Genomic DNA, 57,671 nt, shown 5'->3' on the forward strand with positions numbered 1-57,671 from the left:
AAATTACACACAACGTTGTTGTATAAGCTTTGTTGCGTTGTTTAAGCAGTGAATTTAGTAAATAAAACACGAACGGCGAAATTCCGGAGGAATTTCCCAAGTGAGCTAAAACCAGCAATAAAGTTTATACGGTGTTGGCAAATCGTTTTTTATTTTTCCTTTTCTAACTTTGGAAATAAATCATTATTTTTCCATTCTAATTCTCTACTCGTTTTCTTGATTTCTATCCAATTAGTTTCTTCATCTTCATAATTTCCGATTTCCTTTTGATAAACTATTTTTCCTTTTATTCCATCTTTATCTTTAGGGAAAATTAATTTTTCTTCTAACCAATAAATTCCAGCATCTGAAACTTGAGATATTTCCAAGACTTTTTTCAACTCAGACTCTGTTTTGAAGAAGTAAATTCCTCCACCATCGATTCCACAAGCTTCTGATAAATAATTCACAAACAAAATATTCTCTAAATTATCAATTCCTTTATTATCAAAAATGTCAATTGAAAATTCATAAGTTTCTAAAATAGAAATATTTTCGGTTAGTTCAGATTTTTCATTCAAATGACGTATGATAATTGAGTAATTATCTTCTATTTTTTTATAAGTAAAAAAGTATTTTGAGTTTTTAAATTCCTTTTTTTCTAACGAAATTAATCCACCAAGTAAATAACCAACTTTATTATTGTATTTAACTTTATAAAAAGGTGATTCAATTCCGTTATAATTTAACTTGTTTTCAGTTTTTTCAAGTATTAGTATTTCTGTTCCAATTTTAAGTAAATCAATCACTTCAGATGTTAAATTTGGAAGTTTCCTGAATTTGACATCATTTCCAAATAAATAATAATGTTCTCCGCTTTTAAAGTCAAAATTCGGATTATGATATTTTATTTCTTGACTAAAAGAAAAGCTTGTTATTAAAAGAAATAATAATGTTAATTTTTTCATTCTTTAATGTTTGCCAACGTTGTTGTATATGGTTTGTTGCGTGTTTCAAGCAACTAATTTAGTAAATAATTACCGACCAAGAAAGTCCGAGAGGACTTTCGTAAGTAAGCAATAAGCTAGCAATAAATTATATACGGTGTTGCCACACGTATTTTATTTTTCCTCAATTGTTATTAAATTTTCAGAATTAAACATTTCGGCTGGGGAAATTACTTTTTCATTCATAGGTATATTTTCTCCATATCTTTCTTTCATTTTGTTCTGAACAATTTCATTAGATAAATCAAAGTCAGAAAGTCGTTCAAGTTTTCCAATTTCTATATTCGCTACTTCTTTGTAAATTTTCCAAACGAGTTCAGAGCAATATATTTTATCGTCAGACCATTCAAAGTATATATCGTAAGATTTTCCTTTGAATTTTTCTCCGTAAACTTTCATTTCGTTCACAACTCTATTTGTTAAAATATTTTCAGAGTTCTTAATTCGTTTAATTACATAATGTCCATTTTCTCCACGATTTTTCCATTCCTGTAATGGTGTCAACTTAACTGGCTCAACTGCCTCAAAAACAAAAAATTTTCCGTCATTTTCATAGATAATTCCCATATGACTATATTTCGAGTTTGTCGCCAATTGAATGGCTTTACTCTGACTCGATTTTGAGGTTTGGAATATTATATCTCCATTTTTAAGGGATTGGTTGTAATTAATTTCTTTCTTGGTTAATGTGATTTCTGTTGGATATTTATAATCTAAGATTTTCATATAAATATAGAAAGTCAAAACTGGCAAAATTCCAATTAATATTCCCCAAAATTTAAAATTCGGAAGTTTTCTCGTTTTTTCATTAATTGCCAAGAATAAAATTCCAACTCCTATTGATATAAAAAATAAATAAGTTGGCCACATTTTTTCAGTAAACATTCGATAATTCATTACCAATCCATAAATAATATATGCAATTCCGAATATTCCTAAAGGTGTTTTGAAGTTCTTCATTTATATGTGTGGCAACGTTTCATGTATGGAAAGTTGCGTGTTTGTATGCGAGGATTTTCCGAAGGAAAATCAGAAGCTGGCAAACAAAACAACTACCAAAAAGTTAGGACTAAAATAGCCATTTTTTATACATTTTGTTAGCGAACGTTATAATTTCTCACTTTTAGGATTGATTTAATTCTCTAACATTTATAAAACATTGTTTTAGTGATTTTTATTTACCACATTTAGATTTTCCGTACAAAAAGTAAATCCGCCGTAATATTTGCGTTTTGCTATGGTCAGAAATTTTAGAGTTTAGATTACGTACAGAATATCAGTCCGACGCAATATTTGCGCATTGCACTTGTCCGAAATCGGTTGAGTAAGTAAATCCGTTGCCTTTTATGTTAAAAGTCTTTTAAGAAGCTAATTTGACGAAAGAGTAATGTTTTAATTTTTTTGATAAAATTAAAATCACAGAGTTAGAAATTAAGGAATTTCACTTTTTTTTGAGCCGAGTGAGCAATGTTCGCTAACGTTGTTGTATAAGCTTTGTTGCGTTGTTCAAGCAGTGAATTTAGTAAATAAAACACGAACGGAGAAATTCCGAAGGAATTTCCCAAGTGAGCTAAAACTAGCAATAAAGTTTATACGGTGTTGTACACAGTACTTTTATTTCCATTGTTTTAAAATCTCTTCAATTCCTTTATTAATTCCGTTATAATAATTTCCGTTTTTAAATTCAGGAATCATAATGTTTTCAATAATCTCTTTACGAGTTTGTTTTAATAAAATATCCTTTGTATCCATAGCAATTCCAATTCCAATATTTTTTAGAGATTTGTTCAAAGTGATTATTATTCCGCTATTTGTTCCAAGTACATTAACAATACTCCATTCTTTATTCAACTTCTCTCTTGAAGGGTTTATTAAAATTATAATCTGTTTTCCATTTTCTTTTAGCAGTTTAACTAACAGTTTTTCTAATTCCTCATTTTGTTCTAGTGTAAAGGTTTTGTCTAAATCATTAAGGTAAGTGAAAGGTTTCGCTTTATAATTTTCAGGCATATTAGAGAAATCAAATTCCACTTTTGGAAGCTTTTCCTCTTTTTTTTGTGCATTACAAGAAAATAAACTCATTGTTAGAATTATTAAAAGTATCTCTATTCTCATTTTTTTTGTATTGTGTACAACGTGTTTGTATATGGTTTGTTGCGTGTTTTAAGCAACTAATTTAGTAAATAATTACAGACCAAGAAAGTCCGCGAGGACTTTCGTAAATAGGCGAGAAGCCAGCAATAAATTATATACGATGTTGGCAGTAGTTATTCTTCGTTATCTATTTCTAAATCTTCAAATCTTTCATAACTCAATTGTAATTTAACTTCTTCATTCTTCACCTTTTCCGTTGAAGAAAAATCTAATATTTTATATTTCGGAGCACCAAATTCATTTTTAGAATCAAAAGGAGTCGGTATAGCCGTAAATTGAATTTCTCCAGAATCTTTATTAGATAATGGTAAATATATTTGAAAAGTATAATTTCCATATGCTAATAAAAAAATCATATATGGAACATTATCCTTATGCTCTTCTTTTCTCTTAAATAATAAACAAGAAGTGAAATCATGAGGAAGTGGACCAGGAGTAAAAGAATAAAAGCATTTCAAGTTATTAAGACTAAACCTGCTATTATCGTGCTGTTCTTCGTTTATCCATTCTAAAGTATTCCTAAAATTCTCTAATTCACTTTCGTCTATAATTGTAAGTGCCATTTTAGTAAGACATTTGTATATTGCAATTGGTATATATGTTGCTCTTATTGTTTTTAATGTGATTGTTTTATTAACTTCGTCAAAATCAAAAATTTCTCTTTCTCCATCATGAGCTTGAATTTTTAAACCGTCTTTTTTTAAATCAATTCTAGATTTTTCACCTCCTTTTCTTACAGATGGCACACCTTTTTTACCTCGAACTTGTGACATTGTATGATTTGGGTTCATATAATCTCCCATGTGAGTTTCTATAGTTCTTGCAAATTTACTATTACAAGAATCACATTCATAATAACTTAAAAGATTATGATTGTTTACAAATTCAGGAATTGCATGAGCGATTTTATTAAATAGAACTTCAGGTTCTGTTTTTTTACAAAACCTACACTTTTTATCTTCTTTATTTCCTAAATATATTTTTTCTGTAGTATTAAGATGATATGTTTTATGAGGAATATAATTGTTTTCTAGTATTATCATTCTTTTTTCTACTGTCATTTTTGGATGTTTTTAAATAGGAGAATTTCTGTTCTATAGTGAGTTTTTAATTACTGCCAACGGTCTAGTATATGGTTTGTTGCGTGTTATTTGCACGTAATTTAGTAAATAATAACGGAATAGAAAAGCCGAAGGGCTTTTCGTGAGTAGGCTAGAAGCAGCAATTAATTATATACATTGTTGGCAGCAGGTTTTAATTTTTTATTAGTCAGCCGTTATACTTGCGAAATGCTGATAAATTTAATTTTTATTCGTACGTTTTTAAGGAACGTAGCTCCAGGAATTATTTATTTTTTTACTTAAAATTCTAAATTCAGATTGTTTTTTTTGCGCTCAGTTCAGACGTAAGTTTTGATTTTTTTTAAGAGTCAGATTATTAAATTTAATTTTTTCTGCGCAATCTTGAAATTTTTGGACCTAAAAAACAAGTACAGACTATAAGAGGAAGAAGGAAAATTGTAGATCTGCACAACTTGCTGCCAACGGTCTAGTATATGGTTTGTTGCGTGTTATTTGCACGTAATTTAGTAAATAATAACGGAATAGAAAAGCCGAAGGGCTTTTCGTGAGTAGGCTAGAAGCAGCAATTAATTATATACATTGTTGGCAGCAGGTTTTAATTTTTTATTAGTCAGCCGTTATACTTGCGAAATGCTGATAAATATAATTTTTATTCGTACGTTTTTAAGGAACGTAGCTCCAGGAATTATTTGTTTTTTTACTTAAAAATCTAAATTCAGATTGTTTTTTTGCGAACAGTTCAGACGTAAGTTTTGATTGTTTTTTTTTTAGAATCAGATTTTTAAATTTAATTTTTTCTGCGCAATCTTGAAATTTTTGGACTTAAAAAACAAGTACAGAATATAAGAGGAAGATGGAAAATTGTAGATCGGCACAACTTGCTGCCAACGTTGTTGTATATGGTTTGTTGCGTGTTTCAAGAAACTAATTTAGCAAATAATTACCGACCAAGAAAGTCCGCGAGGACTTTCGTAAGTAGGCAATAAGCCAGCAATAAACTATATACGGTGTTAGGTGCTTTTATTTTTTTTTAATCTCTATAATTTAACCTAAAACTAAAAAACTTTTTTGAATTATATCTGATAATACGTCATCCAAAACTTTCTTTGATTTTTCTAAATATTCTAATTGTAAATCGTCTGTTTTCAGATAAAATTTATTTTCACTTTCAATGAAACCAATTTTATCATTAAAATCATTGATTAACTTTTCTTTTTCATCGGAATTCTTATATTTTGAATTCTCATGGATAATTTTATTTCTTAAGATTTGAAATTTTTTCAACCTAGGTTTATGCCTATTTACTAGTTCTACATTTAAGGCTGATGTTAACATTAAATATTCAAAAGAATTTTTTATATAATCTCCACCTTTTAAATTTTCAAGAGAGAATTTATGATTAGTTTCTTTTTGAATTAGAAAACAAATTTTTGATAAATGTTCTTCCAAAAAGCTATGAACCAATGCTATTGAGGAATGGTAGTATAATGATGTTATAGTATTCAGACTTGTTTCAAAAATATCCTGAATCATACTTTCATTATCTGGGTCACGATTAGTGTCTTCGAATAGTTCATCTTGTAGTCTTGTTTGATTATCAAGAACACTCTGTCTATTTAATTCGAAATATTTTTTTAAATAATCATATTCTTTAGTCAAACGATTATTAAAATACGCTAAATCAATTTGTTTGTTATTAGTTTCTTTATTAGTAAACATAGTATTTAATAATCTGTTTTTTAATAACTAAATATTTTTTATTTAAGCCGAGTGAGATAATTGCACCTAACGGTTAAGTATAAGGATTGTGCGTTTTTGCTTGCTGGGATTTTCCGCAGGAAAATCAGAAGCTAGCAAAAGAAGCGCTTCCATTGTTTAGGTACTAAATTAAGCATTATTTTTATACAATGTTGCCGTACGTTAGAGGAATTATTTTATCTACTTAAGAGTTGCGCAAAGCTTAGTAAATCCGTTTAACAAAGATTGCGTGTGAGTGAGGTCAGTCGTACGCAAAGATTGCGCAATTAATGGATCGGAAACCGTTATTTATTTTAATCGACTTTTGAGTGAATTATCGTTTTTTAGAGCCGAGTGAGCAATGGACGGCAACGTTTATGTATAAGAATAGTTGCGGGTTTGTATGCGAGGATTTTCCGAAGGAAAATCAGACGTTACAAACACGCAACGACCTTTGATTAAACACTAAACCGCAATTATTTTTATACGGTGTTGTAGCCAGTTTTTATTATTTTTCTATTCCGAAATTTGCCCAATTCAGAGTGTTAAAATTTTCATTCCGATAGTTAGTTAATTCCGATTTATTAAACATCAATTCCACTTCATTTTCGGTTCGGTCAAAATTCACAATCCAATGCGAACAAATTCTGTCAGTCAATTCAATTGATTCCAAAATCGAATTATTTTGGTCAGCCATTTTTCCAATAATTTCAATTCGGTATGAGTTTTTCAGTTTCGCATATTTTGAGATTTCAAATCCGTTTTCACAATTCAGAGTTTCGCATATCAATTCCGCAAACTTTTTCCCTTTTTCAAGAGAATTTTGGTTTTCAGTAATTAAAGTTAATCGAAAGTTCTTCATTTTCTCAAATTGGCTACAACGTTGATGTGTATGGTTAGTTGCGTGGTTAAGCAACTAAGTTAGCAAACTAATCACAGATAGAATATTCCGCAGGAATGTTCGTAAGTCGGCAGTGACCAAGCAATTAATTATACACGGTGTTGGCAAATCGTTATTTTAATTCGCGTTCTGCCATTCACAACCATTAGTTCTTTGTTCTTTAGTTAGAGTCCAAACGTTAATTGCTTTACTCTTAAGTTTGTTTTCAGATTCAGGTTCCACCAATTCAATTTCCATAATACATTCAGTCGCAATTTTGTAATCAGAATTTTCTATTAAATATCCATTTACATAAACTCCGTTATTTTTTTCAATTCCGAAAAATTCATTTAATTCAGATTGTGTTTTAAAAGCAGTTTCTTTCTTTAAACTGACAAAAATAATTCCGTTTTCAGACAGATTGAAGAATTTATGTTCTTTCCGATTTGGTTTGCCTTTAATAACACTTATTTCATCAATCAATTCTTTTGTTGTTCCGATAGCACTTTCATTCCCAATAATGTCTTTTTCAATGATGATTGTCGGACAATTATTTTTTACAGTTGGTAATTTCACGTATGTATCTTGAGAATAGATATTCGTAAAACAGAAAGTAAAAATTAAAATAAAAATTATTCTTTTCATATGCGTTTCGTTAATGTTTGCCAACGGTTACGTATAAGGATTGTGCGCTTTTGTTTGCTGGGATTTTCCGTAGGAAAATCAGAAGCTAGCAAAAGAAGCACTTCCATTGTTTAAGGACTAAATTAAGCATAATTTTTATACAATGTTGCCGTACGTTACAGGAATTATTTTATTGGCTTAAGAGTTGCGTTAGGTTTAGTAAATCCGTTTAACAAAGATTGCGTGGGAGTGAGGTCAGTCGTACGCAAAGATTGCGCAATTAATGGATCGGAAACCGTTATTACTTTAATCGACTTTTGAGTGAATTACCGTTTTTTGAGCCGAGTGAGCAATGGACGGCAACGGTTACGTATAAGGATAGTGCGTTTTTGCTTGCTGGGATTTTCCGTAGGAAAATCAGAAGCTGGCAAAAGAAGCACTTCCATTGTTTCAGGACTAAACTAAGCATTATTTTTATACAATGTTGCCGTACGTTACAGGAATTATTTTATAGGCTTAAGAGTTGCGTAAAGCTTGGTAAATCGGATTAGTAAAGATTGCGTAATTAATAAATTGGAATCCATTTAATTTTATCGGCTTAAGAGTTGCGTAAAGTTTAGTAAATCCGTTTAACAAAGATTGCGTTGGAGTGAGGGCAGTCGTACGCAAAGATTGCGCAATTAATGTATCGGAAACCGTTATTTATTTTAATCGACTTTTGAGTGAATTACCGTTTTTTGAACCGAGTGAGCAATGGACGGCAACGGTTAAGTATAAGGATTGTGCGTTTTTGCTTGCTGGGATTTTCCGCAGGAAAATCAGAAGCTAGCAAAAGAATCACTTCCATTGTTTCAGGACTAAATTAAGCATTATTTTTATACAATGTTGCCGTACGTTACAGGAATTATTTTATCGGCTTAAGAGTTGCGCAAAGCTTAGTAAATCGGTTTATCAAAGATTGCGTGGGAGTGAGGTCAGTCGTACGCAAAGATTGCGCAATTATTGGATCGGAAACCGTTATTTACTTTAATCGACTTTTGAGTGAATTATCGTTTTTTAGAGCCGAGTGAGCAATGGACGGCAACGGTTAAGTATAAGGATTGTGAGTTTTTGTTTGCTGGGATTTTCCGCAGGAAAATCAGAAGCTAGCAAAAGAAGCACTTCCATTGTTTCAGGACTAAAATAAGCATAATTTTTATACAATGTTGCCGTACGTTACAGGAATTATTTTATCGGCTTAAGAGTTGCGTTAGGCTTGGTAAATCCGTTTAACAAAGATTGCGTGGGAGTGAGGTCAGTCGTACGCAAAGATTGCGCAATTAATAGATCGGAAACCATTATTACTTTAATCGACTTTTGAGTGAACTACCGTTTTTTGAGCCGAGTGAGCAATGGACGGCAACGTTCTTGTATATGGTTTGTTGCGTGTTTCAAGCAACTAATTTAGTAAATAATTACGGATAAAGAAAGTCCGCGAGGACTTTCGTAAGTAGGCGAGAAGCCAGCAATAAATTATATACGGTGTTACCACACGTTTTTTATTTAGGTAAGTATGGGTTTAAATATTCTTTTTGGATTAATTCATTTGAAATTTCAATAAAATCATTCAAATTCTCACTTAATTTTTGAATTTGTTCATTGGATCGGCCACTTTCGATTTTATTCTCAATTTGATTAATTCTTAATCCATAATGCTTGTCAAATAATTCAGCCGTCAATCTCGTATCATTATAGAAGTGCGGTAAACAAACATATTCCATAGGCAGACCTTTTCTTTCGTTTATAAACGATAAGTCAATGCTATTTTCTAAGATGTCAACATTTTTTTTTAATGACTCAGTAAAATCTTTATTGAATTCGGTATGTTTTTCTGTTTCATATTGGTGAATTCCTGTAGTAAAAAAGTCATTTTCTATAATTACCGGTGTTCCTGCTTGTTCTGAGAAATCATTCTGATTGTAAGATGTAGTGTCAAGTTTTAAAAACAGATAGTCTTTTCTTAAAAACTGTTCAACATTTACAGTTTTTTTAAATTGTTTTTCATACCATTTATTGTAATCCGTATATTTCAAGTGAGTAAAAAAACTAAACGTAATAAATGCATTTCCTGATTTTTCATCCCAAATGAATCGATATCCATTTCTATATAACCAATAAACTAAAGAGAAGCCATTTTTTGAAAAGGTCAATTTACTTTCAGTCTTCTTTAGTTTGAAACCTAAACTTTTCAGTTCAGTAGAAAGCTCGACCAATACTTTGTCGTTTAAAATCTTATTTATTGATGAGTTCTTCATTGTTTTCTCAAATGTGTGGTAACGTGATTGTGTATGGTTAGTTGCGTGGTTAAGCAACTAAGTTAATAAACATTTACGAACCCGTGAATATTCCGCAGGAATATTCGCAAGTAAGCTCAATGCAGCAATTAATTATACACGGTGTTAGGCATCTGGCTTTTTATTCCAAAAGTGCTTTTATTTTCGACCAAAAACTGTCTTCTTTAAGTTTTCTTTTATCTTCTTCTTTTCCGATTTTTTCAAGAAATTCGATTGGGTCAGAAAAGAATTTCACAGCATTTGAGTTTTTTATATCTTCAAAAATCAATTCAGTTTGTGGTTCGAATAGAATTCCCTCTGTATTTAGAACCATTAAATCATTTTGACTGCATACATTCAACATACCATTTAAAAATTTCATTGCATTTTCTTTATTTCGCAAATCAGTTCTAAATTGAAATTCAGAAATTATATTTGTTTTCTTGTCGTAAGCAATATGTGCGTCATTATCTTCTTCTTTTTCTGAATTTCCTTTCCAACCGATAAATCCTCTTTCTCCATCATCATTCCAATCTCCACGTGTAACGTATTGGTCAATTTGTTCCGAAGTTTTTTTAATATCGAGTTTAATATTGTTCCACCATTTTATTGTTCTTGCATCCTCAAAATTTGGTTCTGGATAACCATTGTCATAAGTTACATTTTCCCAATAAATTTTCCAATTAATAAAATCGATAAAAAGAGTATCTGGTATTTTTCCATACTTTTCAAGTATAGCTTTTTTTGGTATTATGTTCAATTGGTATTGCCAAATTGCCATTTTATTCGCGATTTTTTTTAGCTTGTGCCTAACGTTGTTGTGTATGGTTAGTTGCGTGGTTAAGCAACTAATTTAGCAAATAAATCACAGATAGAATATTCCGCAGGAATGTTCGTAAGTCGGCAGTGAACCAAGCAATTAATTATACACGGTGTTGTAACCAGTTTTTATTCTTTTTTTATTAATTCAGTTATTTCATCAAGACTTAATTCCATCATTCTTTTATGAACAAATCCAAAAAATATAACAAAAAATATTGCTGCCGGAAGTCCAACAAAAATTCCGTGCTCATAAGTAAATCCAACTGTCCAAACAATTAAAAAAATCAGAACAGCAATCAGAATATTATTTTTCGGTTTTGATGTAAGTTTTACTTCAAGAGAATTTAGTTCGCAAGCAAAGTCATAGAATACTTTTCCATAAATCGTTATTACTCCAGTCCCTATGTCAATTTTTTTATGGTTGAATTTTTTAATTGAGTCAACTAATTCCAATTTAGATTTTTCTGTTTTGACAATTCTGTCAATTTGGAAGTTATTTGTTAGGTTCATTATTATTCAGTAATGATGTATATATTTTCATTATTCGTTTGTCATAAATTCCGAAAGATGATTTTGTAATTAAAGCTCCAATAATTGGAAAAGTGAACATTAAAATCAGTTCAAAACTTAAAATACTTTCTCCGTTGATTAATTTATAGATTGAAATTCCCCAAAGTCCAACGAACATTGCAATCAGAAACAGGTTTGTAAATAAGTCAAATTCGTTTTTAATTTCAATAGTTGTTTTTTCAGAAGAAACATATTTTAAATTAATGTCTGATATTATATCATATCCAGTTCCATATTTGTTTTTCATTAATCCGTATAATTTCGTTTCGTTCAATTCCGTAACATTTAGTTTGTCATTTGAAGATTTTAAGTTATTTCTCACAATATTGAGAGGTTTTTCGGAAACTAAACTATGTCTTTTTATAAATAACATTCTTTGTAGTTAGGATTTTTCTCAAATTGGTTACAACGTGATTGTGTATGGTTAGTTGCGTGGTTAAGCAACTAAGTTAACAAAAAGGTACGAGCCTGTGAATATTCCGAAGGAATATTCCAGATGAGCACTTACACAGCAATTAATTATACACGGTGTTGTGCGTTCGTTTTTTTATTCATTCGTTTGTTAATAAAATCTACCAACAAGAACTTTAATATCTTTTTTGTCTAAATATATCTTTAGCTTTGTGTCTTTAACTTCAATTTCGTCAATTCGGATACTTTTATATTTGACAGCGTGGATAGAAATGCTCAAATTTTCGGGAAACAATTTTCTATCTAATTCCAGTTTGAATTTACCTTTTCTATCAATTAATAAATCAGTTACGAAAACTTCGTTTGAATAAATATTGACTTTAAATTCATTTATTTTTTTCCAACCAATAAATGCTTTAATTTTTACAATTCCCTCAATTATGATATTCTCAGATTTTAATTCAGTTTGCTCAATAGTAAATGAGTTAGCTTTTTCAGATTCCTGTGCATATAAATTCGGATGGAATAATGAGCTACCAATTAAAACACTTGCAATTCCAATTTTCCTTAAATCAAAAATCGACTTCTTTTTTTCCAATTCCTGAGTTAATTGATTCGTATTTGCTAAAACACAAACATTTTCATTATTTTCTTTATACCAAATTTCAATCTCAGATTTGTTTTTTGTTCTTATATCAAAAACTTTTTCGTTACAATTCTGGCAGAATTTTTCATTGGAAGAAAATGTTTCTTGCATATCATTCCACCTTTTGTTGCAAGGTTTAGGGATAATATATTTCGGATTTTCTTTCATTTTTGAGGTTTCTGTTAAATGACGCACAACGTTGTTGTATATGGTTTGTTGCGTGTTTTAAGCAACTAATTTAGTAAATAATTACCGACCAAGAAAGTCCGCGAGGACTTTCGTAAGTAGGCGAGAAGCCAGCAATAAATTATATACGGTGTTAGCAACTGTATTTATTCTTTTTCTTTTTTTATTCTTTCGACTTCTTCATCCGATAGGTTTCCGTTCAAGTCATATGTTTTTCTTAAAAGTTTATCGTAATATTCCCTTGAATCATCTTCTCCAATTTTAAAATAACTCTTTTTCATATTCAATGTGTTGAAATTAGCAAATTCAGTAATCTGCATAATTAATAAGTCTCCATCTGATTGCTTATTATTCATTAGAATCCATCTGTGTCTATTTAAACAATAGGCAATAAAATCAATAAATTGCATTAAAGGGTCACTTTGTGAATCTATGTATTTTAATTCAGAGTTGACAGCAAAATCCTTTATTTCAACTGACTTTTGAGTAGTGTTTGGCTTTTGCTTTCCGTTATCCACATAAATTTCTAGAGGCAATTTGTATTTTGTGAAAACTGGATTGTTTTTTAATCTAATCAATAATAACCATAAACATAATTGTGCATTGTCAGAAAAATCAAAACCCGAAAGTTTTAGATGTTTAAATTCAGACATTTCATTTCGAATAATGTCGTCATCATTCAGCGATTGTATAATAATTGGACAATTATAGTTTTTATAGATTTGCGCAAAATGCTGAAATATTCCAATTCTGAAATTTACTGGAACTTTTTTAAAATCATTTTTTCCAGAATAAATATCCGTAAAATGAAACTCCTTTATATTCCATTTTTCGCTAATGTTATTTTTCAGAGCAAGTATTAATTGACTTATTTCTGTTCTTTCCGTAGGTTTTAAAACGACAGCAACCCAACTTTTCCAGTTTCCTGGGTCGTATTTGCTTTTGGATTCTTGAGGTGTTCCAGTGTCGTCTATGTAAATTGCTGTTTTCACGGTTTTCGGTATATTGTTGCTAACGTTTATGTATAAGAATAGTTGCGGGTTTGTATGCGAGGATTTTCCGAAGGAAAATCAGACGTTACAAACACGCAACGACCTTTGATTAAACACTAAACCGCAATTATTTTTATACGGTGTTGTAGCCAGTTTTTATTATTTTTCTATTCCGAAATTTGCCCAATTCAGAGTGTTAAAATTTTCATTCCGATAGTTAGTTAATTCCGATTTATTAAACATCAATTCCACTTCATTTTCGGTTCGGTCAAAATTCACAATCCAAGGCGAACAAATTCTGTCAGTCAATTCAATTGATTCCAAAATCGAATTATTTTGGTCAGCCATTTTTCCAATAATTTCAATTCGGTATGAGTTTTTCAGTTTCGCATATTTTGAGATTTCAAATCCGTTTTCACAATTCAGAGTTTCGCATATCAATTCCGCAAACTTTTTCCCTTTTTCAAGAGAATTTTGGTTTTCAGTAATTAAAGTTAATCGAAAGTTCTTCATTTTCTCAAATTGGCTACAACGTTTATGTATAAGAATAGTTGCGGGTTTGTATGCGAGGATTTTCCGAAGGAAAATCAGACGTTACAAACACGCAACGACCTTTGATTAAGCACTAAACCGCAATTATTTTTATACGGTGTTGTAGGTAGTTTTTTATTCAGTTTTTGGAAATTCAATTCCTAATATTTCTGCTTCTCCAATTTTTCTTGCTCCTTCGTGAATCCACCATTTTCGTCCGATATTCATATATTCGTCAATCGGTTGTCTTGATAAAAACCTAACTAAAATTTCTTTAGTTTCTCCAGGCAAAATCCGCTCAGTTTGCTCGAATTGAATATCTCCCATATAAGCATACTTAAATTGTCCGTTTGTTTGATATTCGAAAACGTGATTTGGACGATATCCACTTGCAATTCCAGTTTTCCTTCCGCCTTGTTCAGTTGTAACGAGAGTTAATTTCGCTTTTACGTGAATTAATTCAGGTGTTTCTTCAAGGTCAAAATCAGTAATACTATAATCCGTGTATTTTCCGAAAGCGTGCGTGTCAAAAACTTTTCCGTAACCTAAATTCAGCCATCTTTTGTAAATCAATTTTCCATTGAAATACAAATACAGTTCATTATCATCTTTTATTTCCTTTCGTATTATCACGGTTTCTTAAATTACCTACAACGTTGATGTATAAGCTTTGTTGCGATGTTTAAGCAGTGAATTTACTAAATAAAACACGAACGGCGAAATTCCGGAGGAATTTCCTAAGTGAGCTAAAACCAGCAATAAAGTTTATACGGTGTTGGCATTTCGTTGTTTTTATTCAGACTTTTAATTATTCTGCTTAATTCCTTTTTTTACTTTTTTCAGCGTTTGAGTGAATTCAGTCAGCGTTTTATTCTGCAAACTTTTTCAATTCCGATTGAGTGAGCAATTCCGCAACTTGCTAAATTCCATATTCAATTTTTCTTTTTCCCAAATTCAGACTCAAAATTTAGGTCAGAAATCAAAAGGCTTTTCTTGATTTCAGTGAATTGCTTTAAGTCATAAGGTCCTTCAGGTTTTTCCTTATATTTATTTTCCTTCTTTTTGATTATCCAATAATAAACTTTTCCTTTTCTACTTATTTGAGTTGCTATTATATATTCTTTATTACTTCCAATACTTTTTACACATTCAAGTAAACCAATTCCATCATTCGATAAATATAAGCAACTTGGTTCTCCTGCATTGGTTGATAATCTGTAATTTCCATCTTTCCAATAAGCTGGGTCAAATAAATCAAAACAGCTTGATAACAAGACGCAAATAATTAATATTAAATAAATTTTCTTCATTTCTTAAAATTGTCAATATTGTGTTTTGAGTTTACTGGTCAATGAATGCCAACGTTTATGTATAAGAATAGTTGCGGGTTTGTATTCGAGGATTTTCCGAAGGAAAATCAGATGTTACAAACACGCAACGACCTTTGATTAAGCACTAAACCGCAATTATTTTTATACGGTGTTGTAGTGCGTTTTTATTATCGGATTATTACTGTTTCTGTCATTTTTATATTAGCCATTTTCCCTCCATCATTCAGAAGTTGGTTAATCGCATTGAATTCGGAACTTCTTCCTGCAATATTAACTATCACGTCATTATTCGGATTATCATTCCAATATTGGTCAACAATTTTTTCCATTGTCAAATATTGATGATTATCAGAAAATCGTTTTGATATTCTTTTCGATTCAGAATATTGTTCCAAATATGTTTTTGGCCAATCTACGTCAGCCAACCATTTTCTGACGAATGCTATCGGCAGAAAAGTAATGATTTCAATTCCGCTATTTTCTTCAATTCCATTTCGAGTAAGTAAAGTCAGAAGTTCGTCATTCTCAAGAGATTTTTTACTTCCAATAATATCAATCGACTTTTTAACATCAGAGTCAAAATCCGATGTTTCTTTTGTTGGATTATTATCCTTTTTTCCTAAAATTTTATTCCAAAAACTCATATTTCTCAAATGCACTACAACGTGCTTGTGTATGATTAGTGGCGTGTTTAAGCACCTAATTTAGCAAATAAAAACTGAATAGAAAATCCGCAAGGATTTTCGTAAGTAGGCGAGAACTAGCCATTAATTATACACGTTGTTGCCACACGTTTTTATTCCGCTAATCTTTGTCAAATCCATTAAATTCCATTCTTTTCATTGTCGGACAATTATTTACAATTATATCAAATTCCGACACTTTATCGTTTGGTGTAACGTACTGTTTACTTACAACCTTATCAAAACTATATGTCAATTCATAAACGTTTTTAAATTCAGTTGGTTTTATTGTTAATTCTGCTTTTTCAGATTTAGTTTTCTGTGGAATAGTATTTAATTCTAAAGCGATTTCGTTTTCTCTCAATTTTTTCAATTCAGATATTAAGTCAGCATCTGCTTCAAGTTGATGAAAGAATAGAACAGAATTTTCATTGATTTCGTATGATGGCGTATTTCCGTCACAAGGTTCGTAAATCACGAATTCGTTATTCAACTTTTTTAAACTAATCCAATGTCTCGGAAATCCCTTTAAGTATACTTTTTTGGGTTTGTGTTTTTTTGAAATTTCTTTCTCGTAATAAGAAATTGCATCATTATCCATTCGATTCGGTTTCCAGTTAATTACCTTTTCGTAAATCTCCGAATTTCGTGTTGTGTCGATAAAAAGTTGATGTTTTGTTAAGTCAAGACTTTTGGGATTATTTCTTTCCAAAATTGTGTCTAAATCAATTTTCCACGCAGGAATTTCAGTCGGTTTATTTTCCGCCTGTTTTGGTTCTTTTTTCTGTTTGCAAGAAATCAGAATTCCCAATATTAATGTTATGTATATAGTTTTCCTCAAATGTGTGGCAACGGTTACGTATAAGGATTGTGCGTTTTTGCTTGCGAGGATTTTCCGAAGGAAAATCAGAAGTTAGTAAAAATGCATAATCCGTTGATTCAGGACTAAATTAAGCATTATTTTTATACAATGTTGCCGTACGTTACAGGAATTATTTTATCTACTTAAGAGTTGCGCAAAGCTTAGTAAATCCGTTTAACAAAGATTGCGTGTGAGTGAGGTCAGTCGTACGCAAAGATTGCGCAATTAATGGATCGGAAACCGTTATTTACTTTAATCGACTTTTGAGTGAATTACCGTTTTTTGAGCCGAGTAAGCAATGGACGGCAACGTTTATGTATAAGGTTAGTTGCGTGGTTAAGCAACTAAATTAGTAAATAGAAAACGAACCAGAGGAAATTCCGAAGGAATTTCCAAGTAGGCGAGAACCAAGCAATTAATTTTATACGGTGTTAGCCACAGTTTTTCTTTCGGAATATAATTTCCATATGAAATAAGTCAGTCCTAAAAATCTAACCAAATAGTTTAATTCATTAGTCCAATAGAATTGCGATAAAAATTTATAATTAGAAAATTCCAAATCAGTTTTGTCTATAAGATATTCCGAAACTAAAAAGTTGTTTCCTGAAGCTAAAAGGACTAATATAATTCCAACAGATAATAGGATATAAATATTCTTTTTAGAAGGGATTTTATTCTTTATTATTCGGTTGTACATTGAAATTAAGATTACAACAGACAAAAAACCAAATAGAACATTAATACCTAATATTATAAATTCGTTTTCTATTTTTAAGAGTGTATAAATCCAAGTAAGTATTGAAGTCGAAATTAGATATACCTTTTCAAATAATAAATAACATAATACACTTGATATTCCAACTTTCAAAATTTTAGATTTTTTTTCAAAGTTCTGTTTTTCTAACGAGCCCAATCTTATTAGATAGAATATTAGTATTGCAAATGAAACAAATAAGAAAAAAGCAATTGACCACGATAATTGATTAAAATAGGTTTCTTTAAATGAGCCAAGTTCAGAGATTGACATATATTGATTTCTATAAATATCAGTTCCCTCTCTAATAAAAGTCAGAACTATTAAAACTATAAACAGGGAAAATATAGTTTTGAAAGTCGGAATAATTGATTTTAATATACTTTTATTAATGGAAATTATCAAAACAATAATTGGCAAAACTCCAGTAACAATTCCATTTAAAGTCAATAGAATTATTTCATTTTCAATTTGGAATTTTAAATTAAGTATTAGTAGTAGTTTTATTAAAATGTAATGACTTACTCTTAAAATCAAATAGCATAAAATACTAAATGTTCCTATTTTTAGTATGTCATTTTGTTTCATTTACGTTCTGATTTTAAATTGTGGCTAACAATTGTATATAGTTAATATTAACTATATATCTATTATATGCACTAATGTAGTAAATCTTTAATCTCTGTAAAAGAATTTGTTGCAACATGTGTATAAATTTCTGTTGTTTTAGTTGAATTATGACCTAATAATAACTGTATATAACGAATGTCTGTTCCGCTTTCTAATAAATGAGTAGCAAAACTATGTCTTAAAATATGTGGTGTAACTCTTTCTTTAATTCCTGCTTTTTTTGCAGCTTTAACAACTATTTGTAATACACTTGAGGTGCTGTATTTGTTCCCAGGTATAGGGCTTTCAAAAAGATAGGTTTTAGGTTTATATATTTTAAAATACTTTCTCATATCTTCAAGTACACTTTTGTTTAGTACTGTATAGCGATCTTTATTACCTTTTGCTTGTTCAACTCTTATAAGCATTCTTTTGCTATTAATATCTTCTAATTTTAGTTCTAAAAGTTCATTTCTACGTAAACCGGAGGAGTATAAAAGACTTATAATACATTTGTGTTTTAAGTTTTTTGTTTGGCTTATCATTTTAATTATTTCTTCTTTTGCTAATACTTTAGGTAGCTTAGATTCTTTTCTTGGCCTTTCTATGGAATAAAACCGATTTGGCATGCCTAAAACCATTTCGTAATAAAATTTAATAGCATTTATAGACATATTTATATATGAATTTGACCTTTTTTCTTTAATTAATTTTTGTAAATACAATCTAATATCATTCTCATTTATACTAAATAATTCTCTATCCTTATAGTAGTTAATAAAGGACTCAAAACTATAGACATAGTTTTTTACAGTACTATCTGAGTATTTTTTCAATTCTAATTTAAGTAAATATTCTTCAGGACAGGATCTATAATCTTTACTAACTACTCGGTTTTTAAACCAAGTAACATCTGTAGTTATATTATTGCTATTTAATTTTCTGTCTTGAAAAAAATAATTACAATTAACCCACGCAACGTTTTTAAATTTTTCAAAAATTGAATCTAGATTAGATTTGCTATTTAATATATAAACCATATTAAACTCTTTACTCCATTTTGGTTCTGGTAATTCTTTAATTAGAGCTTGTATAACTTTATCGGAATTAAATTGCAGACCAATACATTGCTTTTCTTTAATAAAAAGATGTTTTAGAGTAATATGTTTATTTAGCATTTTAATAATTTTTAAACAATATATTTATATGATATGAAATAGTCGTATATTAAACGAATAGTATTCGTATAATACTCATTAAATGCAGTTTATGTTTATGAACGTTAATAAATGTTTGGCTTGTGAAAAGGAATTAAAAGGTAGATCGGATAAGAAATTTTGCGACCTCTACTGCAAGAGTTCTTTCCATTATAAGAGAACATTAGAAGAAACACCTCAGTTTTATAGTAAAGTAGATAAACAGTTAAAGTTAAATAGGCGTATATTAAAAACTTTCAATAAATCGGGAAAATCAACTGTAAGAGCATCAACAATTATAGATTTAGGTTTCGATTCTAACTTTTTTACACATTATTGGAAAAATGTAAAAGGAGAAGTTTACCTTTTTGTTTACGAATACGGCTTTTTAAAAAAGAAAGAGCACAATTTAGAAAAGTTTATTTTAATAAAATGGCAAGACTATATGTCTCAAAAAAAATAAGCTTATTTATTTAAAATCTTTATTGTTTATTTTGTTTAAGAAATAATGACAACAATAACTTAAATATAATTCATTATAATATTAATGAATTCTAAAAACATATCCAGTTTTTAAAATATATTAAAAACGCATTGTAGTTCTAATATTAAATACTCTAGGTGTTAAGTAATTAGGAATTGCATATTGTCTTTTGCTATATACATCGCGAACCCAAGTATTGGTAATTGAGTTTTGCACATCGAAAACATTAAAAATTTCGAAACCAAAAGAAAGATCCTTGAAAGGTTTTTTCCAACCGCTTTTAAATTGCTTTTTAGCATCTACAACTACAAACTGAAAACCAATGTCTGCACGTTTGTAATCTGGCAATCTACTTTGGTATTGGTATTTGTCTGCATAACTAGGTGAACCACCTGGTAATCCTGTATTATAAACTAAGTTTAAATACATTTTAAAGTTTGGTAAATTAGGTACGTAATCTTGAAAAAGAGCAGCAAATTTTAAACGTTGGTCTGTTGGTCTTGCAATATTACCTCTGTTATTAATATTCTCTTCGGTTTTAAGGTAGCCAAAACTAAACCAGCTTTCTGTTCCAGGAACAAACTCACCATTTAATCGCATATCTAATCCGTAGGCATAAGCGGTAGCATTGTTTTCGGCAGCATAGCGAATACGAACGTTTTCTACGGTATATGGATTTACATCGGTAAGATTTTTGTAATACAACTCTGTAGTTAGTTTAAACGGTCTGTCGTTCATTTTAAAACTATAATCGTTACCTAAAACAAAGTGTACCGATTTTTGAGCTTTTACATTAGGTTGTACAGTTCCGCTAGCATCTCGTAATTCTCTGTAAAATGGAGGCTGATAATATAAACCACCACTAACACGAAATAACATGTCGTTTTTCCAATTTGGTTTGATAGCAAATTGTGCTCTTGGGCTAATTACTATTTGGTTATCTCCAGTTGCATTATCATCTTTTACTTGCCAATTATGTGCACGAACACCAGCATTGTACCAAACATCGGCATCGCCTAAAGTAGAACGTTTACTCCATTGTAAGTAGGCCTGTATTCTATTTATTTGTGTGTTATTTTTTGCCTGCACATTTTGAAAAGCAGTAATAGGAAATGTGTCTGGCTCGTATGGTTCTTGACTAAAACCTCCAGAAGCTGGTGGATTTATAGAAAATCCTGCCGAGTCTATAACTTCCCATTCTATTAAACGATCTCTAATATCTTCTTTTGTGTATTTTACAGACCATTTAATTTCGTTACCCTCAATATCTGCTGTTCCTTTATGTTCTATAGTTGTTATTAATGCGTCTAAATCGTTACGTCCATGGTTTAATTGACCACCAATACCTTCAGAAAATTCTACTTCTCCTAAATCTTCGTCTCCAATATTACTGTTTACTTCTCCTAAACGGTATTGTGCCAAAATATCGAAATGTTCTTCTTCTGTAGTATGATAAGTTGAAGCTACTAAGGCTAAGTTAACATTATCATTTAATTCGTAAGTTCCTTGTAATGCTCCAAAAAGTGTTTGGTAGCTATCGCGCTCTTGTCCTTCGTAAAACACTAATAAAGCTAACGGATTGTCTAAGGTTCCAAAATTGGTTTGTCTGGTTTGTGGCTCGTAATTATATTTGTTAAGCGAAGCGTTTCCGAGGAAACTCAATTCAAATTTATCTGTAAACCTATATGTTAAATAGGTTTGCACATCGGCAAAAATAGGATTATAGTTGGTTTCGGTTTCTTTTGCTTGTACTAAAAGCGAATTGTCTCTGTAACGTAAACCAGTAATGCTTGTAAATTTAGAATCTTTACTCGCTGTTTCTACGGCAACACTTCCACCAAGTAAACTTAAATCTGCAGCGACAGCAAAATCTTTAGGTTTCTTATAAGTAATGTCTAAAACCGAAGATAATTTATCACCATACTTAGCTTGAAAACCTCCAGCAGAGAAATCTACATTTTCTACTAAATCGCTATTTATAAAACTTAAACCTTCTTGTTGTCCAGAACGTACTAAAAAAGGTCTGTAAACTTCAATACCATTTACATATACAAGATTTTCGTCAAAATTTCCGCCACGTACAGAGTATTGTGTGCTTAATTCGTTATTTCCACTTACTCCTGGTAATGTTTTTAGTAAATTTTCTACACCGGCTTGTGCTCCTGGAATTTTAATTAACGTTTCTGGAGCGATGTTTATAATGCCTTGTACGTCTTTTCGTTTTCTTCCGTTAAGAATAATGGTTTCAATTTGATCGACATCTGTTTTTAAAACAGGATTGAACTCGAAAATTTCACCATTTTTTAAGTTAACAGTAACGGTTACGTTTTTATGCGATACATGCGAATACACTAAAGTAACATCGGTATTTGCTTTAACAGTAATTTCGTAAAAACCATTTGCATTAGTGGTAGTACCCGAAGATTCCGTTTTAATATTTACAGCTTGAAGCGGAAAATTGCCTTCGTCTAAAATAACTCCATTTATAGTTGCAGTTTGTGCTAATGCGTAGAGTGGAAGCAGTAAAGTTAATAGTTTAAGAAAATTAGTTTTTGTAATCAAGGTCTTTATTTTTGTAAATTATTTTCTAAAAAAAGTAGTTTCAAAAGTAGTATTATTTCCTACGTTATCTGTAACAATTACTTTTAATTTATTCTTAGTTTCTGTTTTAACAGCATCGTTAAAATCGTAAGTCAATATTTTATTCTTGTAATTGTATTCCATTAAAATCCATTGGCCATTAATAGTCGCTCTATAGTTAGAAATGCCAGTACCTTTATCGTTAATTTTTACTTTTAAATAACGGTATTTACTTAACCAACTTCCGTCTTTAAAATTTACTGCTTTAATTGTAGGTGCAACGGTGTCTCTTGCTAAAACGTATGTTCCTAAATCTTTAGTATAGGTGCTAAGCGTATTTCCTTTTCTTTTTGTAGTAGAATAGCTTGGCCAGTTGTTCCAACCTATTAATTCGGCTATATAAAGTTGTTTTAAATCTTCTTCTTTAAAATTGCTAATATCGTAAGATATGGTGAAGCTTTTCTTTACCGGTAGCACCGGTTTATGCAGTGTAAGTGTATCGTTTTTAACACTAAAATCGATGAAAAAACTATCGTAAAAGGTGTCTTTGTAAAAGCTAACCTTAAAATTGTCTTGTTCTAATTCTGCTTCTAGGTCGTGTTGTATATAATGTTGTGTGGTTACTTTTTCTTCAACATCGTCTGGAAGTTTAACATCGCCTTTAAGTGTAATGTCTAAATTAGTTTCGTTGCCTTTAAAATCACTAATTTTTGCTTTGTAAACCGAAGCTGTACTATCGTAAATAGTAATATAACCGCTATCTATAATGTTATCGTATAAACTTAACGGATTGTTTTCTTCTATAAATAATTTTTGAAGCTTTTGCTTTTTATCTTTATAATGCGAATAATCGATTAAGCGATTTAGATGTTTTGTTTCTTCAAATGAAAAACGTTTAAAATCTATTTCAAAATTCTGAATACCATTATAGTAAGTAGAGATATTATAAACGCCATTTTTGTTGGCTGCCAAATCTTGTCTGTCTATTGTTTCTAAAGCAAAACCAATGGTTCCAAAGGCTTTTAAATCTTCAATTTTATAATCACCATTTTTTTGAGGGATAACACGCAGTTTTTGTTTTTTGTTTGAACCGTTAACATGAGAGGCTGGACCAATAGGATATGCATATACGTTAGAAATTGTTGGTTTTCTAGTGTCTTTAACGTCTACACCAAAAAGCATTGGGTTAATTGGTCTTTCTTCATTATCACGAATTTCGAAATGTAAATGCGGACCAGAGGAACTACCAGTATTTCCTGAATAAGCAATTAATTCGCCTTTGGTAATTTTTAATTCTTCAGGCGTTGGGAAAACTTCAATTTCAAAAGATTCTTTCTCGTATTGTTTCGCTTTAATATAGTCTTCAATTTTAGGACTAAACTTTTGTAAATGTGCATAAACACTAGTGTAACCATTAGGATGAGTGACATATAAGGCTTTTCCGTATCCAAAGTGAGCAATTTTTATTCTGCTAACATAGCCATCTGCAATACCATAAACTTTTAGGCCTTCAATTTGCTTGGTTTTAATATCTAATCCAGAGTGAAAGTGGTTAGAGCGCAACTCGGCAAAAGTTCCGGCTAAAACAATATTAATGTCTAAAGGTGATCTAAAATAGTCCTGCGGATATTGGTTTTGTGAAAAAACAGAATAACTAAGCAGGAAGAATAAAAGGAATTTGTGCATATATAATTTTATATCGATTTCTTGATACAGTTGCTAAAATATACAATTGATTATTAATAGCAAAGACAAATTGAAAGACCAAGCCATAGTATTGATTTTTTGTAGTTTAAATACTAATAATTTGTTTTCCTAATTATTATTTAAAATTTTATGAAAAAACAATTGTTAAATAGGTTGCGTTCTGTTAACTTTGTAACATAAGTATTGATATTTGTAGATGAGTAGTATAGAAGGTATTGTAGATGCTTTAGAGAAAAAAATAAGCGAAGTCCTGAAGACCCAAGGTGTTTTAAAGGAAGCTAATTTAAAATTATCTCAAGAAGAAACACAATATCGTAGTACTATAGAAAACCAAGAATTAGAAATTAAAGCTTGGAAAGAAAAGTACGAGACACTTAAAATGGCCAATACAATACTTGGCAGTGATGAAGATAAACGAGAAACAAAACTCAAAATAAACACATTAATAAGAGAAATAGATCATTGTATTGGTCAACTCTCAGAATAATGTAACATAGCAACATATGGCAGAAATGCTTAAAATAAAGCTTTCGATAGCAAATAGAGTATATCCTTTAACAATTCCACCAAGTCAGGAAGAAGGTTTACGAAAAGCAGCTAAGAACATAGAAGCTATGATAAAACAGTTTGAGCAAAGTTATTCTGTTAGAGATAAACAAGATGTTTTAGCCATGTGTGCTTTGCAATTTGCATCTCAAGTAGAACAGAAAAATTTAGATAAAGAACATGTAAACGAACACGTGGAAGAGAAGTTAAATGCTTTAAACCAAATGTTAGATTTACATTTAAGTTCATAACGTTCTTATAAATAAAACTAGGTTACTGCCTACATTAATTATTTTTTTGATAAACTCAACAGTTAATTCTTTATGAAGGGTGAGTTTAAGTTGTAAAAGCGTGCTGCTAATAGTTTACTATTTGGGCAGATACTTGATCAGCTTGTTAACCCTAAACGTGTATTTAAGGAGTTTATACAAAACCAAAATTAGTGTAGGCTTTTTTTATACAATTAAACTAACTAAAATGGATCAAACAATTATACTTAGTATCGCAGGTGTAGCAATAGGTGCTATTATCGGCTTTGCTATTGCTAAAATGATGGAGAGAAGTAATGCTTCTAAAATTATTAAAAACGCTAAAAAGTCGGCATCAAGCATCTTGAGAGAAGCTAAAAGCGAAGGAGAGAGCATTAAAAAAGATAAAATGCTTCAAGCAAAAGAAAAATTTATCGAGCTTAAATCTGAGCACGAAAAAGTAATTTCTTCTCGTGAAAAGAAAATGTCGGATGCTGAGAAGCGTACACGAGATAAAGAGTCTCAGGTATCTAGCGAATTAGCTAAATCGAAGAAACTTAATACAGAGGTTGAAGCAAAACAAAAGGATTACAACTATCGCTTAGAAATTATAGATAAAAAACAAGAAGAAGTAGACAGACTTCATAAAAGCCAAATAGAGCAATTGGAAGTTATTTCTAGCTTATCTGCAGAGGACGCAAAAACTCAATTGGTAGAATCTTTAAGAGGTGAAGCTAAGATAGAGTCTATGGCTTATGTTCAAGGTAAAATGGAAGAAGCGAAACTTACCGCTCAACAAGATGCCAAGAAAATAATAATTAACACTATACAACGTATTGGTACAGAAGAGGCAGTAGATAACTGTGTGTCTGTATTTAATATAGAGAATGATGATGTTAAAGGTCGTATTATTGGTAGAGAAGGTAGAAATATTAGAGCTATTGAAGCTGCAACTGGTGTAGAGATTATTGTAGATGATACTCCTGAAGCCATTATTTTATCTTGTTTCGATTCTGTAAGACGTGAAATTGCACGTTTATCTTTACACAAATTAGTTACAGATGGAAGAATACATCCTGCAAGAATTGAAGAGGTTGTTAAGAAAACACAAAAACAAATAGAGCAAGAAATTATAGAAGTAGGTAAGCGTACTGTTATCGATTTAGGAATTCATGGTTTAAATCCAGAATTAATAAAAATGGTAGGGCGTATGAAATACCGTTCGTCTTACGGACAAAACTTATTACAACACTCGCGTGAAGTCGCTAAGCTTTGTGGTATTATGGCTGCTGAGTTAGGTTTAAATCCTAAACTAGCTAAAAGAGCAGGATTATTACACGATATAGGTAAGGTGCCAGATGCAGAAGCAGATATGGAAACACCTCACGCTATTTTAGGTATGCAATGGGCAGAGAAATTTGGTGAAAAACCAGAAGTTTGTAATGCTATTGGTGCTCACCACGACGAGGTAGAGATGACTTCTTTATTATCTCCAATTATTCAAGTTTGTGATGCTATATCAGGAGCAAGACCAGGAGCAAGACGTCAAGTTTTAGATAGTTATATCCAACGTTTAAAAGATTTAGAAGATATTGCCTTTGGTTTCCAAGGTGTAAAGAAAGCATACGCTATACAAGCTGGTAGAGAATTACGTGTTATTGTAGAAAGCGAAAGAGTAAACGATCAAAACGCTGCAGATTTATCGTTTAGTATCTCGCAAAAAATACAAACTGATATGACGTATCCAGGACAGGTTAAAGTAACTGTTATTAGAGAAACAAGAGCGGTTAATATTGCAAAATAAAAAGACTATTGTATTATATACAAAAGCCCAATTAGTTTACTAATTGGGCTTTTTATTTGGAATAATAATATTAAATATTGTTCCTACATTAACCTCACTATTAACTGTAATTTTCCCTCCAAAGGCTTCGATTTGATTTTTTGTTAAATATAAGCCTACACCTTCGGCATCCTTATTATTATGGAACGTTCTATAGAGGCCAAATATATCTTTACCAAATTTAGCTAAATCAATACCAATACCATTATCTTGAATAGAAATAACTAATTTAGACTTTACTGTTTTAGAACTTATTGTAACTACAGGATCTCTTTCAGGGTGTTTGTACTTAATTGCATTAGAAATTAGATTTTGGATAATACTCTCTAAATAAGCAGAGTTATAGTGTACAAATAAACTTGGATCGACTTTATTATTAATAACAGCTTTACTCTCTACTATAATAAGATCTAATACCTTAAGTGTTTCTTCTATAAAATGGCTAATATTAAGATTTTCTAAATGAGTATTCTTTTTAGATTGTACAGATACTATTTCGTTTAAATTTTGGATGGTTCTATCTAAGCAGCTCGAGACTTCCTTTAAATGGCCAATAAGTTCTTCTTTTTCTTTTATACTTTCTGCTTCATCATAAAACTCTAAAAGGCTTTCAAAATTACCCGAATATTGCCTTAAATTATGAGTTACAATGTGTGCAAAGTTTTTAAGCTTGTTATTTTGTTTTGTTGCAATGGTAAGTGCATTATGGACCTTAACTTCGTTATTTTGTTGCTCGGTTATATCTGTATGTGTGCCAATAAAATGAATGTATCCATCTTTTCTATGGTCGTTAACAATTTGACCTTTATCTAAAATCCACTTATAAGTGCCATTTTTACATAATATTCTATGCTTATTAATGTAAAAAACCGTTTTTCCATCAATATGGTTTCTAAAATCTTTTCTATAGTTTTTTTTGTCTTCTGGGTGTACTCTGTTATTCCAATCGTCAATATTATTACCAAAGGTAGCATCGTTTTCAAAGCCAATAATAGCTTTAGAAGATTTAGAGAAGAAAACTCGATCTAGTTTTTCGTTAAAATCCCAAACGCCAATTTTTGATATTTCTAGGGCAGTTTGAAACTTTCTAAGGTTAGATTTTGGGGTGTTAAAATTCATAAAATAAATTGTGTTAGTTTATAGCATTGTAAAACTTGCTACAATTTAATTTTAAGGGATTAATCTATTTTGTAAATGGATTACACTCAAATATATAGAAAAATACTTACAATTCCATTTTTCAACTTAAAATATTGATTTATTGTCTTGGGTGATAGGTGTTTATAACACTTTTTAAGTGGCTTTTGTCTACATGCATATAGATTTCTGTAGTTGTTATGCTTTCGTGACCAAGCATAAGTTGTATGGCTCTTAAATCTGCTCCATTTTCTAGTAGGTGAGTAGCAAAAGAATGTCTAAATGTATGTGGAGAGATGGTTTTTTCTAAATTAATCTTTACTGCTAATTGTTTTATTATAGTAAAAATCATGGCACGTGTAAGCTGTTTACCTCTTCGGTTTAAAAATAGTGTATCTTTAAATTCGTTTGGTATGGTTTGGTGATTTCGTATTTCGGTTTTATAAATGTTAATGTATTTTTGTGTTGCTTCAATAATAGGCACAAAGCGTTGTTTATCTCCTTTTCCTGTAACTTTAATAAAACCTTCTTCAAAAAATAAGTCAGAAATTTTAAGATTAGTTAACTCGCTAACACGTAAACCACAACCATAAAGCAGCTCTAAAATAGCACGATTACGTTCGCCTTGAGGTGTACTTAAATCTATAGCATCAATAAGTTGGTTTATTTCTGTTTCGCTTAAGGTATCTGGTAATTTTCTTCCAATTTTTGGAGCATCTATGGTGTCTAAAGGATTTGTTTTGCGATAGTCTTCAAAAACCAAATAATTAAAAAAACCTTTTAGCCCAGAGATTAGTCTAGATTGTGAACGCGCATTAACTGTTTTAGCAACAGTATAAATAAACTGTTGTATGGTTTCTTTAGATATTAAAATAGGAGAAACCACAATGCTATTATCTTCTAAGTAATTAATAAGTTTTTTAACATCAAAACTATAGTTACTTATAGAATTGCTTGATAAGCCACGTTCTATTTTAAGATACAGTTTATAGTCTTTAAGTGCGTTTTCCCATTTCATAGCACTAAAATAAAAAAGCCACTTCAATAAAGAAGTGGCTTTTATAAAAAATAAAATTATTTAGCTGTTATAGCCCAGGATATTTATCTGTAATAATATCAATTCCATCAATTACCCATCCAACGAAAAAGAATCCAGCAGTAAGAATAAAAAGAATATTCCATCCAATTGGGCTTCCTAAATACCATCTGTGAGCAGCAAAACCACCTAAAAACACCCATAATAAAATGGCTGTAGTTTTGTCTTTTCTTTTCATAACAGCAGGAGACGTCATCTCTGCATCTACAGTATCTGTAGTTATGTTAGTTGTGTTTTCTACTGTTTTAGCAGTACGCTTAACTGGAAACGATGCACTTGCTGTAGTAATTCCAATAAAGAATACTAAAAACGAGAGTAATAGTTTAATTTTCATATTATTTGGTTTAAGTTTGTTTACACAATATCTATTTTTTTTTCCATTTATGAAACGTATTATACTCTTTTTTTTAATTTCATTTTGTTTTAAAATGTGCTTTGGGCAACAAGAGTACGAATACGTTGGTTTTATAAAGCTTAACGATTCTTCCTTAATAAGTTTAACTGTTAAACTACAAGAAACAAATGGTATTATTAATGGTTATACATTAACAGATGTAGGTGGAGATCACGAAACCAAAACTAGTATTATTGGAGATTATAATGAAAAAAATAAACAATTACGTTTTCAAGAAGTAGAAACTATTTATACTAAGTCTGATATTACTGAGGACGATTTTTGTTATGTAAATTTTACTTCAAATTCTTACAAATTAGGAAAGTCCTCTAAGTTAAATGGTGATTTTAAAGGTTTGTTTCCAGATAAAACCGAATGTATTAATGGAGAGATCTTACTATCGACCAAAGAAAAACAGCTTAAAAAAATAGAAAAAGCAAACAAGTTTATTAAAAAAACAAAACGCTTAACAGATAGTGAAAAGCAAAATATTGATATTGCTAAAACTATGGATTCTATTCAAATGAATATTTTAAGAAGCAAACAAACCATGAGTGTGTTTTCTAAAAGTAAAAATATTAGAATTGAAATTTTCGATGGTGGACAATTAGACGGCGATAGAGTTACTTTAAAATATAATGGTAACACTGTTTTAAGAGATTTTGAAACTACAAACCAAAGAAAAAGTATCCCGTTAGCATTAGTAAATAAAAAGAACACATTTATATTAACAGCAGAAAACGTTGGTACCATGTCTACAAATACTGCTGTAATAGAAATTTTTGTTGATGACTCTAAAATTAGAGCATTAACAAATTTAAAAGCTGGAGAACAAACTCAAATAGATTTTTATTTTAAAAATTAAAATATCTTATTTATATAGTATTTAAAGCCGAAGCATTTGCTTCGGCTTTTTTGTGCTTTAAACTAAGCTAAAACAAATATAAATTCGCTTAGTGGTATCTCCCAAACCGTAATTTATCGTTCAACTAAAATATTTACTTCAAATTCAAGGTAATTAGCAGTAAAAATAATACAGTTTTTTAGCCTTTTTTTTGCATTATTAGTCGACTTTAATATTTTTTAACACAGAGTATTCTGTTCTATGTGTTTTTTAATGATAAAAATGCAAAAAAACAATAGTTTAATTTGTTGTTGGTTTGTTAATGTTCTTAAAATCAAGAATTTAGTTGTTTAATATGGGAAATCATTCTATCAAAAAAACTAAATTTTGTGTTAAATATTTTATGCTAAAAATTAATAATCAACAAGTTATAATTAGGCTCTTTTTTTAGGTTCGTTTTTGCTTGTTCAATATGTAAGTATCTTCTAATTTTGTAGCCACAAATCAATAAAATCATATTAAAATGAAAAAATTATTATTTACAGCTGCTATCGCAGTATTAGGTTTTACAAGTGTTAATGCACAAGAAGATACTACTGTTGGTGGTTTCGAAAAAGGTGATTTTTTATTTCTGGAACAGTAGGTTTTAGTAATTCATCTTTTGGAGATAACAGTTCTGATTTTTTTACTATTGCTCCTAAAGCAGGATACTTTGTATCTGAAAATATTGCTGCAGGTTTAAAAGTAGGATATGAGTCAGATACAGCAGATAATGACGGTACTGATACTTTAGATCAATCTGAATTTTCAGTTGGTGTATTTGGTAGATATTACTTTGCTCCAGCTAGTCAATTTTCTTTATTTACAGAATTAGGTGTAGATTACAAATCTGGTGAAGATAAATTAATTGATGCTGAGTATGATGGTTTCGATATTGCTTTTGCTCCAGGTATTAGCTATTTTGTATCTAAAAACTTTGCTATCGAAGCAACAGTGGGTGTCTTAAGTTATCAAACTCAAGAGTACGATGGTGCTTCTGATTCTCAAGATAACTTCAATGTAGGATTAAACTTTGATGATATCAGATTAGGTGTTGTTTACAAGTTCTAATTAGAACCACTATAATATTTAAAAAACCGAAGCCTAACAGCTTCGGTTTTTTTATGCCATAAATATTTTTAGAAAACCTGATTAATAGGGTTTTAATTTTTTATTCGTTTTTTATGTTGCATACTATATTACTATAGTATAGTTTTAATGCCTAATCAATAACATAAACAAAATGAAAAAAAACTACTTTATCCTTACTTTTCTATTAACGGGCTTACTTGTAAATGCACAAGTAGATTTATCTAACCTTAGTTTTGGTGTTAAGGCAGGAGCAAATATGTCTTCTATTTTAGCAGATTTTGAATCTAGTCCAGTTTATTCTTTTCATGCCGGTGGTTATTTTGAAGCAGAAATTACAGAAGGTGTAATTATAAGACCAGAATTATTATATTCTTCTGAAGGTTTTAATGCTGAAACTTATGATTACGAATTAGACTCTAAAATAGAAAGTGAAGTAAAACTTAATTACTTAAGTTTAGTAATGGTTTTTAAATATGAAATATCTGAAGGTTTTGGGTTTGAGGGCGGTGGAACATTTAGTTACCTATTATCTGGAAAGCAAACAGATAAATCCAATACAACAACTTATAGTGTAGATATTGAAGATGAAATAAGAAAGATTGATGTAGCTTTAACTGGTGGTTTATACTATGAGTTCGAAACTGGTTTAAACTTCTCTTTGCGTTATAGTTATGGTATATTATCTGTTTATAAATCTACAGATGATTATACTACAGATTTTGATACTAAACGTGGTTTGTTACAATTTTCTGTAGGCTACACGCTTTAATATCAAATTGTATAGTATTAAAACCGAAGCCTAACCGCTTCGGTTTTTTTATGCCATAACTTTTGTATTTTTACATTATGTAACTAGCGTATTCAAAAATTATAAATAAGAATTTTATATTTATTAGCGAACAGCATGTTTCAAAAAAACAATAAAAAAATCACATGAAAAAAATAATCATCATTAACGGTCCAAATCTTAATTTACTGGGTAAACGAGAACCTAATATTTATGGAAGCTTAACTTTTACAGAGTTTTTTGATACCGTAAAAGAAAAATATCCAAATGTAGCATTAGAGTATTTTCAATCTAATATAGAAGGCGAGTTAATAGATAAGCTACAAGTTTGTGGTTTTAATTACGATGGTATTGTATTAAATGCAGCAGCTTATACGCATACCTCTGTAGGTATTGGAGACGCAGTAAAAGCAATAGAAACGCCGGTTGTAGAGGTGCACATTTCTAATACTTTTGGTAGAGAGGAGTTTAGGCACCAATCTTATATTTCGGCTAACGCAAAAGGTGTTATTTTAGGTTTTGGTTTACAAAGCTACGAATTAGCAATACAGAGTTTTATAAAGTAGATTGCTCGACTTTTCGATTGGTTGATTCTTTGATCGGTTGATTTTTAGATATAAAAAAATTCAAAAAAGAATTCCATGAATTCAGACTGTTTTTTTATTTATATAATATTTAAAAAATCTTAACTATTTATAAATGTATTACTTCATCATAAGCATCTGCAACAGCTTCCATAACCGCTTCACTCATTGTTGGGTGAGGATGTACTGTTTTTAGTACTTCGTGTCCTGTAGTTTCTAGTTTACGTCCTAAAACTGCCTCAGCAATCATATCTGTAACACCAGCACCAATCATGTGGCATCCTAACCATTCGCCATACTTAGCATCAAAAATAACTTTTACAAAGCCATCTTTAGCACCAGAAGCACTTGCTTTACCAGAAGCCGAGAACGGGAATTTACCAACCTTAATATCTAAACCTTGATCTTTAGCTTGTTTCTCTGTTAAACCAACACTAGCAATCTCTGGAGACGCATAAGTACAACCAGGAATGTTACCGTAATCTAAAGCCTCAACATGTTGTCCAGCAATTTTTTCAACACATAAAATACCTTCAGCACTAGCAACGTGTGCTAAAGCTTGTCCAGGAGTTACATCGCCAATAGCATAGTAACCAGGAATATTTGTTTGGTAGAAATCGTTAACTAATATTTTATCTCTATCTACAGCAATACCAACATCTTCAAGACCAATTCCTTCAATGTTTGTTTTAATACCAACAGCAGATAAAACTAAATCAGCTTCTAAAACTTCTACACCTTTTTTAGTTTTTACAGTCGCTTTAACACCAGTACCAGAAGTATCAACTTTAGTTACTTCGGCAGATGTCATTACTTTTATACCACTTTTCTTAAAAGATTTTTCTAATTGCTTAGAAACATCAATATCTTCTACAGGTACAATATTTGGTAAATATTCTACAACAGTAACCTCAGTTCCCATGGCGTTATAGAAATAAGCAAACTCAACACCAATAGCACCAGAACCAACAACAATCATTTTCTTAGGTTGTTTTTTCAATGTCATTGCTTGTCTGTAACCAATAACTTTTTCACCATCTTGTGGTAAACTTGGTAACTCACGAGAACGTGCGCCAGTGGCAACAATAATGTGGTCTGCAGAATATTCTTTTCCTTCAACTTCAACCTTTTTACCAGGCTTCAATTTTCCAAAACCTTTAATAACGTCGATTTTGTTCTTTTTCATTAAAAACTGAACACCTTTGCTCATACCTTCAGCAACATTTCTGCTTCGGTTTACAACAGCATCAAAATCCTTATCATATTCCTTAACAGATAATCCGTAATCGCTAGCATGCTTTAAATATTCGAATACCTGAGCAGATTTTAATAAAGCTTTAGTAGGTATACAGCCCCAATTAAGGCATACACCACCAAGACTTTCCTTTTCTACAACGGCAACTTTAAAACCTAATTGCGAAGCTCTAATAGCAGTTACGTAGCCACCAGGACCACTTCCAAGAACAATAATATCGTATTTACTCATCGTGTAATTTTTAGTCGTTTTATAAAGTATCAAATTTAAGGATTTTCAATCGGAAAATCCTAAATTCCAAAAACCAAAAACAATAAAATTCTAAAAACATATAAAATTCTTAAAACTCTATCTTTTTTTTGAGGATTTAAAATATTTTGGGCGTGACCTAAAGGTCGTGCTATCCACTATATCTTTTGCTTAAAAAAGCAAAAGGATGCCGTTGCTATCACTCACGCAAAGAGTGGCAGTAGTCTTTTTTAATTTTAGTAATTAACCATTATAGTTGCCTACAAATCGTCTGTAAAATGTCTTTTACCTTTCGCTTTAGAAAACTTATCGTCATTATAAGCAGTAGAATTTCCTTTAGGTATAGATAAAGACTCCCAATCACTACCTTTTAGTAGTTTCCCTAAAAATACTATTTGCCCAATATGATAAGAGTAGTGTGCCAATTGTCTATTTATAGCCTCGGTTACCGTATGGCCTTGGTTTCTTATATAAATAATGCGTTCTAAATCGTCTTTGGTTAAAGGCGTAATAGCATCAAACAAACATTTCCAACCGGTTTCCCAAGTAGTAATTAAATCTTCGTAGGTATTAAAAGTAGCATTAAACTCTTCATCTCGATGTCTCCATTCTTTCTCACCATCTTCGGTTAAAAAATTAGTCCAACGCGAGAGCATGTTACCAACAATATGCTTTACAATTATAGAAATACTATTTGCATCTTCATGACTTTGCCACTGCAATTCATCGAAAGTGAGTTGCTTAAAAGTCTTATCTCCAAGACTTTTATAGTATTCAAATTGTTTAATAGTGCTGGATAAATAACTACTCATTAGGCTTGTCAAACTTTACACTTAAAGAGTTTACGCAGTAACGTGTACCAGTTTCTGTTGGGCCATCGTTAAAAACATGACCTAAATGTCCGCCACAATTAGAGCATACAATTTCGGTACGCATCATGCCATGGGTTTTATCTAAAACATATTTTACTGTGCCTTTAATAGACTCGTCGAAACTTGGCCAACCGCAATGCGCATCAAACTTACTAGAGCTTTCAAATAATTGCTGATTGCATCCTGCACATTTATAAGTTCCTTCTTCAAAATGAAGATTGTAAGTTCCTGTGTGTGGTCTTTCGGTTCCTTTGTCTCTTAAAATACGGTATTCTTCGTCTGTAAGTTGTTCTTTCCATTCTTTATCAGACTTATTAATTTTAAAATTACTCATTTTCTTTTGGTATAAATTTTACTGCAACACCGTTAATACAATGTCTTTTACCTGTTGTTTTACTTGGGCCATCGTTAAAAACATGACCTAAATGTCCGCCACAAGTAGCACAGTGTTCTTCGGTTCTTGCGTGTCCTAGGTTGTAATCTACAGAAAAATCTACATTTCCTTTAATTTCTCTGTCAAAACTTGGCCATCCTGTTCCAGAATCGAACTTGTTTTTACCTTTAAATAATGGAGTATTACAAGCAGCACAAATATAAGTTCCTTCTCCATATTCTTTGTTTAATTTACTCGAGAATGCTCTTTCTGTTCCAGCTTTTCTTAAAACATAATATTCGTTATCTGTTAATTGGGCTTTCCATTCGGCATCGGTTTTAGACACCTTAAAAACTTCTTCTTCCTTTTTTCCTGATTGTGCATTACTGTTACAGTTAAATAAAACTAATGCAAAAAGTATTAGTGCAAATTTTTTCATAGAAATCTTTTTTTTAGGTAGTAATTAATTTTTCTTTTTTCAAAAATAAAGATAGTTGTAAATATCTTTTATTTCTATTTTAAGTCGTTATTTTAAGTAAATCATAACATTTTATAACCGAATTTAATTTTGATACAAATTAAGAGTTTTAACGTTTAAATTAGTTCTTTATCGAATAAGCACCTACTATTTAGGGTGCTAGTACCACTATATTTACACAACTTTTTGTAAATTGGTTTTATATTAATAAAAACAACAAATAATGAAACTTAAATCGAGTGTAACCTTAGCATTTGCATTGCTACTTTTTTTCTCATGTGCAACAAATCCTTTTACAGGAAAGAAAACGATGGCATTGCCTGGGACAGAGAATAGCTCATTATTTCCAACTGCTTTTGCACAATACAGTCAGTTTTTAAATGAAAACAATGTAATTACTGGTACTAAAGAAGCCGAAATGATTACTAGAGTAGGACAACGCATTGCTGTAGCAGCAGAACGTTGGTTAACTGCTAATGGTAATCAAGGGTATTTAAATGATTATAAATGGGAATACAATTTAGTTAAAGACGAAACTATTAACGCTTGGTGTATGCCAGGTGGTAAAATTGTTTTTTATACAGGAATTTTACCTGTAGCACAAAACGAAGCTGCTGTTGCTGCTATTATGGGTCATGAGGTGGCACATGCTTTAGCAAACCACGGACAACAACGTATGAGTGCAGGAATGTTACAACAATTAGGAGCTGTAGCAGGAAATATTGCTATTCAAGACGAACAAAATAGAGCTATCTTTAATCAAGCTTATGGTATAGGTTCGCAAGTAGGAGGTATGTTACCTTTTAGTAGAAGTCATGAGACAGAAGCCGATAGAATAGGTTTAATACTTACCGCAATTGCTGGTTATAATCCAGACGAAGCTGCAAATTTATGGAGACGTATGGGAGCTGCTGGAGGAGAAGCACCGCCAGAATTTATGAGTACGCATCCAGCAACAACAACACGTATTGCTAATTTAGAAGCATTAGCGCCTACGGCAAAAACCGAAGCTAAAAAATACGGTGTAAAATCTTTTAGACCAGTTACACCTTACTAATAAAATATAAATTCTTATTTTCGAAGCCACTCTAAAAAACAGAGTGGCTTTTTTTATGGAAAAATTACAAAAAGGAGATAAGAAATTATTAAATGCTTGGGCATTTTTCGATTGGGCAAATTCTGTTTATACATTAACTATTGCCTCTTCTATATTTCCAATTTTTTATTCGGCATTATTTATTTCCGAAGTTAAACATATTGAAGCTTTTGGGATGGTTTTTAAAAGTACAGCACTAATAACCTATGTTACAGCTTTTACTTTTTTAATTGTCGCTTTTACTTCTCCTATTTTATCTGGTATTGCAGATTATGTAGGTAATAAAAAGACTTTTATGAAATTCTTTTGCTATGTTGGAAGTGCAGGTTGTATTGGGTTATATTGGTTTAGTATTGAAAATATTCATTTAAGTCTCTTATTTTATTTTATGGGACTAATTGGGTATTGGGGAAGTTTAGTTTTCTACAATTCGTATTTACCAGATATTGCTTTTCCAGAGCAACAAGATGCTATAAGTGCAAAAGGCTTTTCGTTAGGTTATGTTGGTAGTGTTTTATTGTTAGTTGTTAATCTAGCAATGGTAATGAGTCAAGACGATGGTGCTGCTAAAATGCAAATGATGCGCTACTCTTTTGTAATGGTTGGTATATGGTGGATGTTATTTAGTCAATATACTTTTTATGTGTTACCAAAAGGTGTTTCGTCTGGTCATAAAGTAACAAAATCTGTTGTTTTTAATGGTTTAAAAGAGTTAAGAGTCGTTTGGCAAGAATTGAAACAAAATTTAAGATTAAAACGCTATTTAATTGCATTTTTTGTATTTAGTATGGCTGTACAAACCATTATGTTAGTTGCTGTATATTTTGGAGAAGAAGAAATAGCTTGGGCAAATAATAGCGAAAAAACTACAGGATTAATAATTAGTATTTTGGTAATACAATTAGTAGCAATTCTTGGCGCATTTTTAACTTCTAGAGCTTCATCGAAATTTGGAAATATTAAAACATTAATTGCTGTAAATATTATTTGGATGGGTTTATGTTTTTATGCGTACACAATGAAAACGCCAATACAATTTTACTTTGCTGCTGGTTTTGTAGGAATGGTAATGGGAGGAATACAAAGTTTAGCACGATCAACTTATTCAAAATTTTTACCTGAAACTGATGATACAACATCATATTTTAGTTTTTATGATGTTGCCGAAAAAATAGGAATTGTTATTGGAATGGTGATTTTTGCAACCATAGACCAAATAACGGGTAGCATGAGAAATGCAATTTTATTTTTATTCATTTTCTTTTTAATGGGTATTATATTACTTTTTAGAGTCCCTAAAGAAGAAGAGGTCTCGAAATAAGTTTTCGTTCCTTATATTTGCGTAACCAACAATTTAATATATTATAAATGAAGAAATTTAAGTTAGCCTCAGTTTTTGTTCTTTCTATTCTATTTACCACTTTTTATTCTTGTGATAATGAGCCTTTAGATTCAGAGTTTTTATCGGACTCGGAAGAAGGAATTTTTAATCCAGACATTATTGAAGAGCCAGGAGGTGATTCTACCGGAGATTATTGGCCTTTAGCTGTAAATAATGAATGGTCGTATAATTATTATGTTGATAATGTTGCTCAAGAAAATTATGATATGAGTATTGGTTCGACAGAGGTTTATCAGGGAGAACCTGTTTTTAGATTCAATCAGTATTTACCATCTGCTACGGGTACAGATGGGACTCAATTTGATGATTTAGATATTGATACTTATGCAAGAAAAAATGGTGGCGATTATATTGTTACTGTTGGAGATTTATCTGCTAGTTACTTAGATGGCGCTTTTGAGTTATCTCAAACAGGTTATAGTTTAATAATTCTTAAAGATTATGTTGCTGTTGGTACATCTTGGACTAGTAATGTTCAAACAGTTACTTCATTTATCTCTAATAATGAGACTTTTCCAGACTTACCATCTATAACTAATAATATTATTAATACGTTAGAGGTTGAAGAAAAAGATATTTCTGTAACTGTAAATGGAAATGTATATACAGAAGTGATTAAGGTTAAATATACGCAAGAGACATATACTGCTGCTGCGCCAGATCAAACGACTAACTCTTTATACTATTACTATTTCGCCAAAGATGTTGGTATAATTAAAACCGAAGGTTTTATAAGTGATAACGCAGATAATATTATATCTAACACACTACAAGAATTAGATACTTTTGTATTAAATTAATTACAATTTATATAATATTAAGCCACTATTTCTAATATAGAAATAGTGGCTTTTTTTATGATTTTATATTTAATTGAAGTGCTTTGTAGCTGTTAAATAAGCCTATACAGATTAATAGAATATTTCTTATGTTTGTGATATAAATAGTTTATTATGAAAAAACCAGCCATTCATTTTTTAATGTTATTCTTATCAATGTTTTTATTTACATGTGATAACGAACCCATAGACCCAGATTTAGTACCTCAAGAAGAAACTTCAAATTTAGATTGTTTAGCAGCAACTCAAGCTTATATCACCGCAATTACAAATTTTGGTAGTTGGGATGGTAACGAGGCTACTTACCCACCTTTGTGTGCAGATTACGCAGCATCTTTACAAGGTCTTATTGATAATTGTGGAGATCCAACAGGTAGTTATCAAGCGCTATTAGGAACTTTAGGAGATTGTAGTGAGCCATTAGATCCATACACTTGTGAGTCTGCAATTGCAAACTCTGGTATTGCTGAAGTGAATTTAAATAATACTACAAGCGATTTATATGCACAATTTTGTAATGCATACGTATTAGCATTACAAGAACAAATCGAAATTTGTGGGGATGCAGATGGTTCTATTCAAGCAACTATAGATGGTTTAGGAGATTGTAACTCTCAAGAAGAAACAATAGTTGGGATTTGGAAACCAATTAAGGTCGTTAATGTTTGTTCTTCAGGTTTTGAAGAAGTATATGATGTTAGTACTTGTGGACAATTGTCTAGGTTAACTTTTCTTTCTAATGGAGTGTATAGCACAAGTGAATATAGCGATGATACAGGTAATTGTATAGAGTATTTAAATGCCAATGGTACATGGGGGTTGAATGGTACAAATCTTACTGTAGTTATAGATGGAGAAACTAATACTCCAATTCTATTTGAACTAACAAATAATACACTTAAGTTTGGTTATTTTGAAGATAACGATTTGTGTCAAAATGGAGAGCAACTATCTTATGAATACACTGAATGCATAAGAGTAGAATAATCAAAAAAATATTTTATACATCTTAACTAATTTCCAATACTTCCAGAACCAGTTACCTTAGTATCTTCATGTTTAGGATTTCCTTTATACTCAATATCACCAGAACCAATAACTCTAGCATTTAAATCGCCATTACATACAATTTCTACATCTCCAGAACCTGTAACTTTAGCGTCTACATCTATGGCATCTAAATTATAACCATGGAAATCACCAGAACCAGTTACACTAGCTTTTAAGTCTTTAGTTTTACCATTTAAGGTTAAATCTCCAGAACCAGTTACAGAGGCATTAATATCGTTTGCTTCTACGTCTAAAACAACATCTCCAGAGCCAGAAACTTTTGCTGTAAAGTTATTAGTAGTAATTTTATCTTTATTAATAATATCTCCAGAACCAGATAAACTTACATAGTCTATATCTTTAAAAGGAATTGTTATGGTAATAGTCTTGTTAAAGCTTGTTTTTAAATTAATGTTGTTTTCAGTTTTAATTTTAAGTGTATTACCTTCAACTTCAGTAATAATATATTCTAGTAAGTTGCTTTCGCCTTCAATTTTAATTTCACCTTCTTTTCCTTTAACTAAAACAAAGTCCATCCACCCTGCACATTTAATGGCATCGTAGTCCGATGTAGATCTTGTAATAGTAGTTACATTTCCGTTTCCTTTTATTTTTTTACTTCCCCAAAGTTGTGCTTGAGCAAAAGAGAAACTTAGTAATGCGATAGCTATTAATAGCGTGTTTTTTGATGTTTTCATGAGTGTTTTTTTAAATGATTATTTTGATTGATTTTTTTATTTTTAATTCTGATAAAAAGTAACGCTACCGTATTCTGAGTTTATTTTTACTAAACTTCCAGAGTTTTGTGTTTTTTGGTAACCTGTATAGTAACGATCTGAAGACTCTATACGTTTTTTTACAAAGTTGAAACTATCGTCACTATCTTTTAAAGAACCGTATTCTAATTCTATATCAAAATCGAAAGCTAATTGTGAGTCGTAACCAATTTTTATACCTACGTAGTCACTATTTATAGAAACGTTTTTAACGCTCTTTTGCAGCTTTGTAATTTTAATAGAACCATAATCTGCATAGATGTCTAAGTTCTTATATACATCACCAATTAAAACAGTTAAATAATCTCCATTACCTTTTAGGTTGTTTACTTTATCTACAGTAATACCTCCGTAATCGCAATTGTATGTTATGTTTTCGGCAACTTCTACTTTAGATTTTGTGTAGTCTGCAATAATTTCTAAGGTATTAGCTTTAGAGACAGTGAAACCACTATAATCAGCATCAATTTTACCACCTTTAATAAACTCGAAATAACAGTTGTTAGAGTAATCGAAACTAATATTATTATTATCTGATAACAACTCTTTGGTAGTAATCTTACCATAGTCGCAACTTAATTCTGCACGACCTTGAAGCGTACCTAAATTAATATTACCATAATCGTTACTTAAGTTTACGTTATTGGTAATTGGTATTTTAATTAAATAATTAATTTTCATTTGTACAGTATTACTATTTGTCCAGCTCCACCAAGATTTACTCTTGTTTTTACTAAAGTTTGTAATAGCAGTAACTAAATCTTGAGACCCAGAGAAGTCTACGGTAATACCATCTAATTTTTGTTGTACTTTGTCCTCGTCGTTGCCAGTAGTGGTAATTACTATTTCAAAATCTATAGTGTTACCATCCCAGGTAACAACATCTATATTTCCATAGCTATTATCTACTTTTAAAGTCGCATTATCGTTAACATTAAATGTTTTTGTAATGGTCTTTTCCTTTTTGTATTTACCATCTCTATCATTACCATTACTAGCCATTAACACTAGAGGAAGCATGAGTAAAATGGTGAATAATTTATAGTGTAATACTTGTTTCATCGTTGTTTAATTTAAATGTTTTTATACCTTCTATGTTTTCTACTACAGATTTTAGAATGTTAATTCTATTCCAGAAATTATCGATCATGGCATGGATTACACGCTTATCGTTTCCGCTTTCTGTTAAGTCTAATTTTAATTGTTTGTATTGTGTTTCTAATGTTTCCATTTGCGTCATAGCATCTTTTATAAGTGCTTCGGTTTCTGGAGTACGCTCGCTATCTATTTTTTCTAATTCTTCGGCAATAACTGAAGTAAAGAAATTTTGAGTATTTGCCATTTCAGGAGATACACTTGCTAAATCTTGAGTTTTAGTTTTTGCATTAAAATTAAAAGCTAAAGAGACTAGCAATAGAACTGAAGCTGCAATACCTAGAAATGGTTTCCATAAATTTCTATTTGATTTTGTTACAACAATATCTTGCGATTGCTGTTGTGCTTTTAGTTTTTCTAAAAATCTATTTTGGTGACCATGGTTTGGCACTTCAACATCAAAATCGTGTTGGATTTTTTCGAAAAGCTGATTTATATTATCGTTTTTCATTTATTACTATTTTTTATTATTTCCGCGTAAGCGAAAACAGTATTCTTTTTTAGCCTACTAAGGCTTGCATTTTTTTTCTTAAACTTTCTTTTGCTCTTGAAATGGTTGTACGACAATTAGCGCTAGATATTCTCATAATATCACTTATCTCATCGTAATCAAAGCCTTCTATTAAATGAAGCGTTAAAGCCACACGATAATTCTCTTTCAAGGTTTTCATGGTTTCTATTACTTGTTTAGCTTGTACGTTAGTAAACTCGTAATCTTCTGCTATGCCATCGGTATCTTCAACTTTATAAAGTACATCGTCTAAAGGCACTTCATCAAACTTAGTACTCTTATTATAATGGTAAATACTTTTGTTAATTACTATTCGTTTAAGCCAAGCTCCAAAGGTTTTAATCTCCTTTAAAGTATCGAGTTTAGAAAACGCTAATAAAAAAGCATCTTGCATAACGTCTTCGGCTTCAAAACTATTTTTTACAATACGGTAGGCAGTGTTGTACATGGCTTTGTAGTACCTGTTGTACAGTTCCAATTGCGCAAATTGGTTGTCGGTTTTACAAAGCTCCACGAGCTGTTCGATATTGTGGTTGGTTAATGTCAATTCTAATGGTTTGTTGTAGTAAAGATATAAGTTAAATGAGTTTGTTACAGTTTATGTAATTTTTTTTTAAAAATCTACAAGTTAATAGTTGTTTACTAAGTTGTGATTAATCACAGATAATAAATTTTAAAGATATGAGTAAGAAAACTATTAACTGCTCACTATTAATTATTAACTAAAAAGATTGGCATATTAATTGAAGTTTTACTAAACGATATAAACACTGGATTATTTTTAATGCACTAATAGTCAATGTGTTTTGTTGTTTTTAATACTAATTTTATAAAAAAAGCATTATTAGCCTATTACTATTTGGTGACATAATGACGTAAATATACATATGAAGAAATCTAATTTTATTAGTCTAGACAGTTTGTCATTGCAGGATTTTGATGAGAATTCAGAGTTAATTCCATTAATGACACCAGAAGACGAAGAGAAAATAAACAAAGAAGAATTACCAGAAACATTACCAATCTTATCGTTGCGTAATACTGTATTATTTCCTGGTGTTGTAATCCCAATTACAGCAGGAAGAGATAAGAGTATTAAGTTAATAGACGATGCTAATAAAGGCAATAAGGTTATTGGTGTAGTGTCGCAAAAGGACGAGGCTGTAGAAGACCCAAAAGCTGGAGATATACATTTAGTAGGTACAGTTGCACGTATTCTTAAAGTGCTTAAAATGCCAGATGGTAACACAACAGTTATTATTCAAGGTAAAAAGCGTTTTAGTATTGCTGAGGTTATTACAGAAGAGCCATACATTAATGCTACGGTAAGAGAAGTGCCAGAAGCAAAGCCGGCGAAAAAGAATAAAGAATTTCAAGCGATTACAGATTCTATAAAAGATTTATCGCTTCAAATTATAAAGGACAGTCCAAATATTCCTAGTGAAGCTTCTTTTGCTATTAATAATATTGAGAGCGATTCGTTTTTAATAAATTTTGTTTCTTCTAATATGAATTTGCCCGTAGAAGACAAACAAAAGCTTTTAGAAATAAACGATCTTAAAGAACGTGCATTAGAAACGTTAAAGTTTATGAATATCGAACTTCAGAAATTGGAGTTAAAAAATGATATCCAGTCTAAGGTTCAAAGTGATATGAACCAGCAGCAACGTGAGTATTTCTTAAATCAGCAAATGAAAACCATACAAGAAGAACTTGGTGGTGGTAATGCAGAGGAGATGGAAGACATGAAACTGCGTGCTAAAGATAAAAAGTGGGACGATAAAGTAAAAGAGCATTTTGAAAAGGAATTATCGAAAATGCAACGCATGAATCCACAAGTTGCAGAATACTCAATACAACGTAACTATTTAGATTTGTTTCTAGATTTACCTTGGAATGAATTCAGCAAGGATAAATTCGATCTTAAACGTGCTAAAAAGATATTGGATAGAGACCACTATGGTTTAGACGATGTTAAAAAACGTATTATAGAATACTTAGCAGTATTAAAATTACGTAATGATATGAAATCCCCAATTCTTTGTCTTTACGGACCTCCAGGAGTTGGTAAAACCTCTTTAGGAAAATCTATAGCAGAAGCACTTGGTAGAGAGTACGTGCGTATGTCTTTAGGTGGTTTACGTGACGAAGCAGAAATTAGAGGACATAGAAAAACGTATATTGGTGCTATGCCAGGACGTATAATTCAGTCTTTAAAAAAGGCCGGAACATCTAATCCTGTATTTGTTTTAGACGAGATAGATAAATTAACAAATTCTAATCAAGGCGATCCATCGTCTGCATTATTAGAGGTTTTAGACCCAGAACAGAATAGCGAGTTTCATGATAATTTCTTAGAAATGGGTTACGATTTATCTAAGGTGTTATTTATTGCAACTTCTAATAGTTTAGGTAGCATACAACCTGCACTAAGAGATAGAATGGAAATTATAAATGTAACCGGTTATACTATTGAAGAAAAAGTAGAAATAGGTAAACGTCATTTATTACCAAAGCAACTTAAAGAGCATGGTTTAGAAGATAAGCACTTAAAGCTTGGTAAGCCACAAATAGAAAAAATTGTAGAAGGTTATACAAGAGAGTCTGGAGTAAGAAGTTTAGATAAGCAAATTGCAAAAATGGTGCGTTATGCAGCCATGAATATTGCAATGGAAGAAGAATACGACCTTAAAGTAACTAACGATACTGTTATTGAAGTTTTAGGCGGACCCAAATTAGAGCGTGATAAATACGAAAATAACGATGTTGCAGGAGTAGTTACAGGTTTAGCTTGGACTAGAGTAGGTGGTGATATTTTATTTATAGAATCTATTTTATCTAAAGGTAAAGGCTCAATGTCTATTACTGGTAACTTAGGTAAAGTAATGAAGGAATCTGCAACAATAGCTATGGAATACATAAAAGCTAATGCTGAAGAGTTTGATATTAATCCAGATGTTTTCGATAAGTACAATGTGCATATTCATGTACCAGAAGGAGCAACACCTAAAGATGGTCCAAGTGCAGGAGTTACAATGTTAACTTCTTTAGTGTCTTTATTTACGCAACGAAAAGTAAAAAAGAGTCTTGCAATGACGGGAGAAATTACACTTCGTGGGAAAGTTTTACCAGTTGGCGGAATTAAAGAAAAAATATTAGCTGCAAAGCGAGCAAGGATTAAAGAAATATTACTTTGTGAGGAGAACAGAAGAGACATTGAGGAAATTAAGCAAGATTATTTAAAAGGCTTAACTTTCCATTATGTTACAGATATGAAAGATGTTTTAAAGCTAGCTTTAACAAAGCAAAAGGTTAAAAACGCTAAAAAATTATAAAAATGAAAGCAATCGCAATTGGTTTATTCAGTTTACTATCATTAGGAGTTTTTGCTCAAGAGACTGATGAAGAATTTCTTCCTATTGAAGTAGAAGGCAAAGAAGCATTTATGTCTACTAAAACTGGAGAATTTACCTTTCGCGAACATGCAAAAACAGATCCTGCTCAATTAAAAACAACTGCAAGCGGAGTTGTTTATACAGATATTTCTATACATACTATTAAAAAAGGTGAAACATTATCTGCTGTAGCCAGGAAAAACGGTATTACTGTTTCAGAACTTAAAAATTATAATAAAGAAGCAACTTCAAATTTAAAAATTGGAAGTAAACTTAAAATTGTAAAAAAAGTACTGGTTAAATCTAGTAGTCCGGTTATTAGTTATGCAGGAGAAGAACAAATTATAGCAAAGTTACGTCCAGGTGAATCTCCTGGACAGTTTGCTGCTCCACCATCTGTAGAAGAGGTGGAAAGTAAAGTTATTGAAACTAAGAAGACAGAAGAGAAGCCTTCGGCTACTATTTATAAAGTAGAAACAAGTGTTAAGAATCCTATTTTTGGGTTGGATAATACTGATGATGCTAGAGAGGAAGAATCTATAGAAGATTTATCTAAAGCAATTAGTAAAGAAGTAAAAGAAGCTAAAACTGAAGTTATAAAAGAGAAGGTTGCTATTGAAGTTGAGGAGATTGAAACAAAGAAAGAAACTAAAAAAGAGAAATTAGCAAGGCTAAAAGCCGAAATGCTGGCTTTAGAAGCAGAGTTAGAGGAAGAAACGCCTAAAAAAGTCTCAATTAAAGAAACAGTTGAAAAAGAAGTAGAGAAAGTAAATACATCTGTAGCCGAAACTAAAAAGGTTGCAACTACAGAAGCTGAAACTACAAAAGTGATTGAGCAAGTAAAAAAGACGAATTTAAAAACTGAAATATCTATTGCAGAGAAAGCAAAACAAGCTATAGCATCGGTTAGAAAAACTGAAAAACAAGTTGAGGTTTCTAAAGAAGTTGCTACAGAGAAAGATTCTGAAGAAGAAAAAAGTGAAGCAACTTACTATACTGTGGCTAAAGGTAATTCGTTATGGTTTATTGCTCAAGAACACAATATGACAGTAGAAGGAATAAAGAAGCTGAATAATTTAAAGAATAATAACCTTAAAATTGGTCAGAAATTAAAAGTCACTCCTAAAAAATAATTCAAATTAAATCTTCTAGTTTTCGTTAGTTATTTAGTTAGTGGGAACAATTACAGAAAAATCAAACACATTTTTTATAGTATGAATAAAATAGTATTGGCATGCTTATGCCTAATAAGTATTAGTGCATTTTCTCAAGAAAACATTGTAGATGTTACTATAGATGGTATGCCAGCAAAAATGAATACTACAACTGGAGTTTATACATTTACAAATGGTGCGCCAAGTAGTTATACTTCTCAATCTAATACGCAAACAGAACCCACAACAGTAGCCGTAGTTAGTGAAGCCAATGTTATAGTAACTAACGATGGTACAATACATACTGTAAGTAAGGGTGAAACTTTATATTCTATTTCTAAGAAATATCAAATTAGTATGGCTCAAATTAAGAGCATAAATAATCTAAATACCAATGTGCTTAGTGTAGATCAAAAGCTAAAAATTGGATATAATACTTCAGTTGAAATTAAAGAAGTATTAGTTTATACAGTAGTTAAAGGTGATACTTTATACCGTATTGCAAAAGCATCAAATCTTTCTGTTCAAGAATTAAAAGAACTAAATAACTTAGAAAATAATAATATTAGCATAGGCCAAGAACTTAAATTAAAATAAAAAACACAACTCTGCGTTTTAAGATAGATTTAATTACTTTTGCGACTTTATGCTTAAAAAAATTATTCTTTTTAGTTTTATTTTATTTAGCACCTTTTGCTTTGCGCAATTAGGTGGTCAATCTACTTATCAATTTTTAAATTTAGTATCCTCTCCAAGGCAAGCCGCTTTAGGTGGTAAAGTACTTACCAATGTAGATTGGGATGTTACTCAAGCACTTTATAATCCTGCGACTATTAATGTAGAAATGGATAATCAGTTTGCTTTGAATTATACTAATTATTTAGGAGGTATTAAATACGGTACTGCAGCTTATGCATACACAGTAGATAGACGTGTGCAAACTTACCATGCAGGAGTTACATATATTAATTATGGTGATTTTGAAGGTTATGATGAAGAAGGAAACGAAACTAGTGAGTTCTCGGGTTCCGAAATAGCATTGTCCTTTGGTTACGCCAAGCAAATAGGTTATAGCGATTTTTATGCTGGAGCAAACATAAAACTAATTAACTCTAGTTTGGAACAATACAACTCGTTTGGTGTTGCCACAGATTTGGCACTTATGTATATAGACGAGCGTTTAGAGTTTCAAGGTACTTTGGTAGTTAGAAACCTTGGAACGCAAATTACTACCTATGCCGGTAGGCAAGAATCTTTACCTTTAGAAATAGATATAGGTCTATCTCAAACTTTAGAAAATGTACCATTACGTTGGCATTTAACTTTCGAGAATTTACAGCAATGGCCAATTGGAGAATCTAATCCTGCCAGAGCAACTACAGATTTAGAAGGTAATCAAGAACAAGAAAAAGTTGGTTTTTTATCTCAAGTTATAAGACACACAATACTAGGAGCAGAGCTATTTCCAAGTAAAGGTTTTAATATTCGTTTAGGCTATAACTTTAGACGTGCCGAAGAATTGCGTATAGAAGATCAACGTAACTTTTCAGGTTTATCGGCTGGTTTTTCTGTAAAACTTAATAAAATGCGTTTTAGTTATACTCATGCTAAATATACTTCAGCTGCAAACTCTAACTTTTTTGGGTTACAAATAGATTTAAAGTAATATTACTCAATAAACAGAATTTATGAAAAAGTTTATTTTTTCAAGCATAGGTGTTTTATTGTGCCTAACAATATCATTTGCTCAAGATACTCGACCAGAGGTAGAAATGATGAATTGTATGTATAATAGTTATAAAGACGGAGGTGTCGCTTTTAAAAACATATTAAATGATTTCGAGCAGCAACTAGTTGTAAATAATTTTTTAAATGATGCATCTGGAGAAAGTTATATTGTGCTTTTAAATAAAATGTCGAACAAAGAGATTAATAATTTAAAGTTATCTTCATTCTCTTTTAATGCTATTAAAGAAATAGAAACACTTAGTGTATTAGAAGCTCAAATTTGCAGTCAGGAACTAAAAAAGGAGTTAGATTTAGACAAGTTTAAAGGAACAAAATTAGATAGTGTAATGAATGAGGTAATGTCTGCAAATAACATATCTATTACGCAATATTCGAGTTCTTTGTTATCTTTTTTAACGGCAGAAGATTTCGAATTAGATCTATATAAAATAAATTTATTGTATTTTTTTGGAATCGTTAATAACGATATTAATTCGGGTATAGAAAGAAAAGGATCTATTGACTATAAGGAAACAGAAACCTTTAACTTAGAGAAATCAATAAAGGTATTTATTAATTCAGAAAACAAGATTTTTATTGATAATAATGAAGTTTCAGTTGAAGTATTAAATAATAAAATTAGAGATTATATGGTTCAAAATAAATCGGAATCATATATAGTAATTGAAAATGATTTGGAGGTTTTTTACGAAAAGTACATACAAGTCCAAAATTCAATTATTTCTACAATTAATACTTTAAGAAAAGAGTTGTCAATTAAAAAGTTTGATAAAGAATATAAAGATTTAAATATTGAAGAGGTTGAGATAGTTAAAGCGGTCTATCCAAGAAATATTAGAGAATCAAATTCAGAATAAATTAGAATTCTATTTTAATGCAAAAAATAACAATAGCCATAGACGGTTTTTCGTCAACAGGAAAAAGTACAGTCGCAAAACAACTAGCAAAACATTTAGGTTACATTTATGTAGATACAGGAGCAATGTATCGTGCAGTAACCTTATTTACTATGCGCAATGGTTTTATTACTAAAGAAGATTTTAATGTTAATGCATTAGTAGAAAAACTAGGAGAAATAACCATTAATTTTAAGTTTAATCCAGATTTAGGTTTCGCTGAGGTTTATTTAAATGGCGAAAACATCGAAAGAGAAATTAGAACATTAGAGGTCTCAAGCTATGTAAGTAAAGTAGCGGCAATACCAGAAGTGCGTTACCAATTGGTAAAGCAACAACAACAAATGGGAAAAGATAAAGGTGTTGTTATGGACGGTAGAGATATTGGTACAGTAGTATTCCCTTATGCAGAGCTAAAACTTTTTATGATAGCTTCCGCTGAAAAAAGAGCAACACGTCGTTTCGATGAGTTAATAGGCAGAGGAGACGATGTAAGTTATCAAGATGTTTTAAGAAATGTACAAGAACGTGATTATATAGATTCTAATAGAGAAGATTCTCCATTACGTAAGGCAGATGATGCTATAGAAATAAATAATAGCGATTTGTCTTTAGAAGAACAGTTTAAAAAAGTATTACACTTAGTAGAAACAACTTTTGAAGGTTTAGAGTAAAATTATTTAGCTGTATACAGTATAAAAAAAAGCCCTTAGTTCCTTCACAAAATTTCTAAGTATAAAGAATTGTATCGATAAATTTTTAGTTAAATACGCAGCAAAATAGATTCCTACCTTTACAGGAATGACAAATAACCAAATTAATGCAAAACAAAAAGCGAGCTAACAATTGTTAACTCGCTTTTCAAAAGAAATCGCTATTAATTCCTATAAATTCGGAATTATTAATTCTTGATCTGGGTGTATTACATCTGGGTTCTTTAATATATCAGTGTTTGCTTTAAAAATAGCATTGTATTTTCCAGCACTTCCGTAATATTGTTTTGCAATAGCTCCTAAAGTTTCTCCACTTTTAACAGTGTGTCTAGCAAAGACGCTTGAATCAGCAACAGTTATATCTGCAACAATATCACTTGGGCTTTCACCGCCAGAAGCTTTTATTTCATCCCATATTAAATTCTTTTCATATTGCGTAGCAGCAGTTCCTTTTACTGTTAATACACCATTAGCTTCAGAAACGTCTCCGTTTTGAATGTTTAATTTCTCGCCTAAATCAAGTACTGCTTGATATTTTGCTCTTACCATATTTGTTTTGTTTTTAAGTGTTATTCTTATAGTACTAAAGATAGTAATTAATCATTTAATAAGTCTCTATATAAATTCTATAAAAACATAACACATTAATTTATTAGATTAAGTGTGTTTTTTTGTCGATAAAACGCATAATTAAGGCAAGTGTTATATCCTTTATAAATAGACTGTTTAATATCTTTAAGGTATTGAATTATAGCATGTTTATTTTTTTTGTAATGTGCTTAGGTAAAATGATTTAAAAGTATTATTTTTGCACTCCTTTTTAGCACCTCTAGGAAAGATGAAAAGGGATTAAAACAAAAATATTTATAACACTTCTGTGTGTTAGTGCTTTAGAATCTTCCAAGACATACAGAATACAACGCGATGTAAACGTATTTCTCAAAAAAGAGGAAACGAATATAAACATCGCAGAATTATTTTCAATGGCTGACAAAGCAAAAGAAGTAGAAGCTCAAGAAGTAGCAACTGCAAAAAAAGAAGCTCCAGTAGTATCTGAAGCACAAGCAAATCCTGAAAAATTCTTAAAAGAATTCAACTGGCACAACTACCAAGAAGGTATTGATGAAGTTGAAGATTCTCAATTAAAAGAATTTGAAAAATTAGTATCAGAAAATTTCGTTGACACATTAGATGACGAGGTTGTAACTGGAGAAGTAGTTTTCATGTCTGACCGTGATGTTATTATTGACATTAACGCAAAGTCTGAAGGTGTTATTTCTTTAAACGAATTTCGTTACAATCCAGATTTAAAAGTTGGAGACAAAGTAGAAGTATTAATCGATGTTCGTGAAGACGCAACAGGACAATTAGTATTATCTCATAGAAAAGCACGTGTTATTAAAGCATGGGATCGTGTAAACAATGCACACGATACAGGTGAAATCGTTAATGGTTTCGTTAAGTGTAGAACTAAAGGTGGTATGATTGTAGATGTTTTCGGAATCGAAGCATTCTTACCAGGTTCTCAAATTGACGTTAAGCCAATTAGAGATTACGACCAGTACGTAAATAAAACTATGGAATTTAAAGTTGTGAAAATCAACCACGAATTCAAAAACGTAGTAGTTTCTCATAAAGCTTTAATTGAAGCTGATATTGAAGAACAGAAAAAAGAAATTATCGGTCAATTAGAAAAAGGTCAAGTATTAGAAGGTATCGTTAAGAACATTACTTCTTACGGTGTATTTATTGATCTTGGTGGTGTTGATGGATTAGTACATATTACAGATTTATCTTGGTCAAGAATCAACCATCCAAATGAGATTGTTGAGTTAGATCAGAAATTAAATGTTGTAATCCTTGATTTCGATGAGAACAAATCAAGAATCCAATTAGGTCTTAAGCAATTATCTAAACATCCTTGGGATGCTTTAGGAGAAAGCGTAGCAGTTGGAGACAAAGTAAAAGGTAAAGTTGTTGTAATCGCAGATTACGGTGCATTTATCGAAGTTGCAGAAGGTGTTGAAGGTTTAGTTCACGTTTCTGAAATGTCTTGGTCTACACACTTACGTTCGGCTAACGATTTCGTAAAAGTTGGTGATATGATTGATGCTCAAATCTTAACTTTAGATAGAGAAGATCGTAAAATGTCTCTAGGTATCAAGCAATTATCGCAAGATCCATGGACAGATATTACAACTAAATATCCAGTAGGTTCAAACCACAAAGGTATTGTACGTAACTTTACAAACTTTGGTGTTTTTGTTGAATTAGAAGAAGGTATCGACGGATTAATTTATATCTCTGATTTATCTTGGACTAAGAAAATTAAGCATCCATCTGAGTTTACAAACGTAGGTGATACTTTAGAAGTAGTAGTATTAGAGTTAGATGTTGAAGGACGTAAATTATCTTTAGGTCACAAACAAACAACTGATAATCCTTGGGATAAATACGAAACTGAGTTCGCTTTAGGTTCTACACATACTGCAGAAATTTCTGAAGTTGTAGATAAAGGTGCAACTATCGATTTCAACGAAGATATCGTAGCTTTCGTTCCTTCTCGTCACCTTGAAAAAGAAGATGGTAAGAAACTTAAGAAAGGAGATTCTGCTGAATTCAAAATTATAGAATTTAACAAAGAGTTTAAGAGAGTAGTTGCTTCGCATACTGCAATCTTTAGAGAAGAAGAGATGGCTAATGTTAAAGCTGCACAAGCTAAACAAGCTTCTCAATCTGCTGAATCTAAACCAACTTTAGGTGATGCAAATGATGCTTTACAAGCTCTTAAAGATAAAATGGACGGAAAAGCTTAATTAGTTTTTTAATTCTGTACTGAATACAGAATCCATTTAATAGTATTAAAAGCCTCTTGGAAACAAGAGGCTTTTTTTTTTACCATTAATTACTCTTTATACTTCTAAAATTTTGCGCTATATTTGTGTAACTACACACGTTTGGAAAACAATATGAGTCAGAAAGTGTTACTTAATGCAACAGCCATAAACATCATTCTTCATAGATTGGCTTGCCAATTAATTGAAAACCACAAAGATTTTTCTAATACCGTTTTAATAGGCATACAGCCAAGAGGTAAGTATTTAGCTAATCGTTTAGCCGAAATGCTAAAAACGGAATACAAAATTAAAAACTTACAACTAGGTCTTTTAGATATTACTTTTTATCGCGACGATTTTAGACGTGGAGATAAAATACACGAAGCTAATACTACCGAAATAGATTTTATTGTGGAAGATAAAAATGTCGTTTTTATAGACGATGTTTTATATACAGGACGAAGTATTCGTTCTGCATTAACAGCTATACAATCTTTTGGACGACCAAACGAAATAGAATTACTTACTTTAATAGATAGACGTTTTAGTAGACACTTACCAATACAGCCAAATTATAGAGGCAGACAAGTAGATGCTATAAACGAGGAGAAGGTAAAAGTAAGTTGGAAAGAGAACGATGGAGAGGATGCCGTTTATTTAGTAAGAAGTTAGATTAAATTTGCTATACTATATGTTTTTATACGTAGAGTAGTTAAAGTACTTCTAATTATAAATATTATTTGTCATTCCTGCGTATGCGCAGGAATCCACAATAAAAGAATAAAGAAATAGATTCCTGTTTTTTGGCAGGATTGACAAAAGAAAAAATTATGAGCGAATTAAGTGTTAATCACTTATTAGGAATTAAATACCTTCAAGAAAAAGATATTCAACTTATTTTTGAAACTGCAGATCATTTTAAAAAAGTGATTAATCGACCTATTAAAAAGGTGCCATCGCTTAGAGATATTACAATAGCTAATTTATTTTTTGAAAATTCTACAAGAACAAAACTGTCTTTTGAGTTAGCCGAAAAACGTTTATCAGCTGATGTTATAAACTTTTCCGCAGGACAATCTTCAGTTAAAAAAGGAGAAACTCTAATAGATACAGTTAATAATATTTTATCTATGAAAGTAGATATGGTAGTTATGCGACATCCTAATCCTGGCGCAGGAGTATTTTTATCTAAACATGTAAAAGCAAACATTATTAATGCAGGAGATGGCGCACATGAGCATCCTACGCAAGCCTTGTTAGATTCTTACTCAATAAGAGAGCGTTTAGGAGATGTTGCTGGAAAAAATGTAGTTATTGTTGGTGATATTTTACATAGTCGTGTTGCATTATCTAATATTTATGCTTTAAAATTACAAGGCGCTAATGTTATGGTATGCGGACCAAAAACATTATTACCAAAATATATAGACCAATTAGGCGTTAAAGTAGAAACGAACTTACGCAAAGCATTACAATGGTGTGATGTAGCCAATATGTTGCGTGTTCAAAACGAGCGTATGGACATTAGTTACTTTCCATCAACAAGAGAATATACACAACAATTTGGAGTTAATAAAGCACTATTAGATTCTTTAGATAAAGAAATAACTATTATGCATCCCGGACCAATTAATAGAGGTGTTGAGATTACAAGTGATGTTGCAGATTCTAAGCAAGCTATTATTTTAGATCAAGTAGAAAATGGAGTAGCAGTTAGGATGGCAGTAATATATTTATTAGCTTCAAAAATAAAACAATAAATTATGATAATAGATCAAGAAGAAAACACTTCAATAATTACACAAGAGAAGGCTACTATTATAGAATTAGTAAAAAAAATAGAAGCACTATATCCAAAATTTGAAAAACATAACATCATTATAAAATTATCTTCTTTGGGAGAAATAACTTTAGAGAATGTTAATGAGTTTTTACGTCTTTCAAAAAAGCACCGTGCAGCAAAACATTCGTTTGTAGTGGTTACAAATGCAATGGGTGCAGACGAAACTCCAGAAGAAATTATAGTAGTGCCAACAGTTAAAGAAGCTTTCGATATTATTGAAATGGAAGTTATGGAACGTGATTTAGGTATTTAATTTTCACTTAAAGTCAAAAATTTTTAAGCTATATTGTATTAATGAAATTAAACATCTTAGGTTGTTATAGCGCAACACCACGAACGTTTACTAATCCTACATCTCAAGTATTAGAAATAAACAATCATGTTTTTTTAATAGATTGTGGAGAAGGTACCCAAGTGCAATTGCGTAAGCATAAGATTAAGTTTAATCGTATTAAACACATTTTTATATCGCATTTACATGGTGATCATTTCTTTGGTCTTGTTGGTTTAATATCAACCATGCGACTATTAACACGTGAGACAGATTTACACATTCATGCACCAAAAGGTTTAAAAGAAGTAGTTACGTTACAGATGAAATTAGCTAACTCATGGACTAATTATAATCTTTATTTTCATGAATTAACCAGCAAATCTTCAGAGTTAATTTTTGAAGATGATAAAGTAGAAGTGCATACAATACCTTTAGACCATCGAGTATATACTAACGGTTTCTTATTCAAAGAAAAAGAAGGAGATCGTAAGCTAGATATGAATGCAGTTTTAAATTCAAATATAGATGTCGCTTATTATAGAAAGTTAAAACAAGGTTTCGATGTAGAGAATAACGACGGACAACTAGTAAAAAATGAAACCGTTACATTTCCTCCAGAAAAACCCAAAAGTTATGCCTTTTGTAGTGATACTGCATATAAAGAAGACATTGTACCACTTATTAAAGATGTAGATGTTTTATATCATGAATCTACCTTTTTAGAGCAGCATGCACATTTAGCTCCTAAAACAAAACATAGTACAGCAAAAGAGGCAGGAAGTATAGCAAAACAAGCCAATGTTGGTACTTTGTTATTAGGACACTATTCTACACGATACGACGATTTAAACCTTTTTAAAACTGAAGCCCAAGAGCATTTTACAAATGTAGAGCTTGCTGACGATGGTAAAGTTTTCGAATTTTAAAAGTATAGTGTACCTTTTTGTATCAGAGACATAGCTGAATTCATTAAGCTAATCCTTAAATTCTTTTAGATTTGTAATCCAATTTATAGAATCTTCTATATTATCGGTCCTTTTTATACTTTTCTTAGAAAACTGTTTTTCAATAGTTGCATTAACGTAGTTTATTTGAGAATAACATATAGCTACACTAGCAATAATAAAATCGTAATTTTCGTGAAATTTTTTCCATAAGTTTGGTTCATAGGAATAAGAGTTTACTTTGTTGGAGATGTAACCAATTTTACAATTTACTCCATAATAAGAAAAGACTAATTCTATAATTTTTTCTATTTTATTCCAATCTAAGTGAACACCATAATTTATTTCAGAAAGAAAAAACTTGGGAAATAAATATATTTTACCAAAAGGTAATTCTTTAACAGTATAAATAAGTTGTTTACTTATTTGAGAGTTTTCAAATTGCATTTTAAGCTGGTTAGTTTATCCTAAATATATTAATTTAAAACCTCATTTTACCCAGTTTTTAATTTGTTTTAAGAGCTAATCCATTAGCTTTTTTTATGTTTTTTCTATCAGTTTAATTATGAGTTTGTTAGACTTAGCACACGTTACTATTATTTTTTTATTAAAAAATGAAGCTCTATAGATTTTAGAATATTTACAGAATAACACGATTTTCTCTTTTAATTTATTAAAACTTTTTTAAGATGATTTTTAATTCTTGTAAATTGCACTATGGAAAAAGATTTAGGAAATTACAGAAGGTCTTACGAGAAAAACGAACTATTACTCGAAGACACACCAGAGAACCCAATAGAGCTTTTTAGAACTTGGTTTAATGAAGTTGATACTTATTTTCCAGAAGATGAAACTAATGCCATGACGATTTCTACAATTGGTTTAAATGGCTTTCCAAAAAATAGAGTAGTGCTTCTTAAAAAATTCACGTACGAAGGTTTTATTTTTTATACCAATTACGAAAGTGAAAAAGGTATGGCAATACAAAACAATCCTAAAGTATGTTTGTCTTTTTTTTGGGCTGGAGCTGAAAGACAGATTATAATAAAAGGTAAAGCCGA

The 57,671-nt window shown here is 30.8% G+C and carries 59 protein-coding genes and 1 other RNA gene (1 of these 60 running past the window's edge); 25 read left to right on the top strand and 35 right to left on the bottom strand.

Going from position 1 to position 57,671, the window contains the following annotated elements:
• Window positions 1–149 precede the first annotated feature (149 nt).
• The 20 genes from ASC41_RS16225 to xerA form a co-directional block, all read right to left on the bottom strand.
• Window positions 150–947 (bottom strand): SH3 domain-containing protein, encoded by a 798-nt coding sequence (locus ASC41_RS16225; RefSeq protein WP_055436632.1) that lies wholly within the window; start codon window positions 945–947, stop codon window positions 150–152.
• 153 nt (window positions 948–1,100) lie between these two features.
• The gene (locus tag ASC41_RS16230) at window positions 1,101–1,946 is read right to left on the bottom strand and encodes a YiiX family permuted papain-like enzyme (RefSeq protein ID WP_206542931.1); all 846 of its coding nucleotides are present in this window, start codon (window positions 1,944–1,946) and stop codon (window positions 1,101–1,103) included.
• A 654-nt stretch (window positions 1,947–2,600) separates the two neighbouring features.
• Window positions 2,601–3,101: a TPM domain-containing protein gene (locus ASC41_RS16235; protein WP_083477238.1), complete on the bottom strand. Its 501-nt coding sequence runs from the start codon at window positions 3,099–3,101 to the stop codon at window positions 2,601–2,603.
• A gap of 152 nt (window positions 3,102–3,253) precedes the next feature.
• The gene (locus ASC41_RS16240; RefSeq protein WP_055437700.1) at window positions 3,254–4,201 is read right to left on the bottom strand and encodes an HNH endonuclease; all 948 of its coding nucleotides are present in this window, start codon (window positions 4,199–4,201) and stop codon (window positions 3,254–3,256) included.
• A gap of 1,065 nt (window positions 4,202–5,266) precedes the next feature.
• Window positions 5,267–5,941 (bottom strand): hypothetical protein, encoded by a 675-nt coding sequence (locus tag ASC41_RS16245; protein ID WP_055437701.1) that lies wholly within the window; start codon window positions 5,939–5,941, stop codon window positions 5,267–5,269.
• A 526-nt stretch (window positions 5,942–6,467) separates the two neighbouring features.
• On the bottom strand, window positions 6,468–6,821 hold the full coding sequence (locus ASC41_RS16250; RefSeq protein WP_055437702.1) for a hypothetical protein: 354 nt from the start codon (window positions 6,819–6,821) through the stop codon (window positions 6,468–6,470).
• A gap of 156 nt (window positions 6,822–6,977) precedes the next feature.
• On the bottom strand, window positions 6,978–7,484 hold the full coding sequence (locus tag ASC41_RS16255; protein WP_055437703.1) for a hypothetical protein: 507 nt from the start codon (window positions 7,482–7,484) through the stop codon (window positions 6,978–6,980).
• A gap of 1,517 nt (window positions 7,485–9,001) precedes the next feature.
• Window positions 9,002–9,757, bottom strand: a complete 756-nt coding sequence (locus tag ASC41_RS16260; RefSeq protein ID WP_055437704.1) for a hypothetical protein — start codon at window positions 9,755–9,757, stop codon at window positions 9,002–9,004.
• Window positions 9,758–9,917: 160 nt separating this feature from the next.
• Window positions 9,918–10,556: a hypothetical protein gene (locus ASC41_RS16265; RefSeq protein ID WP_055437705.1), complete on the bottom strand. Its 639-nt coding sequence runs from the start codon at window positions 10,554–10,556 to the stop codon at window positions 9,918–9,920.
• A 167-nt stretch (window positions 10,557–10,723) separates the two neighbouring features.
• Window positions 10,724–11,107: a hypothetical protein gene (locus ASC41_RS16270; protein WP_055437706.1), complete on the bottom strand. Its 384-nt coding sequence runs from the start codon at window positions 11,105–11,107 to the stop codon at window positions 10,724–10,726.
• Entirely contained in the window at window positions 11,091–11,489 is a 399-nt protein-coding gene (locus ASC41_RS16275) for a hypothetical protein (protein WP_152971507.1), read from the bottom strand. The genes ASC41_RS16270 and ASC41_RS16275 overlap by 17 nt, the downstream gene beginning before the upstream one ends.
• Before the next feature lie 240 nt (window positions 11,490–11,729).
• Window positions 11,730–12,392 carry a hypothetical protein gene (locus tag ASC41_RS16280; protein WP_055437708.1) on the bottom strand — a complete coding sequence of 221 codons (663 nt, stop codon included), beginning with the start codon at window positions 12,390–12,392 and terminating at the stop codon, window positions 11,730–11,732.
• 164 nt (window positions 12,393–12,556) lie between these two features.
• Window positions 12,557–13,402: a DUF3800 domain-containing protein gene (locus ASC41_RS16285; protein ID WP_055437709.1), complete on the bottom strand. Its 846-nt coding sequence runs from the start codon at window positions 13,400–13,402 to the stop codon at window positions 12,557–12,559.
• A 159-nt stretch (window positions 13,403–13,561) separates the two neighbouring features.
• Entirely contained in the window at window positions 13,562–13,915 is a 354-nt protein-coding gene (locus ASC41_RS16290) for a hypothetical protein (RefSeq protein ID WP_055437710.1), read from the bottom strand.
• Between the two features lie 153 nt (window positions 13,916–14,068).
• The gene (locus ASC41_RS16295) at window positions 14,069–14,566 is read right to left on the bottom strand and encodes a hypothetical protein (protein WP_055437711.1); all 498 of its coding nucleotides are present in this window, start codon (window positions 14,564–14,566) and stop codon (window positions 14,069–14,071) included.
• A 299-nt stretch (window positions 14,567–14,865) separates the two neighbouring features.
• Entirely contained in the window at window positions 14,866–15,243 is a 378-nt protein-coding gene (locus tag ASC41_RS16300) for a hypothetical protein (RefSeq protein ID WP_152971508.1), read from the bottom strand.
• 188 nt (window positions 15,244–15,431) lie between these two features.
• Window positions 15,432–15,908: a hypothetical protein gene (locus ASC41_RS16305; RefSeq protein ID WP_055437713.1), complete on the bottom strand. Its 477-nt coding sequence runs from the start codon at window positions 15,906–15,908 to the stop codon at window positions 15,432–15,434.
• Window positions 15,909–16,068: 160 nt separating this feature from the next.
• Entirely contained in the window at window positions 16,069–16,788 is a 720-nt protein-coding gene (locus ASC41_RS16310; RefSeq protein WP_152971509.1) for a hypothetical protein, read from the bottom strand.
• 442 nt (window positions 16,789–17,230) lie between these two features.
• Window positions 17,231–18,151 (bottom strand): hypothetical protein, encoded by a 921-nt coding sequence (locus tag ASC41_RS16315; RefSeq protein ID WP_055437715.1) that lies wholly within the window; start codon window positions 18,149–18,151, stop codon window positions 17,231–17,233.
• 71 nt (window positions 18,152–18,222) lie between these two features.
• A complete protein-coding gene (gene xerA / locus ASC41_RS16320; protein ID WP_055437716.1) occupies window positions 18,223–19,350 on the bottom strand; it encodes a site-specific tyrosine recombinase/integron integrase in 1,128 nt (375 codons plus the stop codon).
• A gap of 97 nt (window positions 19,351–19,447) precedes the next feature.
• On the opposite strand from xerA, the gene ASC41_RS16325 reads away from it, so the two are divergent.
• Window positions 19,448–19,831 carry a hypothetical protein gene (locus ASC41_RS16325; protein ID WP_055437717.1) on the top strand — a complete coding sequence of 128 codons (384 nt, stop codon included), beginning with the start codon at window positions 19,448–19,450 and terminating at the stop codon, window positions 19,829–19,831.
• Window positions 19,832–19,951: 120 nt separating this feature from the next.
• On the opposite strand, the gene ASC41_RS16330 is transcribed toward ASC41_RS16325, so the two are convergent.
• Both ASC41_RS16330 and ASC41_RS16335 read right to left on the bottom strand, forming a co-directional pair.
• Window positions 19,952–22,411, bottom strand: a complete 2,460-nt coding sequence (locus tag ASC41_RS16330) for a TonB-dependent receptor (protein ID WP_055437758.1) — start codon at window positions 22,409–22,411, stop codon at window positions 19,952–19,954.
• Between the two features lie 21 nt (window positions 22,412–22,432).
• Window positions 22,433–24,118, bottom strand: a complete 1,686-nt coding sequence (locus ASC41_RS16335) for a M23 family metallopeptidase (RefSeq protein ID WP_055437718.1) — start codon at window positions 24,116–24,118, stop codon at window positions 22,433–22,435.
• A 217-nt stretch (window positions 24,119–24,335) separates the two neighbouring features.
• On the opposite strand from ASC41_RS16335, the gene ASC41_RS16340 reads away from it, so the two are divergent.
• The 4 genes from ASC41_RS16340 (at window position 24,336) to rny (ending at window position 26,737) form a co-directional block, all read left to right on the top strand.
• Window positions 24,336–24,626, top strand: coding sequence for a hypothetical protein (locus ASC41_RS16340; protein WP_055437719.1), 291 nt, complete (start codon window positions 24,336–24,338; stop codon window positions 24,624–24,626).
• A gap of 16 nt (window positions 24,627–24,642) precedes the next feature.
• Window positions 24,643–24,936, top strand: a complete 294-nt coding sequence (locus ASC41_RS16345) for a cell division protein ZapA (RefSeq protein ID WP_055437720.1) — start codon at window positions 24,643–24,645, stop codon at window positions 24,934–24,936.
• Between the two features lie 53 nt (window positions 24,937–24,989).
• Window positions 24,990–25,110, top strand: a non-coding RNA gene (gene ssrS / locus ASC41_RS16710) — 6S RNA.
• Window positions 25,111–25,162: 52 nt separating this feature from the next.
• Window positions 25,163–26,737 carry a ribonuclease Y gene (gene rny / locus ASC41_RS16350; RefSeq protein ID WP_055437721.1) on the top strand — a complete coding sequence of 525 codons (1,575 nt, stop codon included), beginning with the start codon at window positions 25,163–25,165 and terminating at the stop codon, window positions 26,735–26,737.
• A 39-nt stretch (window positions 26,738–26,776) separates the two neighbouring features.
• Here the strand turns inward: rny and ASC41_RS16355 are convergent, their stop codons facing one another.
• From ASC41_RS16355 to ASC41_RS16365, 3 genes are all read right to left on the bottom strand, one after another.
• Window positions 26,777–27,895 carry a sensor histidine kinase gene (locus ASC41_RS16355; protein ID WP_055437722.1) on the bottom strand — a complete coding sequence of 373 codons (1,119 nt, stop codon included), beginning with the start codon at window positions 27,893–27,895 and terminating at the stop codon, window positions 26,777–26,779.
• 139 nt (window positions 27,896–28,034) lie between these two features.
• Entirely contained in the window at window positions 28,035–28,931 is an 897-nt protein-coding gene (xerD, locus tag ASC41_RS16360; RefSeq protein ID WP_055437723.1) for a site-specific tyrosine recombinase XerD, read from the bottom strand.
• A 67-nt stretch (window positions 28,932–28,998) separates the two neighbouring features.
• Window positions 28,999–29,343, bottom strand: a complete 345-nt coding sequence (locus ASC41_RS16365) for a TM2 domain-containing protein (RefSeq protein WP_055437724.1) — start codon at window positions 29,341–29,343, stop codon at window positions 28,999–29,001.
• Window positions 29,344–29,392: 49 nt separating this feature from the next.
• Between ASC41_RS16365 and ASC41_RS16370 the strand changes: the two genes are divergently transcribed.
• From ASC41_RS16370 to aroQ, 4 genes are all read left to right on the top strand, one after another.
• Window positions 29,393–30,268, top strand: a complete 876-nt coding sequence (locus tag ASC41_RS16370) for a hypothetical protein (protein WP_152971510.1) — start codon at window positions 29,393–29,395, stop codon at window positions 30,266–30,268.
• 606 nt (window positions 30,269–30,874) lie between these two features.
• Window positions 30,875–31,357 carry an outer membrane beta-barrel protein gene (locus tag ASC41_RS16715; RefSeq protein ID WP_083477239.1) on the top strand — a complete coding sequence of 161 codons (483 nt, stop codon included), beginning with the start codon at window positions 30,875–30,877 and terminating at the stop codon, window positions 31,355–31,357.
• Between the two features lie 172 nt (window positions 31,358–31,529).
• A complete protein-coding gene (locus ASC41_RS16375) occupies window positions 31,530–32,147 on the top strand; it encodes a porin family protein (RefSeq protein WP_055437726.1) in 618 nt (205 codons plus the stop codon).
• A gap of 164 nt (window positions 32,148–32,311) precedes the next feature.
• Complete coding sequence (aroQ, locus tag ASC41_RS16380) at window positions 32,312–32,731, top strand: type II 3-dehydroquinate dehydratase (RefSeq protein ID WP_055437727.1); 420 nt, start codon at window positions 32,312–32,314, stop codon at window positions 32,729–32,731.
• Between the two features lie 127 nt (window positions 32,732–32,858).
• Here aroQ and lpdA read toward each other — a convergent pair whose 3' ends face one another.
• The 4 genes from lpdA to msrB (ASC41_RS16400) form a co-directional block, all read right to left on the bottom strand.
• Window positions 32,859–34,235 carry a dihydrolipoyl dehydrogenase gene (lpdA, locus tag ASC41_RS16385; RefSeq protein WP_055437728.1) on the bottom strand — a complete coding sequence of 459 codons (1,377 nt, stop codon included), beginning with the start codon at window positions 34,233–34,235 and terminating at the stop codon, window positions 32,859–32,861.
• Between the two features lie 278 nt (window positions 34,236–34,513).
• Window positions 34,514–35,065 carry a DUF1572 family protein gene (locus tag ASC41_RS16390; protein WP_055437729.1) on the bottom strand — a complete coding sequence of 184 codons (552 nt, stop codon included), beginning with the start codon at window positions 35,063–35,065 and terminating at the stop codon, window positions 34,514–34,516.
• Window positions 35,058–35,459: a peptide-methionine (R)-S-oxide reductase MsrB gene (gene msrB, locus ASC41_RS16395; RefSeq protein ID WP_055437730.1), complete on the bottom strand. Its 402-nt coding sequence runs from the start codon at window positions 35,457–35,459 to the stop codon at window positions 35,058–35,060. The genes ASC41_RS16390 and msrB (ASC41_RS16395) overlap by 8 nt, the downstream gene beginning before the upstream one ends.
• Window positions 35,452–35,937, bottom strand: coding sequence for a peptide-methionine (R)-S-oxide reductase MsrB (msrB, locus tag ASC41_RS16400; protein ID WP_055437731.1), 486 nt, complete (start codon window positions 35,935–35,937; stop codon window positions 35,452–35,454). The genes msrB (ASC41_RS16395) and msrB (ASC41_RS16400) overlap by 8 nt, the downstream gene beginning before the upstream one ends.
• A 262-nt stretch (window positions 35,938–36,199) precedes the next feature.
• Here msrB (ASC41_RS16400) and ASC41_RS16405 point away from each other — a divergent pair, with 262 nt between their 5' ends.
• From ASC41_RS16405 to ASC41_RS16420, 4 genes are all read left to right on the top strand, one after another.
• Window positions 36,200–37,033 (top strand): M48 family metallopeptidase, encoded by an 834-nt coding sequence (locus ASC41_RS16405; RefSeq protein ID WP_055437732.1) that lies wholly within the window; start codon window positions 36,200–36,202, stop codon window positions 37,031–37,033.
• A 55-nt stretch (window positions 37,034–37,088) separates the two neighbouring features.
• Window positions 37,089–38,393, top strand: coding sequence for an MFS transporter (locus ASC41_RS16410; RefSeq protein ID WP_055437733.1), 1,305 nt, complete (start codon window positions 37,089–37,091; stop codon window positions 38,391–38,393).
• 47 nt (window positions 38,394–38,440) lie between these two features.
• Entirely contained in the window at window positions 38,441–39,274 is an 834-nt protein-coding gene (locus ASC41_RS16415; protein ID WP_055437734.1) for a hypothetical protein, read from the top strand.
• A gap of 153 nt (window positions 39,275–39,427) precedes the next feature.
• Window positions 39,428–40,300: a lipocalin-like domain-containing protein gene (locus ASC41_RS16420; protein ID WP_055437735.1), complete on the top strand. Its 873-nt coding sequence runs from the start codon at window positions 39,428–39,430 to the stop codon at window positions 40,298–40,300.
• 26 nt (window positions 40,301–40,326) lie between these two features.
• On the opposite strand, the gene ASC41_RS16425 is transcribed toward ASC41_RS16420, so the two are convergent.
• From ASC41_RS16425 to ASC41_RS16440, 4 genes are read right to left on the bottom strand one after another with little or no spacing between them, the layout of a single operon-like run.
• Window positions 40,327–41,061, bottom strand: coding sequence for a head GIN domain-containing protein (locus ASC41_RS16425; RefSeq protein WP_055437736.1), 735 nt, complete (start codon window positions 41,059–41,061; stop codon window positions 40,327–40,329).
• A gap of 42 nt (window positions 41,062–41,103) precedes the next feature.
• The gene (locus tag ASC41_RS16430) at window positions 41,104–42,201 is read right to left on the bottom strand and encodes a hypothetical protein (protein WP_055437737.1); all 1,098 of its coding nucleotides are present in this window, start codon (window positions 42,199–42,201) and stop codon (window positions 41,104–41,106) included.
• Window positions 42,179–42,745, bottom strand: a complete 567-nt coding sequence (locus ASC41_RS16435; protein ID WP_055437738.1) for a hypothetical protein — start codon at window positions 42,743–42,745, stop codon at window positions 42,179–42,181. The genes ASC41_RS16430 and ASC41_RS16435 overlap by 23 nt, the downstream gene beginning before the upstream one ends.
• Window positions 42,746–42,794: 49 nt before the next feature.
• Window positions 42,795–43,352, bottom strand: a complete 558-nt coding sequence (locus ASC41_RS16440) for an RNA polymerase sigma factor (RefSeq protein WP_055437739.1) — start codon at window positions 43,350–43,352, stop codon at window positions 42,795–42,797.
• 340 nt (window positions 43,353–43,692) lie between these two features.
• On the opposite strand from ASC41_RS16440, the gene lon reads away from it, so the two are divergent.
• The 6 genes from lon to cmk all read left to right on the top strand — a co-directional run bounded on the left by lon (window position 43,693) and on the right by cmk (window position 50,673).
• Complete coding sequence (gene lon / locus ASC41_RS16445; protein WP_055437740.1) at window positions 43,693–46,140, top strand: endopeptidase La; 2,448 nt, start codon at window positions 43,693–43,695, stop codon at window positions 46,138–46,140.
• 2 nt (window positions 46,141–46,142) lie between these two features.
• Window positions 46,143–47,333: a LysM peptidoglycan-binding domain-containing protein gene (locus ASC41_RS16450; RefSeq protein WP_055437741.1), complete on the top strand. Its 1,191-nt coding sequence runs from the start codon at window positions 46,143–46,145 to the stop codon at window positions 47,331–47,333.
• An 81-nt stretch (window positions 47,334–47,414) separates the two neighbouring features.
• Window positions 47,415–47,951 (top strand): LysM peptidoglycan-binding domain-containing protein, encoded by a 537-nt coding sequence (locus ASC41_RS16455; RefSeq protein ID WP_055437742.1) that lies wholly within the window; start codon window positions 47,415–47,417, stop codon window positions 47,949–47,951.
• Between the two features lie 49 nt (window positions 47,952–48,000).
• Window positions 48,001–49,020 carry a type IX secretion system protein PorQ gene (gene porQ / locus ASC41_RS16460; RefSeq protein WP_055437743.1) on the top strand — a complete coding sequence of 340 codons (1,020 nt, stop codon included), beginning with the start codon at window positions 48,001–48,003 and terminating at the stop codon, window positions 49,018–49,020.
• A gap of 22 nt (window positions 49,021–49,042) precedes the next feature.
• On the top strand, window positions 49,043–49,960 hold the full coding sequence (locus ASC41_RS16465; RefSeq protein WP_152971511.1) for an ExbD/TolR family protein: 918 nt from the start codon (window positions 49,043–49,045) through the stop codon (window positions 49,958–49,960).
• Between the two features lie 17 nt (window positions 49,961–49,977).
• Entirely contained in the window at window positions 49,978–50,673 is a 696-nt protein-coding gene (cmk, locus tag ASC41_RS16470; RefSeq protein WP_055437745.1) for a (d)CMP kinase, read from the top strand.
• A 210-nt stretch (window positions 50,674–50,883) separates the two neighbouring features.
• On the opposite strand, the gene ASC41_RS16475 is transcribed toward cmk, so the two are convergent.
• A complete protein-coding gene (locus ASC41_RS16475; protein WP_055437746.1) occupies window positions 50,884–51,261 on the bottom strand; it encodes a LysM peptidoglycan-binding domain-containing protein in 378 nt (125 codons plus the stop codon).
• 434 nt (window positions 51,262–51,695) lie between these two features.
• Here ASC41_RS16475 and rpsA point away from each other — a divergent pair, with 434 nt between their 5' ends.
• The 5 genes from rpsA to ASC41_RS16500 all read left to right on the top strand — a co-directional run bounded on the left by rpsA (window position 51,696) and on the right by ASC41_RS16500 (window position 56,592).
• Window positions 51,696–53,528, top strand: a complete 1,833-nt coding sequence (rpsA, locus tag ASC41_RS16480; RefSeq protein ID WP_055437747.1) for a 30S ribosomal protein S1 — start codon at window positions 51,696–51,698, stop codon at window positions 53,526–53,528.
• A gap of 153 nt (window positions 53,529–53,681) precedes the next feature.
• Window positions 53,682–54,221 carry a bifunctional pyr operon transcriptional regulator/uracil phosphoribosyltransferase PyrR gene (gene pyrR, locus ASC41_RS16485; protein WP_055437748.1) on the top strand — a complete coding sequence of 180 codons (540 nt, stop codon included), beginning with the start codon at window positions 53,682–53,684 and terminating at the stop codon, window positions 54,219–54,221.
• A 158-nt stretch (window positions 54,222–54,379) separates the two neighbouring features.
• A complete protein-coding gene (locus ASC41_RS16490) occupies window positions 54,380–55,309 on the top strand; it encodes an aspartate carbamoyltransferase catalytic subunit (RefSeq protein WP_055437749.1) in 930 nt (309 codons plus the stop codon).
• Between the two features lie 3 nt (window positions 55,310–55,312).
• Window positions 55,313–55,645, top strand: a complete 333-nt coding sequence (locus ASC41_RS16495; protein ID WP_055437750.1) for a hypothetical protein — start codon at window positions 55,313–55,315, stop codon at window positions 55,643–55,645.
• A 41-nt stretch (window positions 55,646–55,686) separates the two neighbouring features.
• Window positions 55,687–56,592: a ribonuclease Z gene (locus ASC41_RS16500; RefSeq protein ID WP_055437751.1), complete on the top strand. Its 906-nt coding sequence runs from the start codon at window positions 55,687–55,689 to the stop codon at window positions 56,590–56,592.
• A gap of 48 nt (window positions 56,593–56,640) precedes the next feature.
• Here ASC41_RS16500 and ASC41_RS16505 read toward each other — a convergent pair whose 3' ends face one another.
• Window positions 56,641–57,057: a hypothetical protein gene (locus ASC41_RS16505; protein ID WP_055437752.1), complete on the bottom strand. Its 417-nt coding sequence runs from the start codon at window positions 57,055–57,057 to the stop codon at window positions 56,641–56,643.
• A gap of 270 nt (window positions 57,058–57,327) precedes the next feature.
• Between ASC41_RS16505 and pdxH the strand changes: the two genes are divergently transcribed.
• Window positions 57,328–57,671, top strand: the 5' portion of a protein-coding gene (gene pdxH / locus ASC41_RS16510) for a pyridoxamine 5'-phosphate oxidase (RefSeq protein ID WP_055437753.1). Its footprint extends 304 nt past the window's final position; 344 of the gene's 648 nt are visible here — the first part of the coding sequence; the start codon lies at window positions 57,328–57,330; its stop codon lies beyond the right edge, outside the window.

It is taken from the genome of Lacinutrix algicola (assembly GCF_001418085.1).
In the GTDB taxonomy this organism is placed as follows: Bacteria; Bacteroidota; Bacteroidia; order Flavobacteriales; family Flavobacteriaceae; genus Lacinutrix; species Lacinutrix algicola.

Excerpts from the sequence above, each read along its gene's own strand:
- ASC41_RS16255 (WP_055437703.1), bottom strand. The coding sequence starts at position 7,484 with ATGAAAAGAATAATTTTTATTTTAATTTTTACTTTCTGTTTTACGAAT.
- ASC41_RS16245 (WP_055437701.1), bottom strand. The coding sequence starts at position 5,941 with ATGTTTACTAATAAAGAAACTAATAACAAACAAATTGATTTAGCGTAT.
- ASC41_RS16500 (WP_055437751.1), top strand. The coding sequence starts at position 55,687 with ATGAAATTAAACATCTTAGGTTGTTATAGCGCAACACCACGAACGTTT.
- ASC41_RS16375 (WP_055437726.1), top strand. The coding sequence starts at position 31,530 with ATGAAAAAAAACTACTTTATCCTTACTTTTCTATTAACGGGCTTACTT.
- rny (WP_055437721.1), top strand. The coding sequence starts at position 25,163 with ATGGATCAAACAATTATACTTAGTATCGCAGGTGTAGCAATAGGTGCT.
- ASC41_RS16495 (WP_055437750.1), top strand. The coding sequence starts at position 55,313 with ATGATAATAGATCAAGAAGAAAACACTTCAATAATTACACAAGAGAAG.
- ASC41_RS16270 (WP_055437706.1), bottom strand. The coding sequence starts at position 11,107 with ATGAACCTAACAAATAACTTCCAAATTGACAGAATTGTCAAAACAGAA.
- ASC41_RS16475 (WP_055437746.1), bottom strand. The coding sequence starts at position 51,261 with ATGGTAAGAGCAAAATATCAAGCAGTACTTGATTTAGGCGAGAAATTA.
- xerD (WP_055437723.1), bottom strand. The coding sequence starts at position 28,931 with ATGAAATGGGAAAACGCACTTAAAGACTATAAACTGTATCTTAAAATA.
- ASC41_RS16315 (WP_055437715.1), bottom strand. The coding sequence starts at position 18,151 with ATGAAACAAAATGACATACTAAAAATAGGAACATTTAGTATTTTATGC.
- lpdA (WP_055437728.1), bottom strand. The coding sequence starts at position 34,235 with ATGAGTAAATACGATATTATTGTTCTTGGAAGTGGTCCTGGTGGCTAC.
- ASC41_RS16450 (WP_055437741.1), top strand. The coding sequence starts at position 46,143 with ATGAAAGCAATCGCAATTGGTTTATTCAGTTTACTATCATTAGGAGTT.
- ASC41_RS16455 (WP_055437742.1), top strand. The coding sequence starts at position 47,415 with ATGAATAAAATAGTATTGGCATGCTTATGCCTAATAAGTATTAGTGCA.
- msrB (WP_055437730.1), bottom strand. The coding sequence starts at position 35,459 with ATGAGTAATTTTAAAATTAATAAGTCTGATAAAGAATGGAAAGAACAA.
- lon (WP_055437740.1), top strand. The coding sequence starts at position 43,693 with ATGAAGAAATCTAATTTTATTAGTCTAGACAGTTTGTCATTGCAGGAT.
- ASC41_RS16365 (WP_055437724.1), bottom strand. The coding sequence starts at position 29,343 with ATGAAAATTAAACTATTACTCTCGTTTTTAGTATTCTTTATTGGAATT.
- ASC41_RS16415 (WP_055437734.1), top strand. The coding sequence starts at position 38,441 with ATGAAGAAATTTAAGTTAGCCTCAGTTTTTGTTCTTTCTATTCTATTT.
- cmk (WP_055437745.1), top strand. The coding sequence starts at position 49,978 with ATGCAAAAAATAACAATAGCCATAGACGGTTTTTCGTCAACAGGAAAA.
- ASC41_RS16240 (WP_055437700.1), bottom strand. The coding sequence starts at position 4,201 with ATGACAGTAGAAAAAAGAATGATAATACTAGAAAACAATTATATTCCT.
- rpsA (WP_055437747.1), top strand. The coding sequence starts at position 51,696 with ATGGCTGACAAAGCAAAAGAAGTAGAAGCTCAAGAAGTAGCAACTGCA.
- ASC41_RS16410 (WP_055437733.1), top strand. The coding sequence starts at position 37,089 with ATGGAAAAATTACAAAAAGGAGATAAGAAATTATTAAATGCTTGGGCA.
- ASC41_RS16420 (WP_055437735.1), top strand. The coding sequence starts at position 39,428 with ATGAAAAAACCAGCCATTCATTTTTTAATGTTATTCTTATCAATGTTT.
- ASC41_RS16490 (WP_055437749.1), top strand. The coding sequence starts at position 54,380 with ATGAGCGAATTAAGTGTTAATCACTTATTAGGAATTAAATACCTTCAA.
- ASC41_RS16290 (WP_055437710.1), bottom strand. The coding sequence starts at position 13,915 with ATGAAGAACTTTCGATTAACTTTAATTACTGAAAACCAAAATTCTCTT.
- ASC41_RS16355 (WP_055437722.1), bottom strand. The coding sequence starts at position 27,895 with ATGAATTTTAACACCCCAAAATCTAACCTTAGAAAGTTTCAAACTGCC.
- msrB (WP_055437731.1), bottom strand. The coding sequence starts at position 35,937 with ATGAAAAAATTTGCACTAATACTTTTTGCATTAGTTTTATTTAACTGT.
- ASC41_RS16430 (WP_055437737.1), bottom strand. The coding sequence starts at position 42,201 with ATGAAACAAGTATTACACTATAAATTATTCACCATTTTACTCATGCTT.
- pyrR (WP_055437748.1), top strand. The coding sequence starts at position 53,682 with ATGAGTCAGAAAGTGTTACTTAATGCAACAGCCATAAACATCATTCTT.
- ASC41_RS16335 (WP_055437718.1), bottom strand. The coding sequence starts at position 24,118 with ATGCACAAATTCCTTTTATTCTTCCTGCTTAGTTATTCTGTTTTTTCA.
- ASC41_RS16305 (WP_055437713.1), bottom strand. The coding sequence starts at position 15,908 with ATGAGTTTTTGGAATAAAATTTTAGGAAAAAAGGATAATAATCCAACA.
- ASC41_RS16225 (WP_055436632.1), bottom strand. The coding sequence starts at position 947 with ATGAAAAAATTAACATTATTATTTCTTTTAATAACAAGCTTTTCTTTT.
- ASC41_RS16300 (WP_152971508.1), bottom strand. The coding sequence starts at position 15,243 with ATGAAGAAAATTTATTTAATATTAATTATTTGCGTCTTGTTATCAAGC.
- ASC41_RS16505 (WP_055437752.1), bottom strand. The coding sequence starts at position 57,057 with ATGCAATTTGAAAACTCTCAAATAAGTAAACAACTTATTTATACTGTT.
- ASC41_RS16370 (WP_152971510.1), top strand. The coding sequence starts at position 29,393 with ATGAAACGTATTATACTCTTTTTTTTAATTTCATTTTGTTTTAAAATG.
- ASC41_RS16345 (WP_055437720.1), top strand. The coding sequence starts at position 24,643 with ATGGCAGAAATGCTTAAAATAAAGCTTTCGATAGCAAATAGAGTATAT.
- ASC41_RS16230 (WP_206542931.1), bottom strand. The coding sequence starts at position 1,946 with ATGAAGAACTTCAAAACACCTTTAGGAATATTCGGAATTGCATATATT.
- ASC41_RS16465 (WP_152971511.1), top strand. The coding sequence starts at position 49,043 with ATGAAAAAGTTTATTTTTTCAAGCATAGGTGTTTTATTGTGCCTAACA.
- aroQ (WP_055437727.1), top strand. The coding sequence starts at position 32,312 with ATGAAAAAAATAATCATCATTAACGGTCCAAATCTTAATTTACTGGGT.
- ASC41_RS16405 (WP_055437732.1), top strand. The coding sequence starts at position 36,200 with ATGAAACTTAAATCGAGTGTAACCTTAGCATTTGCATTGCTACTTTTT.
- ASC41_RS16235 (WP_083477238.1), bottom strand. The coding sequence starts at position 3,101 with ATGAGAATAGAGATACTTTTAATAATTCTAACAATGAGTTTATTTTCT.
- ASC41_RS16250 (WP_055437702.1), bottom strand. The coding sequence starts at position 6,821 with ATGAAGAACTTTCGATTAACTTTAATTACTGAAAACCAAAATTCTCTT.
- ASC41_RS16390 (WP_055437729.1), bottom strand. The coding sequence starts at position 35,065 with ATGAGTAGTTATTTATCCAGCACTATTAAACAATTTGAATACTATAAA.
- porQ (WP_055437743.1), top strand. The coding sequence starts at position 48,001 with ATGCTTAAAAAAATTATTCTTTTTAGTTTTATTTTATTTAGCACCTTT.
- ASC41_RS16340 (WP_055437719.1), top strand. The coding sequence starts at position 24,336 with ATGAGTAGTATAGAAGGTATTGTAGATGCTTTAGAGAAAAAAATAAGC.
- ASC41_RS16265 (WP_055437705.1), bottom strand. The coding sequence starts at position 10,556 with ATGGCAATTTGGCAATACCAATTGAACATAATACCAAAAAAAGCTATA.
- ASC41_RS16425 (WP_055437736.1), bottom strand. The coding sequence starts at position 41,061 with ATGAAAACATCAAAAAACACGCTATTAATAGCTATCGCATTACTAAGT.
- ASC41_RS16260 (WP_055437704.1), bottom strand. The coding sequence starts at position 9,757 with ATGAAGAACTCATCAATAAATAAGATTTTAAACGACAAAGTATTGGTC.
- xerA (WP_055437716.1), bottom strand. The coding sequence starts at position 19,350 with ATGCTAAATAAACATATTACTCTAAAACATCTTTTTATTAAAGAAAAG.
- ASC41_RS16280 (WP_055437708.1), bottom strand. The coding sequence starts at position 12,392 with ATGAAAGAAAATCCGAAATATATTATCCCTAAACCTTGCAACAAAAGG.
- ASC41_RS16435 (WP_055437738.1), bottom strand. The coding sequence starts at position 42,745 with ATGAAAAACGATAATATAAATCAGCTTTTCGAAAAAATCCAACACGAT.
- ASC41_RS16325 (WP_055437717.1), top strand. The coding sequence starts at position 19,448 with ATGAACGTTAATAAATGTTTGGCTTGTGAAAAGGAATTAAAAGGTAGA.